The 57,671-nt window shown below is 45.3% G+C and carries 54 protein-coding genes and 5 tRNA genes (1 of these 59 only partly in view); 17 read left to right on the top strand and 42 right to left on the bottom strand.

Annotated elements, in window-relative coordinates:
* On the top strand, positions 1–839 hold the 3' portion of the coding sequence (locus tag A596_RS08050) for a lipase family protein (protein ID WP_039913607.1). The gene continues 199 nt to the left of window position 1, outside the view; 839 of the gene's 1,038 nt are visible here — the last part of the coding sequence; its start codon lies off the left edge, out of view; it ends in the stop codon at positions 837–839.
* A 602-nt stretch (positions 840–1,441) separates the two neighbouring features.
* Positions 1,442–1,657: a hypothetical protein gene (locus A596_RS08045; protein WP_039913605.1), complete on the top strand. Its 216-nt coding sequence runs from the start codon at positions 1,442–1,444 to the stop codon at positions 1,655–1,657.
* Between the two features lies 1 nt (position 1,658).
* On the opposite strand, the gene A596_RS08040 is transcribed toward A596_RS08045, so the two are convergent.
* From A596_RS08040 to A596_RS08020, 5 genes are all read right to left on the bottom strand, one after another.
* Positions 1,659–2,423 carry a glycosyltransferase gene (locus A596_RS08040; protein ID WP_039913604.1) on the bottom strand — a complete coding sequence of 255 codons (765 nt, stop codon included), beginning with the start codon at positions 2,421–2,423 and terminating at the stop codon, positions 1,659–1,661.
* 188 nt (positions 2,424–2,611) lie between these two features.
* On the bottom strand, positions 2,612–3,382 hold the full coding sequence (locus A596_RS08035) for a DNA/RNA non-specific endonuclease (RefSeq protein ID WP_039913603.1): 771 nt from the start codon (positions 3,380–3,382) through the stop codon (positions 2,612–2,614).
* 267 nt (positions 3,383–3,649) lie between these two features.
* A complete protein-coding gene (locus tag A596_RS08030; protein ID WP_039913602.1) occupies positions 3,650–4,216 on the bottom strand; it encodes a dihydrofolate reductase family protein in 567 nt (188 codons plus the stop codon).
* A gap of 90 nt (positions 4,217–4,306) precedes the next feature.
* Entirely contained in the window at positions 4,307–6,508 is a 2,202-nt protein-coding gene (gene ovoA, locus A596_RS08025) for a 5-histidylcysteine sulfoxide synthase (protein WP_084128144.1), read from the bottom strand.
* A gap of 173 nt (positions 6,509–6,681) precedes the next feature.
* Positions 6,682–7,545, bottom strand: a complete 864-nt coding sequence (locus tag A596_RS08020; protein ID WP_039913601.1) for an ATP-binding protein — start codon at positions 7,543–7,545, stop codon at positions 6,682–6,684.
* Positions 7,546–7,642: 97 nt separating this feature from the next.
* Between A596_RS08020 and A596_RS08015 the strand changes: the two genes are divergently transcribed.
* Positions 7,643–8,323 carry a response regulator gene (locus A596_RS08015; protein WP_235425647.1) on the top strand — a complete coding sequence of 227 codons (681 nt, stop codon included), beginning with the start codon at positions 7,643–7,645 and terminating at the stop codon, positions 8,321–8,323.
* Between the two features lie 134 nt (positions 8,324–8,457).
* Here A596_RS08015 and A596_RS08010 read toward each other — a convergent pair whose 3' ends face one another.
* The 12 genes from A596_RS08010 to A596_RS07955 form a co-directional block, all read right to left on the bottom strand.
* On the bottom strand, positions 8,458–12,105 hold the full coding sequence (locus A596_RS08010) for an ATP-binding protein (protein ID WP_039913599.1): 3,648 nt from the start codon (positions 12,103–12,105) through the stop codon (positions 8,458–8,460).
* 8 nt (positions 12,106–12,113) lie between these two features.
* On the bottom strand, positions 12,114–12,881 hold the full coding sequence (locus A596_RS08005) for a DUF4194 domain-containing protein (protein WP_039913597.1): 768 nt from the start codon (positions 12,879–12,881) through the stop codon (positions 12,114–12,116).
* On the bottom strand, positions 12,878–14,380 hold the full coding sequence (locus A596_RS08000) for a Wadjet anti-phage system protein JetA family protein (protein ID WP_039913595.1): 1,503 nt from the start codon (positions 14,378–14,380) through the stop codon (positions 12,878–12,880). The genes A596_RS08005 and A596_RS08000 overlap by 4 nt, the downstream gene beginning before the upstream one ends.
* 28 nt (positions 14,381–14,408) lie before the next feature.
* Positions 14,409–14,783, bottom strand: a complete 375-nt coding sequence (locus A596_RS07995) for a DUF3012 domain-containing protein (RefSeq protein ID WP_039913593.1) — start codon at positions 14,781–14,783, stop codon at positions 14,409–14,411.
* A 36-nt stretch (positions 14,784–14,819) separates the two neighbouring features.
* Positions 14,820–15,803, bottom strand: a complete 984-nt coding sequence (gene hemB / locus A596_RS07990) for a porphobilinogen synthase (protein WP_039913591.1) — start codon at positions 15,801–15,803, stop codon at positions 14,820–14,822.
* A gap of 39 nt (positions 15,804–15,842) precedes the next feature.
* Positions 15,843–16,268, bottom strand: a complete 426-nt coding sequence (locus A596_RS07985; RefSeq protein ID WP_039913590.1) for a hypothetical protein — start codon at positions 16,266–16,268, stop codon at positions 15,843–15,845.
* A gap of 15 nt (positions 16,269–16,283) precedes the next feature.
* Positions 16,284–16,892, bottom strand: coding sequence for a transglycosylase SLT domain-containing protein (locus tag A596_RS07980; protein ID WP_039913589.1), 609 nt, complete (start codon positions 16,890–16,892; stop codon positions 16,284–16,286).
* 1 nt (position 16,893) lies between these two features.
* Positions 16,894–18,933: an NAD-dependent DNA ligase LigA gene (gene ligA / locus A596_RS07975; RefSeq protein ID WP_039913587.1), complete on the bottom strand. Its 2,040-nt coding sequence runs from the start codon at positions 18,931–18,933 to the stop codon at positions 16,894–16,896.
* 116 nt (positions 18,934–19,049) lie between these two features.
* On the bottom strand, positions 19,050–20,234 hold the full coding sequence (gene zipA, locus A596_RS07970; RefSeq protein ID WP_039913586.1) for a cell division protein ZipA: 1,185 nt from the start codon (positions 20,232–20,234) through the stop codon (positions 19,050–19,052).
* Positions 20,235–20,262: 28 nt separating this feature from the next.
* Complete coding sequence (gene smc, locus A596_RS07965; protein WP_039913585.1) at positions 20,263–23,772, bottom strand: chromosome segregation protein SMC; 3,510 nt, start codon at positions 23,770–23,772, stop codon at positions 20,263–20,265.
* 302 nt (positions 23,773–24,074) lie between these two features.
* Entirely contained in the window at positions 24,075–25,355 is a 1,281-nt protein-coding gene (gene ccmI / locus A596_RS07960; protein WP_039913584.1) for a c-type cytochrome biogenesis protein CcmI, read from the bottom strand.
* Positions 25,352–25,867: a cytochrome c-type biogenesis protein gene (locus tag A596_RS07955; RefSeq protein ID WP_039913583.1), complete on the bottom strand. Its 516-nt coding sequence runs from the start codon at positions 25,865–25,867 to the stop codon at positions 25,352–25,354. The genes ccmI and A596_RS07955 overlap by 4 nt, the downstream gene beginning before the upstream one ends.
* A 228-nt stretch (positions 25,868–26,095) precedes the next feature.
* On the opposite strand from A596_RS07955, the gene A596_RS07950 reads away from it, so the two are divergent.
* Positions 26,096–26,171, top strand: a tRNA-Val gene (locus A596_RS07950).
* 39 nt (positions 26,172–26,210) lie between these two features.
* Positions 26,211–26,287: transfer RNA gene (locus A596_RS07945), tRNA-Asp, on the top strand.
* Between the two features lie 141 nt (positions 26,288–26,428).
* Here the strand turns inward: A596_RS07945 and A596_RS23345 are convergent.
* The 8 genes from A596_RS23345 to ccmA all read right to left on the bottom strand — a co-directional run bounded on the left by A596_RS23345 (position 26,429) and on the right by ccmA (position 32,129).
* Positions 26,429–26,575 carry a hypothetical protein gene (locus A596_RS23345; RefSeq protein ID WP_200882884.1) on the bottom strand — a complete coding sequence of 49 codons (147 nt, stop codon included), beginning with the start codon at positions 26,573–26,575 and terminating at the stop codon, positions 26,429–26,431.
* Positions 26,576–26,685: 110 nt separating this feature from the next.
* Positions 26,686–27,231 carry a DsbE family thiol:disulfide interchange protein gene (locus A596_RS07940; RefSeq protein WP_039913582.1) on the bottom strand — a complete coding sequence of 182 codons (546 nt, stop codon included), beginning with the start codon at positions 27,229–27,231 and terminating at the stop codon, positions 26,686–26,688.
* The gene (locus A596_RS07935; RefSeq protein WP_039914459.1) at positions 27,224–29,206 is read right to left on the bottom strand and encodes a heme lyase CcmF/NrfE family subunit; all 1,983 of its coding nucleotides are present in this window, start codon (positions 29,204–29,206) and stop codon (positions 27,224–27,226) included. The genes A596_RS07940 and A596_RS07935 overlap by 8 nt, the downstream gene beginning before the upstream one ends.
* Positions 29,207–29,216: 10 nt before the next feature.
* Positions 29,217–29,681 carry a cytochrome c maturation protein CcmE gene (gene ccmE, locus A596_RS07930; RefSeq protein ID WP_039913581.1) on the bottom strand — a complete coding sequence of 155 codons (465 nt, stop codon included), beginning with the start codon at positions 29,679–29,681 and terminating at the stop codon, positions 29,217–29,219.
* Positions 29,682–29,712: 31 nt separating this feature from the next.
* Complete coding sequence (gene ccmD, locus A596_RS07925) at positions 29,713–29,916, bottom strand: heme exporter protein CcmD (protein ID WP_039913580.1); 204 nt, start codon at positions 29,914–29,916, stop codon at positions 29,713–29,715.
* 10 nt (positions 29,917–29,926) lie between these two features.
* Positions 29,927–30,670, bottom strand: a complete 744-nt coding sequence (locus A596_RS07920) for a heme ABC transporter permease (RefSeq protein WP_039913579.1) — start codon at positions 30,668–30,670, stop codon at positions 29,927–29,929.
* 39 nt (positions 30,671–30,709) lie between these two features.
* On the bottom strand, positions 30,710–31,402 hold the full coding sequence (gene ccmB, locus A596_RS07915; protein ID WP_039913578.1) for a heme exporter protein CcmB: 693 nt from the start codon (positions 31,400–31,402) through the stop codon (positions 30,710–30,712).
* Positions 31,395–32,129 carry a cytochrome c biogenesis heme-transporting ATPase CcmA gene (gene ccmA / locus A596_RS07910; protein ID WP_084128140.1) on the bottom strand — a complete coding sequence of 245 codons (735 nt, stop codon included), beginning with the start codon at positions 32,127–32,129 and terminating at the stop codon, positions 31,395–31,397. Before ccmA ends, ccmB begins: the two co-directional genes overlap by 8 nt.
* 250 nt (positions 32,130–32,379) lie before the next feature.
* On the opposite strand from ccmA, the gene A596_RS07905 reads away from it, so the two are divergent.
* From A596_RS07905 to A596_RS07895, 3 genes are all read left to right on the top strand, one after another.
* Entirely contained in the window at positions 32,380–34,218 is a 1,839-nt protein-coding gene (locus A596_RS07905) for a flagellar hook-length control protein FliK (RefSeq protein ID WP_039913577.1), read from the top strand.
* Positions 34,219–34,225: 7 nt separating this feature from the next.
* Entirely contained in the window at positions 34,226–34,531 is a 306-nt protein-coding gene (locus A596_RS07900; RefSeq protein ID WP_039913575.1) for an EscU/YscU/HrcU family type III secretion system export apparatus switch protein, read from the top strand.
* A 130-nt stretch (positions 34,532–34,661) separates the two neighbouring features.
* Positions 34,662–35,474, top strand: coding sequence for a sulfurtransferase (locus tag A596_RS07895; RefSeq protein ID WP_039913573.1), 813 nt, complete (start codon positions 34,662–34,664; stop codon positions 35,472–35,474).
* Between the two features lie 57 nt (positions 35,475–35,531).
* Here A596_RS07895 and A596_RS07890 read toward each other — a convergent pair whose 3' ends face one another.
* From A596_RS07890 to prmB, 11 genes are all read right to left on the bottom strand, one after another.
* Positions 35,532–36,290: a hypothetical protein gene (locus A596_RS07890; RefSeq protein ID WP_235425646.1), complete on the bottom strand. Its 759-nt coding sequence runs from the start codon at positions 36,288–36,290 to the stop codon at positions 35,532–35,534.
* Between the two features lie 202 nt (positions 36,291–36,492).
* A complete protein-coding gene (phrB, locus tag A596_RS07885) occupies positions 36,493–37,914 on the bottom strand; it encodes a deoxyribodipyrimidine photo-lyase (protein ID WP_039913571.1) in 1,422 nt (473 codons plus the stop codon).
* Positions 37,911–38,366, bottom strand: a complete 456-nt coding sequence (locus A596_RS07880) for a nuclear transport factor 2 family protein (protein ID WP_039913568.1) — start codon at positions 38,364–38,366, stop codon at positions 37,911–37,913. The genes phrB and A596_RS07880 overlap by 4 nt, the downstream gene beginning before the upstream one ends.
* A gap of 9 nt (positions 38,367–38,375) precedes the next feature.
* A complete protein-coding gene (locus A596_RS22025; protein ID WP_052417335.1) occupies positions 38,376–39,290 on the bottom strand; it encodes a MerR family transcriptional regulator in 915 nt (304 codons plus the stop codon).
* Between the two features lies 1 nt (position 39,291).
* Complete coding sequence (locus tag A596_RS07870) at positions 39,292–40,248, bottom strand: YbgA family protein (RefSeq protein ID WP_039913567.1); 957 nt, start codon at positions 40,246–40,248, stop codon at positions 39,292–39,294.
* 233 nt (positions 40,249–40,481) lie between these two features.
* Positions 40,482–41,456: an HTH-type transcriptional regulator CysB gene (gene cysB, locus A596_RS07865; RefSeq protein ID WP_039913565.1), complete on the bottom strand. Its 975-nt coding sequence runs from the start codon at positions 41,454–41,456 to the stop codon at positions 40,482–40,484.
* A gap of 287 nt (positions 41,457–41,743) precedes the next feature.
* Entirely contained in the window at positions 41,744–42,649 is a 906-nt protein-coding gene (locus A596_RS07860) for a 5'-nucleotidase (protein ID WP_039913564.1), read from the bottom strand.
* A gap of 40 nt (positions 42,650–42,689) precedes the next feature.
* Entirely contained in the window at positions 42,690–43,460 is a 771-nt protein-coding gene (locus A596_RS07855; RefSeq protein WP_039913561.1) for an amidohydrolase, read from the bottom strand.
* 1 nt (position 43,461) lies between these two features.
* On the bottom strand, positions 43,462–44,637 hold the full coding sequence (locus A596_RS07850) for an MFS transporter (protein ID WP_084128138.1): 1,176 nt from the start codon (positions 44,635–44,637) through the stop codon (positions 43,462–43,464).
* Positions 44,638–44,707: 70 nt separating this feature from the next.
* Positions 44,708–45,808, bottom strand: coding sequence for a chorismate synthase (gene aroC, locus A596_RS07845; RefSeq protein WP_039913560.1), 1,101 nt, complete (start codon positions 45,806–45,808; stop codon positions 44,708–44,710).
* 99 nt (positions 45,809–45,907) lie between these two features.
* On the bottom strand, positions 45,908–46,837 hold the full coding sequence (prmB, locus tag A596_RS07840; protein WP_039914451.1) for a 50S ribosomal protein L3 N(5)-glutamine methyltransferase: 930 nt from the start codon (positions 46,835–46,837) through the stop codon (positions 45,908–45,910).
* Between the two features lie 149 nt (positions 46,838–46,986).
* On the opposite strand from prmB, the gene folE reads away from it, so the two are divergent.
* Complete coding sequence (gene folE, locus A596_RS07835) at positions 46,987–47,529, top strand: GTP cyclohydrolase I FolE (RefSeq protein WP_039913559.1); 543 nt, start codon at positions 46,987–46,989, stop codon at positions 47,527–47,529.
* 82 nt (positions 47,530–47,611) lie between these two features.
* Here folE and A596_RS07830 read toward each other — a convergent pair whose 3' ends face one another.
* From A596_RS07830 to A596_RS07805, 6 genes are all read right to left on the bottom strand, one after another.
* A complete protein-coding gene (locus tag A596_RS07830) occupies positions 47,612–48,517 on the bottom strand; it encodes a DUF4892 domain-containing protein (protein WP_235425645.1) in 906 nt (301 codons plus the stop codon).
* Between the two features lie 21 nt (positions 48,518–48,538).
* Positions 48,539–49,426, bottom strand: coding sequence for an alpha/beta hydrolase (locus A596_RS07825; protein WP_039913558.1), 888 nt, complete (start codon positions 49,424–49,426; stop codon positions 48,539–48,541).
* A gap of 41 nt (positions 49,427–49,467) precedes the next feature.
* The gene (sixA, locus tag A596_RS07820; RefSeq protein WP_039913557.1) at positions 49,468–49,929 is read right to left on the bottom strand and encodes a phosphohistidine phosphatase SixA; all 462 of its coding nucleotides are present in this window, start codon (positions 49,927–49,929) and stop codon (positions 49,468–49,470) included.
* Complete coding sequence (locus A596_RS07815; RefSeq protein WP_039913556.1) at positions 49,930–50,289, bottom strand: DUF4389 domain-containing protein; 360 nt, start codon at positions 50,287–50,289, stop codon at positions 49,930–49,932.
* A complete protein-coding gene (locus A596_RS07810; RefSeq protein ID WP_039913554.1) occupies positions 50,289–51,311 on the bottom strand; it encodes an NAD(P)H-dependent glycerol-3-phosphate dehydrogenase in 1,023 nt (340 codons plus the stop codon). The genes A596_RS07815 and A596_RS07810 overlap by 1 nt, the downstream gene beginning before the upstream one ends.
* 509 nt (positions 51,312–51,820) lie before the next feature.
* Positions 51,821–52,321, bottom strand: a complete 501-nt coding sequence (locus A596_RS07805; protein ID WP_039913553.1) for a flavin reductase family protein — start codon at positions 52,319–52,321, stop codon at positions 51,821–51,823.
* A 393-nt stretch (positions 52,322–52,714) separates the two neighbouring features.
* Between A596_RS07805 and A596_RS07800 the strand changes: the two genes are divergently transcribed.
* The 8 genes from A596_RS07800 to A596_RS07765 all read left to right on the top strand — a co-directional run bounded on the left by A596_RS07800 (position 52,715) and on the right by A596_RS07765 (position 57,503).
* Positions 52,715–52,791 (top strand) — tRNA-Pro (locus A596_RS07800).
* Between the two features lie 38 nt (positions 52,792–52,829).
* Positions 52,830–52,906, top strand: a tRNA-Arg gene (locus A596_RS07795).
* A gap of 86 nt (positions 52,907–52,992) precedes the next feature.
* A tRNA-His gene (locus A596_RS07790) sits at positions 52,993–53,068 on the top strand.
* Between the two features lie 606 nt (positions 53,069–53,674).
* A complete protein-coding gene (folD, locus tag A596_RS07785; protein ID WP_039913552.1) occupies positions 53,675–54,523 on the top strand; it encodes a bifunctional methylenetetrahydrofolate dehydrogenase/methenyltetrahydrofolate cyclohydrolase FolD in 849 nt (282 codons plus the stop codon).
* Between the two features lie 60 nt (positions 54,524–54,583).
* A complete protein-coding gene (locus tag A596_RS07780) occupies positions 54,584–54,886 on the top strand; it encodes a hypothetical protein (protein WP_039913551.1) in 303 nt (100 codons plus the stop codon).
* Between the two features lie 105 nt (positions 54,887–54,991).
* Positions 54,992–55,747, top strand: a complete 756-nt coding sequence (gene truC, locus A596_RS07775) for a tRNA pseudouridine(65) synthase TruC (RefSeq protein WP_039913549.1) — start codon at positions 54,992–54,994, stop codon at positions 55,745–55,747.
* On the top strand, positions 55,747–56,442 hold the full coding sequence (gene rsuA / locus A596_RS07770; protein ID WP_039913548.1) for a 16S rRNA pseudouridine(516) synthase RsuA: 696 nt from the start codon (positions 55,747–55,749) through the stop codon (positions 56,440–56,442). The genes truC and rsuA overlap by 1 nt, the downstream gene beginning before the upstream one ends.
* On the top strand, positions 56,439–57,503 hold the full coding sequence (locus A596_RS07765) for a class I SAM-dependent methyltransferase (RefSeq protein WP_039913547.1): 1,065 nt from the start codon (positions 56,439–56,441) through the stop codon (positions 57,501–57,503). The genes rsuA and A596_RS07765 overlap by 4 nt, the downstream gene beginning before the upstream one ends.
* The last annotated feature ends 168 nt before the right edge of the window (positions 57,504–57,671 follow it).

The following is a 57,671-nucleotide window of genomic DNA, read 5'->3' as shown; positions in this document are numbered from 1 at the left end:
ATGTTATTTGGGGCAGCGGAGAAGAAGAACGTTATGCATTGCTGTATCAATCAGCGTCGCAAAATAATACCTATTTAATTGCATTTCGTGGTACTTCATCAGTAGATGATATGCTGCTGGACCTTGAATCCGGTTCATCGCTTGCATTCATTCCGTTTTACAATTCCAGCAACTTTCCTAAAAACGTTTACGTGGGCGATGGCTTCAATAAAATTTACCTCACCCAAAAAAATACCATGCCAGCGTCTTTGCAAAAGCAGATTTTTACTGCGCTGGGCAAACTGCCTGATCCTCCTACAGAAATTTTTATTACCGGCCATAGCCTCGGTGGTGCGCTCGCCAGTTTATTTACACTTGATATGGCCGTTAGCCTGCCGGATGTGGGCATTACCAGTATCACATTTGCCAGCCCACGCGTAGGAAGCAGTAATTGGCAAACTGTTTACGATCAAACCTATCACTTACAAGATAAAACAATTCGCGTGCGCAACTCTTACGATTTGGTTCCCAAAGCTCCCCCGGCTAATTGGCCTTTCAGTTTTAAAGATATAGGGCAAGAATTTTTAGTGTCTTTTAACGTTGAAAATAATCATATCGAAGTATCCGATATTATCTTGTCCTGGCATGCGCTGACAAATTACACATATGTCGTCACTCGCGCTGTTACTGTAACACCACAACTATGGACAGGAGAATTTCCTGATCAAACCCACAATGGTTGGAATATGCTTAGCTACAATCCCGATGCAGCCAGCTCTGCACTTGAACAAGCCAATTCGCGCGACGACGTAAAACAGCTACTCGAAAAACAAAATACAACACCCACGGTTGCAGTGTAGTTTTTTCATTACAAAAACCTAAAACAGTTTGCCGCTGTATAACAATCAGTAACTGTAAATACATTTTATTTAACTATCTATCAGACAATACATGTTTGGTTTTCCGCAACCCCCCGCACTTAGCAATATCAATGTAATATTTTCCCATCGACTAACGCTCTCCAACAGAGGGCGTTGATGCTCAACCTGGCATTAACTTACATTTATAACTTATCAGATCTACATAGTTGACCTTGGCACAAGGATTGCCTGACTAACATCCAGTAACTCGTTTGTTGGATTCAGGAAAACCTGTAGCCAATTAAACAGTCAAGACGAAATTCAGTAAAACCCAATAGAATCAATGGTCCACCCGGGCATGCTCAGGTACTAATGATTTTAGCTATGGACATTTTTTGAAATCATGTCCGAATGTTTGCAGGTTTTGGGTAATACGGCGGGTGATTTTGATGAAAGTATGTCTGTAGCCTGGGAATTTTTTACAAAGCGTATCCGGGTTGTAAGGGCACTGAGACCCACTGTGAAATTAAGTAACATCGGTATCAGTGTTAAACAAAGCTTAACCGTGAATAAAAATTTAACCGTGGAAAAAGGAGTCTTGTATGTCTGGCCTGGTGGTTCAAAAAGAGTATTCTGCACGTTACGGTTTAAAGCTGGCAGTCAATGATATGGATGTTGCCCAGCAAATTGCTGAAGACACTTATCGCAAACTTGTTGGTCGTGATATTTTGTGGAGTGAAATACACGATATACAGCAATTAATTCTGGAGTTGCGAGTATGGATTGGAATTGTTAAATCTGGAAAAACATGCCATTGATTTAACGATTATTTCTGTCGTCAGTTTTATTTTGATCATTAAAATCGTGGAAATATTCATCTGCGAAATCAGTATCAATTCTTTTTAAACTTCGCCAGATTCTCGGGGCATCCAACGTTGCCATCCTGAAGAAAGACCAATCACCAAAATGGTCAAACTTTCTCGCAGAAGTTAATAATGGCGCTTTATTAAGGCAAATATAGCGCTTTTTCTGTGACTTGCCGTAAGCCTTTATGCGTCGTGCAAGGTCTACATCTTCTACGATTAATAAGTTCTCATCAAAACCGGACACAGACCGAAAGGTATCAGCTGCAGCCCAAAACGCCCCTGCTGACAATCCAGTTAATTTAACGGCGAAATCCAAACACAATTCACTCATCCTTATTCCTAACGAACGTCGGTCGTAACGAATTGGCATGCCGCCACCAATAATATCCTGCTTGCTTAATGCCTCTACCACCAATGCCAGGGATTGTGGATGCAAGCGGCTATCCGCATCACAAGTCACCAGGATGTCTCCTGTTGCCTCAGCAATTCCCCTGTTCCTGACAGCGGCAATACAGCGACTTCCATCAACTACAGTGAATGCATCATAACGTTTAGCAATCTGTTCCGTTGCATCGTTGCAGCGATTCAGCACTACAATTATTTCAACAGTTTGATGCACATTATTTGAGGCTGCCACTATTGCTGCAAGGCAACCGTTGATGTATCGCTCTTCATTGTGGGCAGGAATAATGATAGAAATTTTTTTTGCATCATTCATAGTAACAACACACCTGTTACCTAAACACTTGAATAATTACCATAACGGCACCAGGGAATTTACAACCGCACCTGGTGTTTTGCAACTATTGAACATTACAACACATAAAAATCAAAGAGAGGTAACAATGAGGAATCGCGTAGAGGTAGCGCCGCCGGATCAGGTTATTGCGACGACGCAGTTCTTTATTAGCATCCCAACTCAGATTTTAATCCTCCCAGGCCGCGCTCCACAGGTGCCTGAATACTGGAAGATAAAGAGGGCATAATATTTAAACCAGTGCGCAATTCCACTTCATCTATAGTGACTTCCTTACCACAAAAATTGTCATTGCGTCCGGAGTTCTGATTCATAATAAATGCAGAAGCTTTTACCGTACTTCCATTTACCAATATAACCACTTTGAAATAGGCAGAAGGAATAATATGGAACTCGTCTGCATTGGGCAAAGTACCAAAATAGTGTTCATTCAACGGGCCCGTGACTACATACAAATCTTTCGCCTTACCCCGCACATACGTCCGCTCTGCATTTTCCAATCGTTCCCAGGGGCCCTGATTTAAATTTGCGGCTTGCGGGGTGATGTTGGATAAATAATTCAATGCTTGCCAATCAGTTGTATTGCTAAAAGAAGCTAATGGAACCTGATGGCCCCGGTCTGTGCCCAATACAGCAGCGGCGTTATCGTAATCGGCAGGCTCAAGGGTATTGGCAGAATTAATAGCCGGATCTGCGCGCCAGGTACGGGTGCGCGACGGACCATCTATCGTTGAAGGAGTTACATGGTATGCAACCCAATTGGCGAATTTTGATGAACTGTTATTATTTAATGTATAAATAGAGCGCTCAACAATTTGGCCTGAAACGCCAGTGGGACAACCGTAAATGCAATTAGCGGCATGAAGATCAAACGCTACCAAAGCAAGTGTAGAAACCAAAATAGACGACAATTTTTTCATTACATCTCTCCTTAAAAGAAAAATGCGCCAGCAATAATTTGCATGGCGCCGGAGAAACGATCATCGTCGTGGGTGATTAAAAATTTATGATGCTTTTAATACAGATTATTTAAGTTTTAGTGACTAACAAAAACCAGTTTTTTCGTCTGCAACGTTAAAAGGAAGATAGCCATTACTTTATTTTAATAAAAAATTTCCCGCGCAAGGAAATCACAGGAAAAACCCTGCGCATAAACATTTGGTAATACACAATGAGTAGTGGCAAACTCAGGTTACTGCTGCAGGCCTCAAAACTTCGTAGCGCAATTCCACCATGCCCTCGCCCATTTGCAGTACGGATTTCAATTTCAACGCCGGGCTTAATGTTCGCCGGGGAAAAACTGGCTGGCCTTTTCCCAGAGTCACGGAACCAACCTGAATAATCATTTCCTCCAGCAAACCTGCATCATAAAATTGTGCAGCAAAATCGCCGCCACCTACGATCCAGATATTTTTGCCATTCGCTGCCGTAACCATTCGTTCATGATAATCACGCACATCACCTTGCACGTAATGAATATTCGCACCCGAGATAGTTGGTAATGTCCTATGGCTAAAAACCCAGGCCGGTTGGGCATAAGGCCATGGAGATCCCATTTGGGCTTTTATCGTATCCGCATTACGCAACATCCATTCATAGGTACTCGACCCCATGGCGATTGCGCCTACCTGTTCAATAAATTCCGGATAACTGGATTGATGGATATCCGCAAGGGAAAACAACCAATCCAACGAATGATCTTCTGTGGCAATAAAACCATCGAGACTTGAGGCAGTGTAGTACTGGGTTTTCATTATTGCTCCTTAACCTGATTCATATCAGGCTAAGGATAGCAATATTTTTTGACAGGAATTGTCAGGTGTTTCAGGCACTCAACGCACAGGTTATTTTATTCGCTCCCAAAATGTAACCTCGGAAAGCGTATGTTGAAACTTGCGTTTTGTTTCGCGAATGACAAAGGGGACTTCTTGCGGGCCTTGTATCAAACGGAAATGTTTATCCAGATGTTCATGTAAACCATCTAATGTTGTAAAACTCTCACCGTCTTTTTTAAAGCCACCGACCCAATCCTCACGAGGGGTGTGTTCAGCTAACCATGTGTATGGCGAGGTAAGCATAAGTACACCACCTATGTTCAACCGTTCGTGAATTGCATTGAGGAATTTTGCAGGATTGTAGAGGCGATCAATGAGGTTGGCGGCGAGTATGAAATCATAACCCGTAAAAACAGATTTCAAATTGCAAGCATCGCCCTGGGAAAACTCCACTTTGTTTGTGGTTCCTGCCAAGCCCAAATCAGCAAGTGAACGGGATTTATAGGAGACGAGTTCACCTTCATCAGCAAGGGTGTAACGCAGGGTGTCGCCGCTCGCGAGTTGCACACCGAGGTTAATAAAACGCGCGGAGAAATCCACACCAGTAACTTTATCGAAATGACGGGCCAATTCAAATGTTGCACGACCCGTTGCACAACCTAAATCCAATGCTTTGCGTTTTGGTTTATCGACTAAAACATTTACCGCCAAATCCACTAATGACCTGGAAAAGTTAGGTACACCGAAATATTCGTCGCCGTAATGGAATTCTGCATATTCCGACACCAATTTGTCGGTTTCATAATGGGAACTGGGCACAGGTTTTATTTCTCCGGAAACAACATAACGGAAGCCCGCATGTTGGAAAAAGTGGCGGCGAAAGGCATAGCGCGATGAATATAAACTTTCATTGCCACAGGAAATCCATGAACCACCTTTGATTAAATTATGGCGCTCGTCAAATGTGGGTGTGGTAAAGTCATCATAAATGGTGTGAACTTCAAAACCATCGAAAGGATAAATCGGCGTTTCAGTCCATTGCCATACATTCCCTATGACATCAAAAAATTCGCCATGGGCAAATTGGTTTACCGGGCACGATGATGCACCATAATCCAAATGAACATTGGCATTCGCAACCTGCTCATTAACATTTTTTAAACCGGCGGTGTCGTAAAGACGATACCATTCGTCTTCTGTTGGCAATCGTACTGGCGTTCCAGTTTCCGATTTTTTCCAATTACAAAATGCTTTGGCTTCGTGATAATTGACCTCCACTGGCCAATCCCAAGGCATGGCAATTTCTTCGGTCATTAAACGCAAATACCAACCGTTGGTTTTCTTTACCCAAAATGTAGGGTGTTGCACCTTGGTAAATGCAAGCCACCCCTTCCCTTCCTCTTCCCAATTATGGGAATTTAAATAGCCGCCCGCTTCGACAAATTGCAAAAATTCCTGGTTACTCACTAAAAATTTTGCTGCATCAAATGCGGGTACATCAGCTTCATGCGTACCGTATTCATTATCCCAACCATAAAATGGATCAGTTTTATTTTTCGCAAGACGCACATGCCCTGCATTCACTTTTACCAATTCATTTTGCGGCGCGATACCGGTAAATTGATTGGGTTTCCAGTTGGCTGATTGTTTTACAAAATCCAGTTTATGCTGGCGAATTAATACCGACGATGTTTCAAGGTGAATGCGTTCATGCTCAATCCCCATGATGATCGCCCACCAGGGATTATCCCAATCTACCGGCAATTGCAACGGTGCCGTGTCAATTAAATTCACCACCAGCGCACGCACTTGATCGCGATAGGTTTTTACTTCTGCCGGTGTAGGCCATTCGTAGTGGGCATCGTTGAGATCATCCCAACTCATTTCGTCCACACCCACTGCAAACATGGATTCAAAGCGCTGGTTAATACGCTCGCCGATCATGCGAGTCAATAACAACTTATTAACAAAAAATGTTGCCGTGTGACCGTAATAAAAAATCAGCGGATGACGCAGGCTAATTGGTTTGGTGTAAAACGCCTGATCATTAGCCAGGCATTCAAACAAAGATTCGTAGGTGATAAAGGTATCCAGAAAATAATGTCGTAACATGCGGCGCATGCTGGCCTCATCACCTTCACGCAAATCAGGGGTCCTACTGAAAAGAGGATTCCGGGTGAAAAGTGATGCATCGGAAATCAATTGGGGTTCAGGGGAAATCGCAGTGGATTCGCCAAGTGTTTTACGCAAGGAGGATTCTCCTGAATGCATCGTTAAACTCCTGATGTGTCCTATTGGCAAGGTAACAAGGGCGGAACAACATGCTCTGGATGAGCCAACAGAGTTCCGCCTTATGGATGTAGATGCAGCATAAAGGTGATGGTTTCAAGTTAGCGATAACTTTTGTCATAACCTTTCAATAAGTCGTTAGCAATTTATTACTATTAATCAGGCTGCTGGCGGCCAACATAATCCTTGGCAAATTGCCATGCAACCCGGCCACTGCGCGCACCGCGCGTCCGGTGCCATAACAACGCAGCGTCCTGAACCTGGTCACTCCAGGTTCCACCGAGGTTAACCACCCAATAATTGGCTGCGGCCAGATAATCGTCCTGGCTAAAAGGGTAAAAGCTTAGCCACAGGCCGAAACGTTCGGATAAAGATACTTTCTCTTCAATACTATCGTTAGGGCGAATTTCCCCGTCTTCGTAACTAACTACATCCAGATTGTCGCGCATTTTTTGCGGTAACAAGTGGCGACGGTTACTGGTTGCATAGAACAACATATTTGCCGTTGGCGCAGCGATAGAGCCATCCAACACTGATTTCAGCGCTTTATAGCTGATTTCCCCTTCTTCAAAAGATAAATCGTCGCAGAAAATGATGAATTTCTCGGGGCGCTCACCGACAAGGTCAACAATATCGGCCAGATGTAGCAGGTCAGTTTTATCGACTTCGATAATCTTCAAGCCATCTTTAGCGAATGCGGTCCAAACGGCCTTAACCAGGGTGGACTTTCCCGTACCACGCGCGCCCGTGAGCAATACATTATTCGCTTGGTGCCCCGCTACAAACTGGCGCGTGTTACGCACTATCGAGCTCTTTTGGGTTTCGATGTTTTTCAGCGCATCCAGTTCCACATAATGCGGGTGCTTGACGGCCTGTAAATAGCCATTACCGTTAGGCTTTACTCGCCAGCGAAAAGCGCTGGCCGACCAATCAGGTTCTGCTGCAGCTACAGGCAATATGGCTTCTACACGATTTACAAGTTGTTCAAGGCGAGTAATAAACTGATCAAAATCTGGCACGCTAAAATTCCCTAGGTTATTAAAAATCGCAGCTAGGCCCAATAAAAGGTTATTAGCCAACAAAAAAGACTAGGCTATATTGTAAGAAGTTTCGTTTATGTACAAGTTAAGGGCGCCTATGTTTACCAAACAAGAGCTACAGGTTATCGCGCAAACGCTGGTGCAAAAGCGCGATTGGATAACAAAAAACATCAATAATGCCGAAGGCAGCGCCAAAACTAACCTTGAGCAAAACCTGCATACTATTGAATCAGTTCTGCATAAAATCAGTGCGCAACTACGGTCCGCGACAAACGAAAAAACTACCGTCAATCATTATATTTCCGAGAAAGCTATTTCCCCCATTCGCCAGGCAGCACTCGCACATCGCAATGATCTGGCACCCGGACAAATACGTGTACTGTTGGTGGATGATGACCAGCTCATTTGCGAATTGATCACGGCCTATCTCCATGAAACGGGCATTCACCTGGTCGATGTTGCAAGCGATGGCATGCAGGGTATCAGCATGATGTACGAAGCGAATCCCGTTTATGATTTAGTGCTTTGCGATTGGAATATGCCGGGCAAATCCGGCCTTGAGGTTCACAACGCCATGCGCGCAGCCGAGCGTTACATTGCAACAGTATTTATATTGGTTACCGCAGTCTCGGAAGCGAAACAAATCCGTTCTGCAATTGAAGAAGGTATCGATGATTATGTGATCAAACCTGTTGAGCGAGATAAGCTTTTTAAGAAGATTGCACGTTTTTTTCCACACGTGAAAGCACCGGAATAAATTCCCCGCACATATATTGGCCAGCCTTTAGCACATCGACATTAAACCACAGGGTATGACTAAAACTAGCAGTGTAGTTAGGGGATTATCAGCGTTATATAAACTGAACGTCCTTGTATCAGTGAAAATAAAAATCAACCTTCCACTTCCACCATAAAATCCAGCGCTGCCTGTTGGCGAATCGCCTTGCGATGGTTGGCCATAAGTTTGGTGATTTTTTCCTGATCACAAACTTGTCGATCCAACATTACCCGCGTTTTTAATTCACCCATAGGTTCAGCAGTTGGGCATTTGCTGAATACAAACTGGTTGGAAATTAAATCCATAAACGGACCGGATTTACTGCTCGGCATAATGAACAGCAACTGCAACCCCAAACTTTCCGTTAAATAATTAATAACTTCACGTGAGCGATGCTCATCCATTTTGGAGAAAGCCTCATCCACCAATACCATACGCAAATGGCTGTTGCCTTCATTAAAGCGAAATGCAGAAGTAATTGCCGCGCTGCGAATAATATACGCCGGCGTTTCCAGCTGACCACCGGAACCAGTACCGTACTGGCTGAGGGCGATGGGCGCTTTACCTTCCGGTTCTTTGTAAATTTCGTAGCGACGATAATTACGGTAATCTGCAATACGTGTTAATTCACGCAGGGCTTTTTGCTCATCTTCATCCAACAACATTGCCATCAGGCGCTCGCGCACCTTTTGGTGTTTGTCATCCAATTTCATGGTGAACAAGGTTTCGTTTTCATCGCCACCGGCAGTCGGACTATCCATTACCGCTTTAAAAAATTGCCAGTATTCTTTAAATTCCGGCACCCAATCCCAATCGAAACGAAAACGCTCACGGTCCGCACCAAAGCGATGGTGTTCCAATTCCCTATTCAAGTCCTCCAGGATTTTCTTACCGTCGTTAATCGCCTGGAAAATTGAATGGCACAAATTACTGACGAAGGCGTTATTGAAACTTTCACGCAAGGATTCAATTTCTTTATGGCGCTGCGCAAGGATATGGTTTTTATCGCGATTATAAAGCGCATCAAACTGCCGGCGGATTTCGCAAATCGCGCGGAAATTATTGCTACCCAAATCATCGTTATAATCCACATCAAACAGGATGGAATCACTGCTGGAGCAAAACTGGTTATGCATCATTGCCGCTTGCTGCAAGCGATGAAGGATTGTTTTTAATTCCGCATTCACACCGGCCAATTGATTATCAAAATATTGGCTGGAATGCTGGGTAATAGTTTCATCTGCTATTTGCAGCCGGGCATCTGCGTCAAACTCTGGCCACAATGCGGTAATTGCCTGTACATTGGATTCACAGTTATCCGCAATTGCCAGGTTTTTATCCTGCTCGGCATCCAGCTTATGGCATTGATTATCGGCGAGCTTTAATTCGGCGCGACAATCGATTTGCGTGTTATTCAGGCGAGTATAAGTTTCATTCTGCGTTTGCAGGCGCAGGTTCAATTCCTGCAATTCTGCTTCCAGCGCTTTGGTATCGCTCAAGTCAAGTTGCTGCAATTTTGCATCAATCGCAGCGATGCGAGTTTGCGCAGTGGTCATCGCTTGCAAACAATCGGCGTAGGCAAGTGCTTTTAATTTATCAATCGAAATTAATAATTCCTGCGCTTCTTCCGAGTGGCGGCCCGCTGCTTGCCATTCTGCAACAAGATCATGGAATTCGTGGCGTTTTGCTTCCAGTGCGCGCTCACGTGCGCCCTGGCCAAATACCAGCTCGGATTCCGCCATGTCGCAACGGAACATTGCATAATTACCAGACCCCATCGCATCCTTGGTGATACCGCGACGGGTATTTTTTAATTCTTTCGCGTTATCCACGCGCTGCACATTGCCATAGCTTGCTTTAATGTAGGCTTCAGCAGTGGCGTGGGCAAAACTCATAATTTGCGTAATGGAGTTATGGGTATTGTCCTGTAACTTATCCAAATCCTTGCGCGCTTTTTCACCCTGGATGATACGTGCACTTTTTGCCTGGCCGCTCATGCCGCGCACAATAGCAATCGCATCAGCTTCGTATTCCGGCTCGACAATAATACCGAAGCGCGCAGCGCCAATATAACCTTCAATCGCTGATTGCCATTCGCGATCTTTCACATCCACATAATCACAAAGCACACGGGCATCTGCCTTGGGGCATTGCGCATGAATTGCATCCAGCGCGGCGCGCACAAAACCGGGATAACTAACTTGTTTGGTTTCCAGGGTTTGTATTTCACGGCGCTTGCTATCAATTGCTTTTTGCAAACGTTCGGCCTGGGCTTTGCGTTTATCGCGCTCTTGGGCGAGCTGGTCACGCAAATGGGTATGCCCTGCATCCGCTTCAAATAAGCTGGCGAAAAATGCATTGTGATTTTTTTGCAGTTCAAGGACAGCTGTAAGCTGGTCATCCTGCGAATGTTGAATCCAGTCCCGGTTCAATAGCTGATGAATATCCTGCACCGGATTTTCTGCACAAATCGATTTGATTAAATTCGTCAGGTTACCTTCTTTAAATGCGGGCAAATCTACACTGATAGAGGTTTGGCGCAGAGCCAGTGCTAATTGCTGCGCGGCTTCAATGTTGATTTGCAATTGCTGGTGCTGCTTGCGCAGTTCCGGTACTTGTGCCTGGATTAATTTTTCCTGGGCAATCTTTTCCTGTTCCAATTGATCCTTGTCGCGCAACGCAGGCACACCCAAACGCCGTGCCGTTGCAGCAAGGATTAACTGGTTAATTTCATCCCGTTGGGCATCACAAGCTGCCAGAGCCTGCTGGTTGCTGGCGGAAGTTTCACGCAACAATTGTTGCTTGTGTTTTGCATCCAGGTAATGACTTTGTGAATCTGCATAGCGGCGTTTGGCAACGGAATACAACAACACCTGCTGCTCGAGCCAATTACTAATAAAATTGTCTGCAAACTGCCGGCCCTGAGCCATCCGTTCAATACCCTGACGCAATTGCCGCGCATCAGCTTCCATAGTGTGGATACGTTTCAACATGGTAGAAACGCTGCGAATGGCTTCACCGAGATCGCGATACTCCAGAATTTCGTTCGCAACAAACTCATCAATACCTTTAATCGGCTTGTAAGCCATAAAACGGGAAAATGCGCGCGCGGCATTCATCGCTTCACGTTCAGACACTGCATCAACCCTGCCCCGCAAAATCCCGTAAAAGCGACAAAGGTAGGATTTTTTCTTATCGTATTTTTCTACTTGTTGCTGTCCATACTGACGGCGCAAGCTCGCATAGAGTTTATCGAGTGGTACAACATATTTATGCGTTTTTTCTTCTTTCAATAAATCGCTTAATGTTAGCGCCACGTCATTCAAAATAAAAAACTGGGTGTCGTCCAGACGCGCTACTTTTTGCAGCGATGCACCCTGCCCGGTAGTTTCCAGAAACGCGCGCATACCAATCAACGCGGTGAATGGTTCACTGTTTTCGCCTTGTGTTGGATAAAACACTGCTGCCAGGTAACCATCGCAACCCTGTGGACGCGAATAGGCACCATCATCACAACCTAATACATAAGACGCGAGTGTTCGCACCAGTTTTCCACCACGACCACGCTGGCTGGACTCATCTTGCCCCGGGTTGAAATGGAACAGGTTGTCATGCGCAGCAGTCATGATGGTTTGAATCGCATCCGCCGCGGTGGTTTTCCCTGAGCCATTGCCACCGGAAAACAAATTGATGGGACCGAACTCGAATTCCGAGTTGGGAACATTACCCCAGTTGATGTAAATGAATTTTTTTAAGTACATAGCGTTACTCAGGAATCAGTATCAGTCGCAAACAGCGAGCGATTGATATGCGGGGCAGATTTTTTCGCAGCGCGATTCTCGGTGGCAGATTCATCATCAGCGTCGTCCGCGTCATCATCAACCAGTAATAAATTGTCCGCCAAATGATTGCGGATTTGTGCAAGCCATTCATTATTTACCAGATTAATAATTAACGGGCGAATCTTGATCCAGCTCTCGCCAGAATCGATATCCGCTTCTGCCATAAAATGCACGAGGCGCAATTGGCGTAAACGTTTGAAAGCGGCGCGGCGCTCCCCCAGGTTTTCTGGCAGGCTACGACGCAATAAACTTTTCATAGCGAGCGCAATCGCCTCCAACGATAAGGTGGCACAACCTTGTTCATCAATTCCACCTTCACGCAAGGCTTTATCGTATTCCGCACGCAATACCAGGATCAGCGCAACTTCATGTTGGTTTAAACGATTGCGCAAACCGGCATTAAAGGGTTCGTCACTTTCATCGTCCATCCCGGGCAAACGCGCCCCAGGCGGCAACACCCTTACAAAACGAAAGTGGCTATCGTGTTGAAAGCGAATACCTATCAAGCTAAAAAAATCGTCAACCAGCGGCACTATACGTACAAAACGATCATACAACTCTGCTTCAACCTGGCTATCATCCCGGCAAAGAACGCCGTAATCCAACAGGCGTTGAATAAGCTCACGCCAGTTATCCAGCGAAATATTATGTTTATCCAACTGCTCTTGCAGCGCGGCGGTTAGTGGTTCACTCATGATTTTTCACCATCATCAACCAGGCTGATAACAAATTCATCGCGCTGTTTGAAATATTTGTCTTTCTGAATTAACGGTTGTCCATGCAACCATTCATCTCGTTGATGCACCACAAAACGGTAACGGGACGAAAGGTTTGCAGCCGCGCCCACTTCAACGGCGTGGGAGAGCCCCAATAATTCTTCCATATTCCTCGCCTGCAACTCGCTGCTGCTGACGCTGCCATTTTCCGCGAGTGCAGCATGAACAAAATCGCGAATACTGCTTGATTGCAAAATAAACGCTTTATCCAGCGCTTGCTGGATAAATATATTTTTCTGCGCTTCCGCATCCAACGCCTTGTCTTCATCCAATTGCGAACGAATTAATTGAATACTGCGCGGCGCACGCAGCTGGATTTGGGATGGATCAACAAAACCCATTTGCAAACTGGCAAGCGCTTCACCCTGCTCAATAAATAACTGGTCTTGCTGCTCCGGCGCCAAATCGGCCAGGGAGCGATAAATATCCATTAAATCATCTTGCCCACGGCTGTTAATGTAGCTGAGCTGGCGAATAATAATGTCCGCGCGTTGGGTAAAGGTATTCAACGCGCGGCGCAATGCTGGGAGCATAATTTCGCAGGCATTCTTCAAACGTGAATCGATTGTTTCCAATAGCGTTTCCAGCAGTGAAATACCGGGAATAACTTTTTGAGGAAGGGCTTTGCGCAAACGGATTTCCATGACTGCACGCCAATCTTTGGCAGCAGTTTCAGGATCGCCCTGGCCATATTTGCGTTTGCGGCGAATTTTAGTAATTAATTCGGAAATCTGGTCGCGATATTTTTCCACGCTATCTGCGGATAAACGTACTTCCAGATCCGGTTTGAATACCGTTTCCATAAAGTCAAAAAATTCGTCGCTTGCTTGCTGCACCAATTGCCGTGATTCCACTTCGCGCACCAATTGGCGCTTGCGTTCTTCCAGTTCCGAAATGACATCGGTGAAATCACTGATGATGCGTTCGGAATATTCGTAAGCATCTAGCAAATCATTAATTTCACCCTGCTCATAAAACGCTTGCAAACTATTGCGTGTATTACGCGTGTTGCGGTTGCGGGTGCGGAACTGGTTTGCGTGGTTGTCAGCAAATGGTTGGGTAAACAGGCGGCCCATGCGACTAAAACCATAGCTGCTTTGCAGGCTGGTCTCATCGACTTGCTTTTCCAGCCAACCGTTTTCAATTAAACGATTGATAATAAAACTCGCAAGGTCACGCTGGGTTTTAAAGCGGCCTTCACCGTCATCCGGTTCAGCATTATCTGCATCCAGAATTGGTGCACGGGCAATCGCTTCTTTAAAAATATCAACCAATTGTTCGCGATTCATGGCATGGCCATAATCGCGTAAATCAGTATAAAGGCGTTGGTATAAAAGGCGCAGGCACTCCGCAACCAGTTCACGGTATTTACCGGTGAGCGGGTTAAAAAAGTGCTGGCGGGAATCGCTAAAAAACATCAGATAATTTCACAGCAACAACAGCGCATTAGATGCAATGTTTTGCAAAAGTTTGTTGATCTTCCAAAGTCCACTCATCAGCAGGTTTTACCATTCTGGTTTCACACCAATCGGCACTACCGATTATCACTTCACGCTCATTTATAGCAGCAACACGTGCAACAGACGCTGCTGGAATTACGTCTGCAATAGCAGCGCCAGAACCGTCACCCAGTGTGGTTTGCAATTGCTGCTCCGCGTGCAGGGCAATACCGGATATTCGTTGAACTTGTTCATTGTCCAGTGTAGTTTGTTGCGCCTGGCGATTAACATAACTAACAGTGGTTGCACCTATGCAAACTATTAATAAACTCGCAGCAAACAAACTGACAACCAATTTATTATTGCGAAAAAACGTCAACATAAATAACTCGTAAACCCCCACAGGGATTAAATGTAATTAAGCGGCAAGCCAGTCAGCCATTTTTTCGGCGTAATAGGTAATGATTAAATCTGCACCGGCGCGTTTAAATGCGGTCATTGTTTCCAGCACAATCGCTTTCTCATCAATTACACCAGCAGCCGCTGCCGCTTTTACCATCGCATATTCACCACTGACATGGTAAACCGCTAACGGGCGCGCCGAATTCGCGCGAATATGTGCGAGCACATCCAAATAGGCAATGCCGGGTTTTACCATCAGGATATCGGCACCTTCCGCTTCATCCTGTAAAGATTCTGCCAGGGCTTCACGACCATTGGCCGGGTCCATTTGGTAAGTATTGCGGGTTCCTTTAAAACTGCTATCTACCGCATCGCGAAATGGGCCATAGAAAGCAGAAGCAAATTTAGTGGAATAGGACATGATTGGAATGTGTGTGAACCCGGCAGCATCCAATGCCTCGCGAATTGCGCTGATCATGCCGTCCATCATGCCCGATGGTGCAATCATATCCACACCGGCTTGTGCCGCAAGCACAACTTGTTTTTGCAAATTGGCGAGCGTTTTGTCGTTATCGACATCGTGATCATGCACTACACCGCAATGGCCATGGGTGGTGTATTCGCAAAAGCAATTATCGCTAATCACCAACATATCCGGTTGTGCTTGCTTGGCAGTGCGAATCATGCGCGCCAGTAAACCATCTTCACTCCAGGTATCTGAGCCCACATGGTCTTTATGTGTTGACACACCAAATAAAATAACCGCGCGAACACCTTTACTCCATGCACGCTGTACAATTTCAGCAAGTTGCGCTTCGGGATAACGATTGACATCTGGCATGGATTTTATTGGCACCGGTGCATCAATACCTTCTTCGATAAAAATCGGCAGAATAAAATCGCTCATGCGCACATGAGTTTCACGCACTAATTCCCGCAGCGCAGTCGTTTTGCGCAAACGGCGAAAACGAAAATCCGGTATTGTTAATGGAATTTGCATAATCTCATGCCTGTAAAAAAATAATCGGGCTTGTAAAAATTAAATACTGAGTGAACCTTCATGGCTCCACTCACAACGAACACGCATATCCCCTGAACCAGGCTTGTGATAACCGCTTTCGGCTTCCCAGGTAAACGTATGTGTGCCAGATAATTCAGTTTCCAAATGTACAGTGGCAGAAACCCAATACATTTTGCTCAATAGTGATTCAAATTGTGCAATCCATTGATCCCATTCGTATTCAACGGCTTTATAAGATGCGCCAAAATGCATAACTTCGGTTTGATAATTATAGAAAGCAGATTCCGCAGTCGGGATCGAAAACATTTCCTGACTCAAAAACGGCCATTCTTCGGCCCGCGGCAATGACAACATTGCATCGCGATTTACCCGAATCCGTTCTGATTCCGCCGCAGTCGGCGCTATATCCTTGATACAACCATAAACAATTGATTCTTGATCCATAGCTGTTTCTCTACTTTAAAAAGGCCACCACCAACTGCCCTTAAAACGCTCTTCGCAATTTTGCAGTTGACTTGCATATTGCTGCGAACGGGTTTGAACTTTCTGTGCGGTATTCATTAACCAACCTTTTTGCCGGTAAGTACCGCGATTATAACCACCATGACCTTCGTGATAGGCAAGGTATAAATTGTACCCGTCGCTCAAACCAATGCGACTGCGTTTTTGGCTTTGTTTGTTGTACCAACCAATAAAATCGATGGCATCACCAAAATTATCGCGCCGGGCAAAACTGTTTCCTCCTTGATCCTGGTATTCACCCCACACAGCATTTTTCGCTTGCGGGTATCCAAATGCATCGCTCTTGCGCGGGCCAGGGAAGATCCACAGAATTTTTGTTCGCGGCGTGCGTGCGTTATGCCTGAACATGGATTCCTGGTAGATGATTGACATCATCACTGGTACCGGAGACCCCCAACGCTTTTCGGCTTTTTTGGCATCTTTGTACCAGGATGATTTTTCATCAAAAATATCGCACAGATTATTAGGGTTTGATGGGGGCAATGTTGAACACCCCACCATTCCCAACAGACTTGCTACCAACAATATTTTGATAAATGAAATCATCTTAAATAGACCGTCCATGCTCGCGCAATAATTCAAGTAATGCCGGTTCGTCCATCACGTTCAAACCAAGTTCTTCCGCTTTTGCCAATTTTGAACCTGCCCCGGGGCCGGCAACTACATAATCAGTTTTTGCTGAAACACTACCCGCAACTTTTGCACCTAATGCCAGGAGATGCGCTTTGGCATCATCGCGAGATAAAGCTTCCAGAGTGCCGGTTAATACATAAGTAAGGCCATTTAATGGAAGCTCTTCGGGGCTGGCAACTTCAATATTATCCCAATGGATACCGGCTTCACGTAATTTTTGAACAGCAATACGATTAGATTCCTGACCAAAAAACTCTGCCACAAAATGCGCGACTACCGGGCCCACATCCGGGACTTTTTGCAGGGCCTCCTCATCAGCCGCTGCCAATGCTTCAAAACTACCAAAATAATTAGCAAAATTCCGCGCAGTTGCCTCACCCACTTCGCGAATTCCAAGCGCGAAAATAAATTTGGCTAATGTGGTCTTTTTGGTATTTTCCAGTGCGAGCAAAATATTGTCGGCCGATTTTTCACCCATACGATCCAGACCAGCCAATTGTTCACGCGTTAGGCTGTAAATATCAGCCAGTGTGTTTACCAGGCCCAAATCGACTAATTGCTCTACCAGCTTATCGCCCAAGCCTTCCACGTTCATGGCTTTGCGTGCAGCAAAATGTTTGATTGCTTCCTTGCGTTGTGCGGCGCAGACCAACCCACCGGAACAACGTGCAACCGCTTCATCAGCAACCGTTTCTACCGGTGAACCACAAACCGGGCAATGTTCAGGGAAAACAATATCGCGCGCATTTTCGGGGCGCCTGGACTCGATCACCTGCACAATTTGCGGAATTACATCACCTGCCCGGCGAACAATTACGGCATCGCCAATTTTTAAACCGAGGCGCTGGATTTCATCGCGATTATGAAGCGTTGCATTCGCGACGGTAACACCACCAACAAACACAGGTTGTAAGCGCGCCACTGGCGTTACTGCACCGGTTCGTCCTACTTGAAATTCAACATCCAATAATGTTGTAGATTCTTCTTGTGCAGGAAACTTATAGGCGATCGCCCAACGCGGTGCGCGGGAAATAAAACCCAATTCATTTTGCAATTGACGAGAATTAACTTTGAATACAATGCCGTCAATATCGTAAGCAAGTGCATCACGCTTTTCACCGATGCGGCGATAAAACTCGATTGCCTGCTGGATATTTTTTGCTACATCAGTTTCGCGGTTGGTTAAAAACCCCCAGCGCTTTAATGCAGCCAATACTCCACTGTGAGTTTCAGGCAGATCCCCACCCTCAACCAAACCAACACTGTAGGCACACATTTCCAGGCGACGACTTGCAGTAATACGCGAATCCAATTGACGCAAAGCACCCGCTGCCGCATTGCGTGGATTTACAAATAATTTTTCATCTGCCGCACGCGCTTTTTCATTAAGCGCATTAAAGGCAGTTTTAGGCATATAAATTTCACCACGCACTTCTAACACAGCAGGAAAACCCTCTCCGTGCAAACGCAATGGAATTGAATTAATGGTGCGTACGTTTTGGGTGATATTTTCGCCATTGGTCCCATCACCGCGAGTAGCACCACGGACAAGGACACCATCGCGATACAAAAGACTAACCGCAATTCCATCAAGTTTTACTTCACAGGCATATTCAATATCGCCTGACGTTTTTAAGCGATCCAGAATGCGTTGATTAAACGCTAGTAACTCTTCATCACTAAATGCGTTATCCAGCGATAACATTGGCATTTCGTGAGCAACTGTTTGAAAGGCCGTTAAGGGTGCGGAACCTACACGCTGGGTGGGCGAATCCGGTGTAATTGCGTCAGGATATTGAGCTTCCAATTCCTGCAAGCGACGCATCAACCTGTCGTATTCAGCATCAGTAATTTCCGGATCATCCAGCGCATAATAACGATAGCTGTGGAAATTGATTTGCTTGCGCAGTTCATTAATCTCATGAAGGAAATTATCGATAGGAGAGGTAGACATGAATAAAAATACCTGATGACTCGGCTTGGGGCGATGCGCGATTCATGCCTTAGCTTGCAGTATGTGATTCGTCAAAAAACGTTACGCACCTCCCTGTGCTTCATTGAAATAATAAATTACTGGCGCGGCGGACGGCGAAATAAACGCATACGTTCGAAATCCCGGATACGCTGACGGCAATGTTCTAATGTCTGGCGAGTCATGGCGCTACGTTGCTCATCTTTTAATTCGCCATTTAAACCTTCAGCGATAGCCTGGGCTGTATCAACCATTAACTCGAACGATTGCATGGAATCTGCATCGATTGGCAGCGTCATAAATAAACTTACACCAGGCGTTTCAAACTCATCCATTGCATCCAGATCAAACGTGCCGGGTTTTACCATGTTCGCCATACTGAACAATAAAGCACCTTCGCCTTTTGCATCGCTGTATCGATGGAAAATATCCATGCTGCCGTAACGCATTCCACACTGCAAAATCACATCAAGCAATTCGGCACCATTGAGCATCTCACCTTTATGGGCCATTACATTAATAATTAAAACTTCTTCCGGTTCAGCAGGTTGCTTGCCCGCAAGATTTCGTTGCGATTCCTGAGCAGTGCCCTCATTATCAAAATCATCTTGATCTTCGTAATCATCTTCCGCGTATTGATCTTCATCATAATCGCGATCATCATCACTGTCGGTATAAACATCAGATTCTTCTTGCAACTCATCATCGCGATAATCGTCAGCATCTTCATTAGCCTCATAACGATCATCCGTATCGTAACCATCATGATCAGGCTCATCGTACTGCTCGTCGAGATCATCATCACGCGTTGCGGAAAAACCTGGCTCAATACGTTGATGCTGATCCTGCGCACCAATAAAAGGCTCCGCCCTCGCTTCCTCAACGGACTCCATCAATAACGGCACAGATTCCCCCAGATTTAAACTGGTTTGCTGTGGCTCGCCACGGATCGCCCTGCGTTCAACAACAGGAGCTTCATTCCCATGACGCGAGCGCTTTTCAATAAAGGATTTTGCTTGTGCTTTTTTCTCAATACTGGGAACAGGAATACTGGGATCGCGTTGCCCAATTACACGCGCACCGCCATTGGGTAGCTCGCTGGTATAACTGGGCGTCTCCTCAGGAATATCATCATCACGATCATCAGAATGATTCTTCAAACTCTTCTTGAGTGAGCGCGATACTTTAATGCTGCCATAGCGCTCATTGCGCTTACGTCTGATTCCGTCAATAAGAATAATCAGAATCAAAATGGTACCTATGATGATGGCCAAATCTTTCATAAGTTAATCCGTAATAAATTATTCAACATTAAACCGCAGCTAATTCTGCGGCTTCGTCTACATCCACTGTTACCAAGCGGGAGACACCAGGTTCATGCATGGTAACACCCAGCAATTGATGCGCCATTTCCATCGCATTTTTGTTGTGGGTGATATAAATAAATTGCACATGCTCTGACATTTCTTCCACCATGCGCGCATAGCGACCAACGTTGGCGTCATCAAGCGGTGCATCCACCTCATCAAGCATACAGAAAGGTGCAGGATTCAAACGGAAAATCGAAAATACCAAGGCAATTGCGGTCAGCGCCTTTTCACCACCGGAAAGCAAATGAATTGTGCTGTTACGCTTGCCCGGTGGGCGCGCCATAATGGTAATGCCGGTATCCAGCAACTCATCACCCGTTAATTCCAGATATGCATGGCCGCCACCAAAGACTTTGGGGAACAGCTCCTGCAAACTTTTATTAACCTGGTCAAATGTTTCTTTAAAGCGGGTACGAGTTTCACGATCAATACGTTTAATCGCATTTTCCAGCGTTTCCAATGCTTCCATCAGATCTGCATTTTGTGCATCCAGATAGTTTTTGCGCTCGGACTCGGTTTTATATTCATCAATCGCCGCAAGGTTAATTGGCCCAAGACGGGAAATACGCCCGGCAATGGATTCCAATTCTTCTTCCAGCGGCTTTACTTCTGTGCCTTCCGGCATTTCTGCCAGAATAGCATCCAGATTTAATTCATCTTCCTGCAACTGCTCAACAATCGTTGCGCGCTGCACTTCAAACATTTGTGCTGCAAGGCGCTCCTGCTCAAGATGAGCACGCACCGCTTGCACTTCCTGTTCGGCACGCCCACGCGCCTGCTCGGAACTTCGCAACTCCTGCTCAACCGTTTCCAACGCGCGACGCGCTTCGGTTAATGAAGCTTCTACCGACAGGCGTTTTGCCAGGCTTGCCTCTAATTCGAGCTTATATTCCTCAACCGGATCGCGATTATCGGCAATACTCGCCAACAAATTTTCACGGCGTTCTTGTAAGCGCGATGTTTGCTCCTGCAAACGGCCAATTCCCAAACGGATTGAATCCAATTGCGTTTTTACCGATTGGAAACGCATGGCTAATTCATGGGCTTTGTCTTTGTCATGGCGCGCACGTTGGCGAGCGGTATCCAGCCCGGTACGAATATCATCGCGTTGTTGCAGCAAGGTTTCGCGCAGTTCTGTATCTTGCTCCATCATTTCGATGGCTTCGCCCAAAATCATTCGCGCTTCTGACAAATGCTCCGCTTCCTGCTCCATTTGCTCGCGTGCTTCGCGAATTTCATTTTCTGCGCGCTCACGACGCATATTAATTTGTTCAACACGAACTTGTTTTGCACTCAGCTGTGAACGCAATTCACCGTATTTACGATTTTGCTCATCAACTTCACGACGCAGGGTTTCCCGGTCTTGCTCGAGGCGCTTAACGGTTGCACGCCCCTCTTCCAATTGTAAATTCAGCAATTCAACTTGATCTTCTGCATCTGCCAACTGCGCATTTAATTCTTCCAGTTCCTGGCGGCGAGCAATAACACCGGAGCTTGCATCGGTATCGCGAGTAACGCGCACCCAATGCGGGCTCAACCAGATGCCATCGCGCGTAATGACTGATTCACCAGCAGATAATTGCGCACGAACGGCCAATGCCGCAGCAAGATCTTCAGCAATATAAATACCAGCAAGCACGCCACCGACATCCCATGCCGCACTTACTTTATCACTCAATAATTTAGCTTTATTGAAGGAAGTTGCTACGCTTTTTGCCACTGTGTCGAATAAAACCAATTCTCCCTGGGTTAAATCACCGAGCAGGGTTACAACCGAATCCAGATTATCGGTACAAACAGCTTGCAAGCTGGACCCTAACACTGTTTCCAATGCCTTATCCCAACCATCGTTAACACTGACCGATTCAGCCAGACGAGTGTTGCTACTCAAACCTTGCTGGCTTAACCACTGCGTAACCGCTTTATTTTTTTCGCCTAACGCGGCCTGCTGCAATGCCTCCAATGAAGCATGGCGACCACGCATGGTTTGTAATTTACTTTTAACCTGATCCAGTTCGTTAACCAAACGATTATTGTCGTTGCGAGTGTTATCGAGCTGTTCGGATTGCTCATCCAGTTGCGAGCGTTTTTCTTCGGCAACCAAATCCATTTCTGCCAATTGTTCATTCAATTGGTTAATGGATTCATCTTCAGAACCCTCTTGCAGATTATTTTTTTCTTCGCGTAATTTTTCAATGCGCTGCAACAGGCGCTGCTGGACTTGTTCCAGATGTTGAATACGGGATTGTTGAACTTCGGCACGCTGGCGCGGCTCGGAAGCGCGCTGGTTAAAACTGTCCCAGTCATTTTGCCAACGCTGCATGGACTCTTCAGCATCGATCAATGACTCACTGGAGGTTTCTTCAGCTGCTTTAATCAAATTCAGTTCCGGCTCCAGTTCCAGCAATTCTGCTTCCCAAGTCTCCGCTTTTTGGGTATCAACCGCTAAATTCTCTTCAGCTTCTTTGCTATCACGTGTAGTTTGATCCAGGTCAGCCTGCAGCTGGCGTGCGCGCTCATTCGCATGCTGGATGCTTTGCTCAAGACGCGCAATTTCTGCACCTATTGCATAGTAACGGCCTTGAACTTCGTTAAACTTATCTCCCAACTCTGTGTATTGGGTACGATATTTTTCGATTTGGGTATCTTTGTTGACCTGGTCGGTCACAAAAGATTCCATGCGCAACTCCAGGTCGCGAATACCAGACTGTTTGGCTTTTGCTTGCAGATCCAATTGCTGGTATTTCAGCGCTTGCAGTTGCGCTTTTAATAAACGCTCTTCCTTTTTATATTCCGCATATTTTTCCGCTGCCTGGGCCTGACGCTGCAGGCGCGATAATTGCCGTTCCAATTCATCGCGAATATCCGTTAAACGCTCCAGGTTTTCCTGGGTACGACGCATGCGGTTTTCAGTGTCTTTACGGCGCTCTTTGTATTTGGAAATACCAGCTGCTTCTTCGATATAAACACGCAACTCTTCCGGCTTGGCTTCGATCAATTTGGAGATCATGCCCTGCTCGATAATCGCGTAACTACGTGGCCCCAAACCAGTGCCGAGGAAAATGTCTGTAATATCACGACGGCGGCATTTGGTACCGTTCAGGTAATAGCTATTGTCGCCATCGCGAGAAACTTTGCGCTTGATACTAATTTCAGTGAAGCCGGCATATTCGCCAGTGAGGGTGGCATCCGAGTTATCAAATACCAATTCGATAGAAGCCTGACCAACCGGTTTCCGGCCGCTGGAGCCGTTAAAGATAACGTCAGTCATGTTTTCGCCACGCAGGTTTTTGGCGGAAGATTCACCCATTACCCAGCGCACAGCGTCGATGATGTTGGATTTACCGCAACCATTGGGGCCTACAACAGCGCACAAATTGCTGGGAAAGTTGACCGTTGTCGGATCAACAAAAGATTTAAAGCCAGCCAGCTTGATGCACTTTAACCGCATAGTTCCACATCACCATTATTTGTATCTAGCCAGGTTTTTAGTGCCGGAAGCGCCCCCACTTCAGATCACCCCTGTTCAATATTTATCCGCCGGCAAAATGATTGCCTAGCCAATTGATTTTGTTAATGTTTTTCAGAGTAGCAAAAAAAATCCCGCCCTGTGAAAAAACATTTAAGGGCGGGATTCTACACATTTACGCTACGCTTTACACCCGCCGTGAAACACAAAGCCAAACAGGTCAAAAAAGCGCATAAATTTTGTTCAAATCTGGCAAAAGCATATAGCAGGAGCGGTCCTGCTCCTTACTTCACCTGACGATCAATAGTGACATTCACCACCGGGCCGGATGTTGTTAAATCCACAGGCCCCAAACTTCCCTCCCAATCACCCGGTTTTGCAGCCGCCGTACCATCGTTAGATATCCGTGCTACTACCTCTACCTTATCCACAGTACCCAGGCTCATTGCCGGGGTCATCGCCATAGATTCATTGAGCAGCACAACACGCGGTAAATCAGCCACTTTTACCCGATCAATTGCCAATGGCATTTTTGCTCCCTGGTAAGCACGGGCATAAACAAACACTACCTGGTCTGGCTGGGCCTTAACTCCATCAGCAAGGTTTACATGGACACCAATTTGGCGACCATTGCGGGACCGCTCCAGGTCCTCAACGCTGCCGCCCTCGGAAAAGAATAGGGTCGCGGCACGTTCAATCCCGGAAGACAGGGATTGACCTGTGGGAGTATCTGCTCCAACCAGCTTAACAACACGCTCCCAATGCTTTATTGCATTGACATAATCTTTTTTGGAGAAGGCATCGATACCCGCCAACCCCAGCGCCATGGTGTTATCTGGTTCGGCTTTCAATACTTTTGCTACCAGATCATTAATTGCCGGATTGGTCTGGCGACCATCGCGCAGAAACATCGCCTGGGCAACCTCTGCCATCACCATTGGTGATTCTTTATCACGCTGCAAAACTTGTTGATACGCGTTGACCGCCTTATCGAACTCATTCAACTCCATATAATTTCGCGCAAGAAAAAACCAATACTGGATATGATCCGGTACATCAGCGAGGCGCGCCTCAATCAAACGATTAACCTCACGAGTGCGCACCGGGTCGGGGTTGCGCCCTGCCTTTATGTCTTCTGCATCAAGTTGTTGTTTCAATTCCTGGGCCTGGCGCACTTCAACATCCGCACTGCTTCCCAAATGACTATATAAAGCCCAGGCTCCCACCAGCACCAGCAAAGCAACACAAGCGAGGGTTTTAAATCCAAACCTGCTGGCCCCCGCTGGCAAAGCCGCACGAACACTTGCCTCATCCTCCAATAGGGTGCGCTCTTGCTCGAGCTTTAATTGATCATATTGAGCCTGATCAATGCGCCCATCAGACAATTGCACATCCAGCTCGGCAACATGCTCGCGAAACAAACGAATATTCTCTTCAAGGCGGGCATTTACTTCAGAGGCAAGCGCGACTGCCACTACTTCTTTACGCTGCCTTAATAACGGCCAGAAGATAAAGCCCAACGCAATAACACTCAGGAGCGATGCCCCCACCCACAAGGACATCATTTGTTTTTCTCCTGCTTGTTTTTATCAGAGGAATGTACGGATTTATCGTTTAATAAAGCATCAAGGCGGGCACGCTCTTGTTGCGATAGACCAGCATCAGCTTCCTCTGCAATACGACGACGTTTGCGCACTATTAATAACAACAGTAGCGCCCCAAATACCAACAATAATACTGGTGTAGCCCACAACAACAACGTAGCGGGACTCAAGCGAGGGCGATATAAAATAAATTCCCCGTAACGCTCCACCATGAAGCTAACGATTTCCTGATCAGACTTTCCAGCCTCAATCATTAAATAAAGTTCATTGCGTAAATCCATCGCAATAGGTGAGTCCGAGCCGGACAAATTTTGGTTTTGGCATTTTGGGCAACGCATTTCATCAATGAAGCTTTGATAGCGTTGCCGATTAGTTTCATTTTTAAATTCGTGAACATCAATTGCCGCAAAACTGATTTGAACAGTAAATAGAAGGCTAAACGCGGCAAATGCTTTTATTAGAATCTTGTGCATGGCTTATTCCAGGTACCCGAAAAATTCATCGCGAGTATAACAACTCGGAAGGCTTGCGGGAAACTTTAGCGGCGCGTCCAAAAAACAATCACAAGTGTTTGTTTTCCAATCATTTTTTACTTTTTTTTCAAAAAAATGACGAAACTATTAAAAAAAGGTTGACCCATAGTTTTACATGATTAGAATACGCGCCACCAACAAGGTGAACGCTGAAAAGCGTGAAATCTTGGGCGGTTAGCTCAGTTGGTAGAGCAATGCCCTTACAAGGCATGGGTCACAAGTTCGAGTCTTGTACCGCCCACCACACTTACTCAAAAGGTAGCTGTGGTTTTTGTGACGCTGCGGACCGGTAGTTCAGTCGGTTAGAATGCCGGCCTGTCACGCCGGAGGTCGCGGGTTCGAGCCCCGTCCGGTCCGCCACTATTTAGAAATAAAAAAAGCCCCGCACATGGGGCTTTTTTTATGCCTGTTGTTTTTCACAATTCCAATTAAAATCGATCTCTCTTCAGTGATATTGATTAACCTCTAATAAATAAATTTACCTGTCATCTAGTAATTAGCTTATAGCGCTTTATTGCCTGCATCTTCGGGATGGGATGCTATATCCGCTTTGATGTGTTTATACGCATAGATACCCACATAAGTAATCATGATGCAACTTAAAATAACGATTACCAAACCCAGCACTACAATTGAATCCAGATACATAATTCACCTCCGCGTTTACATTCAATAATTTCAGTTTACGCGCAGATAAAAAAAGGGATTTGATGCATATCAAATCCCCTTCTCGAATCAATAACTCACTTAAACCAATGCTATTTCAAACTTTCGTAGATAGGCTTGATAGTTTCATTCCAGTTCTTTTCATTTACATCGCCAATATGTTTGTAACGAATAACACCAGCTTTGTCGACTAGATACGTTTCAGGTGCTCCAAAGACTCCAAGATTCAAACCCAATCGGCCATCAGCATCCACAATGCTAAATACATAAGGGTTATGTAATTCGGCCAACCAGCGCTGCGCATCTTCATCATTATCTTTGTAATTGATACCGTAGATAGTGACGCCTTGCGACCTTAACTTGTTAAGAAACTCATGCTCCTGCCGACAGGTAACACACCAGGTTGCCCACACATTTACCAAACTAACCTTACCTTTAAATAATTCAGGATTTGCTGTCACCAGCCCATCAGGATTCTCAGGAGCAGGTAATATTGGCAACTCAAATACCGGTACAGGCTTATTTAATAAGGCAGAAGGCATATCGTTAGGGTTCAGCGATAAACCTCGCCAAAACAGTACAGCAAGGATCGCAAAAATGACCAATGGGATAAATAAAAACAACCGCTGTTTATTCATTGGCCAGACTACCTGTAACAGCAACTGCAGGTTGTTCGGCTTTTGTGACTTTTCGATAACGTTTATCCGCCGCCGCAAGTACAGCACCAAAAGCCATCATCAAAGCACCCAGCCAAATCCAACGCACAAACGGTTTTAAATGAACGCGCATCGCCCATGCTGTTTCATTCAATGGCTCCCCCATTGCCACATACAAATCACGGAAGAAACCAACATCCAGCGCAACTTCTGTCATGGTATTACCCGATGCAAGATAACGACGTTTTTGCGGTTTCATTTCACGCAAAAATTTTCCATCCTGCATCACCTTAATAACTGCTTGCTCAGCCTGGTAGTTAGGGCCATCAATGTGCTCAAGCTTTTCCAGCACAAATTCATAGTCAACGACCTCTACATGCTGCCCTACTTCCATACGGATATCACGCTGCTCAGTGTAAATACTGGTAAGGCCAATACCTGCCACAGTTACCGCAATACCGGCATGCGCAACAACCATCGCGTAATAACTCAGGCTTAACTTTTTCAAACCAGCCAGAATATTTTCGGCGTTACGCAGGCGATGCAGCACATCCGCAATCAGCCCGATAAAAATCCAGCTGGCGATAAACACTGCCAATGCAGCCAGGATTTCGTATTTATCACGATAGAAAAATGGAAACGCCAAACCAATAACCAAACTAATTGCCCAGGGTTTCCACAAAATTTGCAGCATTTGTTTGCCTGAAGTGCGCTTCCAATTGGCAATTGGTCCGAATGCCATCAACAAACACAATAACCCCATCAATGGCAAAAAGAACAGATTAAAGTAAGGCGGTCCCACCGAAATTTTGCCCAGACCCAATGCGTCCGCAATCAGCGGATACAACGTGCCCAGCAATACCATGATCATGATAACCGTGAGCAAAATATTGTTGCCTAGCAACAGAGTTTCACGGGACAACCAATCAAAACCGGTTGAACCTTTTACCACTGGAGCACGCAAGGCATACAGTGTTAATGATGCTCCGACGACCACAAGCAAAAAGCCTAATACGAAAACACCGCGTTCCGGATCATTCGCGAATGCGTGCACAGAAGTTAAAACACCGGAGCGAACAAGGAATGTTCCGAGCAAACTTAACGAGAAGGTAAAAATCGCTAGCAAGATTGTCCAGCTTTTGAAAAGGCTGCGTTTTTCGGTAACCGCTAATGAGTGAATCAATGCAGTACCAATTAACCACGGCAAGAATGACGCATTCTCTACCGGGTCCCAGAACCACCAACCGCCCCAACCCAATTCGTAGTACGCCCACCAACTTCCGAGTGCGATACCAACAGACAAAAACCCCCACGCCATAGTGGCCCAAGGGCGAGACCAACGCGCCCAGGCACTATCGAGGCGCCCCGTTAAAAGTGCAGCAATCGCGAATGCAAAACTCACACTGAAACCAACATAACCCATGTATAAAACCGGTGGGTGGATAATTAATCCGATATCTTGCAGCAACGGATTCAAATCACTACCGTCTTGTGGAGGAATTGGCAGAATGCGATCAAAGGGATTCGAGGTTAATAAAATAAACAATAAAAAACCGACAGCAACAAAGCCAAGGATCGAAAGCACACGCGCTTGCATATCCAGCGGCAGTGATTTGCTAAAAATAGCCACAGCAAATGTCCAGCCCGCAAGCATTAAGATCCAGAGCAATAGCGAACCTTCATGTCCGCCCCATACTGCACTGATTTTGTAGTAAACCGGCAATAATGAATTGGAATTGGACGCAACATATTTCACGGAAAAATCATCATGGACAAACGAATAAACCAGGCAGAAAAAAGAGAACGCAACAAAGATAAAAAATCCGACCGCTAACGAGCGAGCGGATTGCATTAACACAGTACTGCCGAGATAGGTTCCACTTAACGGCAATACAAATAATGCAACACTTAAACAGAGCGACAGAATTAATGCGAACTGCCCAAGCTCCGGAGCCAATTGAACAAAATCAAGCGCCATACTTCAGGCCCTCGCACGTTTTTTGATGCTCACCCTTGTCTTTCATAGCTTCGGCCACCTCGGGTGGTGTGTAATTCTCATCATGTTTAGCAAGCACTTCACTGGCATTAATTTCACCAGACTCAGTGACAATACCATTGATTACCGCCGCTTCACCCTCGGCAAATAAATCCGGCAGGATGCCATTGAAGTTCACTTTGACATCAGCGATACCATCAGTAATTAAAAAGTGAATTTCCAATGAAGTATCCGAGCGCTGGACGCTGCCCGGCTTCACGCATCCACCGGCGCGGATACGGGTATTATGCGGGACATCACCTGAGGCAATTTTGCTGGGCGGATAAAAAAGGTTGATATTTTCGCGCAATGCATAGGCCATCAACCCAACAGCAATACTGGAAAACACCACAATAAAAATCACGATCATTAAACGTTGTTTGCGAACCGGATGCATGGTTTTAAATCTCTATAAATAAATCGAATAATTACTCAACACCCTGTCCGTCGGGATTGCTCTGAGCCAACTTTTGCAGTTTTTGTTGCTGTTTGAAAAACGCCTTTTTTTGCACTACGGGGCTCACAAGCAGATAAATCAAGGCAACAAAAGTGATGCCATAGGCAGCCCATACATAAGGGCCATGATTATTCATGGCGATAAAATCGGCAAAGCTTTCAAATTGGAACTTCATCATCAGCACCTTATTTGTTATTAGCAACCAGATCATTTACCCATTGGGTACGGCTTTCACGGCGCAAAATTTCTACGCGGGTGTAGAGCAACAACACCAATGCATAAAAACAGTAAAACCCGATAACCATAATCAAAAGAGGGTAAAGCATTGAAGGATCAATCGTGGATTTCCCGGTAAACTTAATGGTTGCAGGCTGGTGAAGGGTATTCCACCAATCTACTGATTTATAAATGATGGGGATATTTACCATTCCTACCAACGCCAATACTGCACTGGCCTTATCGGCGGTGTCGCGCTGTTGATAGGCTTGCTGCAAAGCAATCATACCGAGGTAAAGGAAAAACAGAATCAACATAGAAGTGATTCGCGCATCCCATTCCCACCAGGTTCCCCAGGTTGGCTTTCCCCAAATAGAACCGGTCACAAGTGAAATAAATGTTAACAACGCACCAATAGGTGCTGCAGATTTCATCACCATAAATGGTAATTTCATTTTCCAGATAAGCCCCACTGCTCCGGAAATCGCCATGATGTAATAACCGGCAAGGGCAAGGAAAGCAGCAGGAACATGGATATAAATAATGCGATAGCTGTTGCCTTGTTTGTAATCAGCCGGTGCAAACGCCAGCCCCCACACCGCACCAGTAACAATCAAAGCGATACTGATTACTGCCAGCCAGGGAAGCCAGGGATTGGTTTTTTCGTAAAACCAACGGGGAGAACCCAAACGATGAAACCATTGCCATGCCATAGTTGCCTGCCTTAAATAAATATCGTCGTCGTTATTGTTTTAACCATTACTGCTGATTTTCAGCGCACCTAATGCTGCAATTGGTGCAAGTACAATCGCAAGTGCCAGAAAAGCGCCCAATACTGCCAGTTGCATGCCAATCGCCCCGCCTTGAATAGCGGTTTGTACTGCACTTGCGCCAAAAATTAAAACCGGGATATACAACGGCATCACAATCAATGAGAGTAATAAGCCCCCTTTGCGCAAGGATACCGTAAGTGCAGCACCAACGGCGCCAATCAAACTCATGGATGCCGTTCCCAATGCAAGTGAAAATAATAAAGGCAAAAAACCTTCTCCCGGTAAGTGAAGCATCAACCCCAGCAATGGAGCCATAAGCGTCACCGGGAATCCCGATACCAACCAATGCACCAGAATTTTGGCCATTACTGTGAAATAAAGCGATTGTGGGCTGATGAGCATTTGCTCCAGCGAGCCATCATCGAAATCGCTACGAAATAAACCATCAAGTGATAACAATGTTGCCAACAACGCCATCACCCACACAATACCAGGCGCCAGTAACACTAACACTGACTTTTCCGGGCTTACTCCGAGGGGGATCAAGGTTACAGCGATTAAAAAGAATACCAAAGGGTTAGCCAATTCCGCCTTGTGCCGCGCGGCAACCAATAAATCACGACGAAAACTGGCAAAGAAGCCACCCAATAGCGATGAAGGTTGATTAGCCATGAGCGGCACCCGTCCCTTCAGCTACATTTGCAGCACTGGTTTGTGCGCCTTTCTGACCATGAGATTCGGCTTTTGTTTGGCTATTCCTGGTGGAGCCCGGCCGAAAATCTTGCAAGTTCACTACACGCAGCTGGGGCAAGGTCAAATCCTGGTGGGAGGTAAGGATCACTATTCCACCTTGCGCGGACTGGCGCGCTATCAGCGCCTCCAATTGGCTGACACCTAATTTATCGATCGCAGTAAAGGGTTCATCAAGGATCCAGATTCGTGCCTCCGCCAGGTGCAAGCGCGCCAATGCCACCCGACGCAACTGGCCGGCGGATAACTGGTAACAGGGAGTATCTTCATAACCGTAAAGGCCAACCGCCGCCAGTGCTTCTTCAATACTAATACGGCCACCGGTTTGGGCCAGATACCAGGCAAGGTTTTCAGATGGTGTTAGTGATTTTTTTATACCGGGAAGATGGCCAAGATAAAGCCGGTCACGTGCAAAATCCCAATTAGCATCCGGTAACGGCTGGCCGGCGTAAAAAATTTGTCCGTGATAATCACTGCTAATTCCGGCTAATGCACGCAGTAACGTAGTCTTACCGGCACCATTAGGGCCGCCGATTTGTACAACATCCCCTGCGGCAAGCTGCAAGTCCAATCCGGAAAATAACATCCGCTCATCCCGTTCACAGCCAAGATCTCGCAATTCAAGCAATGGGGTTGGAGATGAACTCATAGTTATTATGGGCCTATCAATACGTAAGACATGAGCAACACAGAAGACTCAGGGTAATTGCAGCACTGCCACTCTATATACAGAAATCAGATTGGTAGCCGCTATACTTTGTAAACCTGGTTATGACTAGCACGGTTGGGGGCGATTATAGCGGCCTAAATGCAAGCAACGCATCCCAATTTACGATTTTCATCACACTCCAGCGATTTAAACGGGCATTAGATTTAAACGGGCATTAGAGAGCAAGGCTATGGATCTCGGTTCCATTAATGAAAAACTGTTGCACAACCTACAGCGAACACAGATTGAGCAAATTGCCCGGATCAGTAAATCGTTGGGCCTGAAAATAGGTAGCCAGTTTTTAGCCCAGGCAGAAAAGGTTACTCAAGCTACACCCACCGAGCGTGCGGAAATTATTAAATCGATTGATGCAACGCTCGCGCAATTGAATAAAAATTCAGCTGCGCCAGCAACCAAAGCACTAATCAATCAGCTCACCCAACAAAAACAGCTTTTACAAGACCCGACATTAAAACTGGTCAGTTTAAATGCAAACCCAACCTTATTAACCGGAACAACAGTAACGGCTAACACCAACGCACAAAATATCGCATTGCAAAATTTGCTGACCTATACCAACCAACCCGTCCAAACCGGACAAACACTCTTATTGCAATTGACCGATAATGCACGCCTGCAAATTCTGCAACCCTTGAGCAAAACCCAGGTAGAAACGCTGGTCCAACTATTAAAAACACAGGGGATTAATTTAACGCTTCCCGAAGATCCTTCAGATCAACCCTCCAATTCACCAAAACTTCAGCCAATCAGCCGGGACCTCGCCGTTCAAATTGCAAAAATTGATATTAATAAATTACTTGCCGAACATACCATTAACAATCAACCCAAAGCAGCGTTAACGACAACTGAGAATGTTCGAACTGCCATTAGTGAGAGCCTGCGCAATTTATTACCTAAAAAAGATTCCGGCCAGGATTTATTAACCAACTTGCCGAAAGTCGCTCAATTTATTCAACAATTACCATTGGCACAACGTAAAGAATGGTTGCCAAATCAAATTCAGGACGCGCTAAAAACATTAGCCAATCATGTTCGCGTTAGCGATCAACTCAGCAATCCCAAAATGCTGGCAATGGCACTTAACAATAACGGCCAGAGTTTTGAAAATAAACTCGCACAAATATTACAACCACCCTCAACTCCAACCAATACGCCAACAACCATATCACCCATGGCAAAAAATGCTGCGAATATTATTAATAATAACGGAAATCCAATGAATCAATTATTGGGTAATGGCAAATCGATATCGACAAAGTTGCAGAATATAAATGTGCAGCAACCAACTCACCAGCCAAAAAATATCGATAAACTCGCTGCACAAGATTTAAAAGGTGCATTACTAGGGTTATTGCATCAGCTGGATACGGAAATTACTGCTTCATCACCGGGAGCATTACTGCAAAATGATTCCAGTAAAAGCGCATTGGTAAATGCCCTACCCCAGTTTTTGGGATTGTTAATGAACAAGCAACAAGGGGAGCTGAATCAGAAACAATTGCGTACGCAATTGGTCATGTTGATGCATCAGTATACATTGGGAAGCCTTGCAAAAATCCAACTACAACAAATACACACCGTTAACCAACAACTCAACCAGGCTGATGTAGCCCAACCGAACCAATCGTGGCAATTTGAAATTCCGGTACGGCATGGACAAGAAATTCACCCTTTGCAAATTCATATGGAACAGCAATGGATTGAAGAGCAACAGGAAGACAACTCCCAAAAAAGTGTTCGCGTTCGACAATGGAGTGTAATGTTGAATTTTGATTTACCTGTCGTTGGAAAATTTTATGCACAACTGGGTTTATTAGGTAACAACCTCAATGCAAAATTCTGGGCTGAAAATGAAAACATACTGGCTGAAGCGAAGCAGAAAATCGATTCACTTACGCAACTACTCGAACAGGAAGGTATTCGCGTAACTCATATGCAATGCATTCCCGGCTTACCTCCAAAACCCAAAATGCTGCTCGCTTATTCACTGGTAGATGTAAAAACCTGAGATCATCATGACCACTAATTACTCTTCAGCACAATTACAAAAAGCCGTAGCGCTTTATTACGATGGCAAGAATGCACCCCATATCAGCGCCAAAGGCACTGGCGCAGTTGCGGAGCAAATCATGGAAATTGCTCGTGAACATGGCGTGCCCCTGTGTGACAACCCGAGTCTGGTAGATTTACTGGTAACCCTGGAACTGGGGGACGAAATCCCTGAAAACCTTTATATTGCGGTAGCCTATATCATCGCTTTCGCTTATCAACTGGAAGGCAAAAACCCGGAAAGCGACAAACCACACGCAGGTTTTCGTTAATCCCCCACAGAAAATTACAAAAAACAATCGATACGGTTAGTTTTCACCCTTCCCATGGATATATTTAAGTGAGATTATGACGCCACTATTTTGACAAGCCCGTTTAAATAACAGCGTCCTATTAATAACAATGTCTCATTTCATCTCTACCGCAGAACTTCAAGCCCAATTGGGCAAAGTGGTTATTTTCGATTGCCGTTTTAATTTGGGCAATAAAACCCTCGGCCATGAGCAATACCGTATTGGCCACATTCCCGGTGCTTACTATCTTGATCTGGAAATAGATTTATCGTCCCCCGTTGCAAAACACGGCGGACGGCATCCATTGCCCAATGTAGAAGTTTTTTCAAAAAAAATGCAGGAATGTGGTGTTCATCCACACACCACTGTGGTGGTTTATGATGATTCACGCATGGCTTATGCGGCGAGAACCTGGTGGCTGCTGCGTTATTTTGGCCACCAGCAAGTGCTAATCCTGGATGGTGGCTTCGCTGCATGGGTGAATCATGGCGGAGCGCAAGATAGACGAGAACCCGCTGTTAAAAATGGAACCTTCAAAGCAACTATTCAGCCCGATTGCACCGTTAGTCGTGAAGCTATCCTGCAAAATGGCGGCAGTTTATTACTGATTGATTCGCGCGAAGCAAAACGTTACCGCGGAGAAGAGGAACCAATCGATCCAATCGCTGGCCATATTCCCGGGGCTATTAATTATTTGTGGCAAGATGCCACTACTGATCAAGGGTTTATAAAACCTGTAGCAGAACAGAAGGCACGCTGGAAAGATTTGCCACAACAAGAAAATCTGGTTGTGTATTGTGGTTCAGGTGTAACCGCTTGTGTAAATCTTTTATCGCTGGAAATGAGCGGCATTAACGCCAAACTTTATCCTGGCAGCTGGAGTGATTGGTGTTCATATCCATTAACAGACTCAAAACCTTAGTAGCCATAATAATTACATCCAATAAAAAAACGGGCAACTGAGTGCCCGTTTTTATTTTTAATTTGTGTATTCATATTCAATACGCACATCTAACGGTGCCCCTTTATCATCATCCAGATTTGAACGACCAAGGAAACGCATCAAGTATTTTCCGTTAGGATCATAGGCGAGATTAACAGGCGCAGAAAACAGCGACGCAATTTTTTTGGCGGGAGTAATTTGAAAATAAATCCATTCACGACCATAGTCGGCATCATACACCGGCGACTCGCGTGCCTTAATCTTGCGAATTTCCAGTTTGACAATACTCAAACGGTTAACTACAGCAAAGTCGTACTTCAAACGTTTACCTGCAATCAACTTATCCCAATTTAACTGGATATAAGAATCGAAACCGGCATCGATAACGATTTTTGCGTTATCCATAATCGTTTTCTGGTTTTGTTCGCCATGAATGCCATGGGTTAATACCAAGCGAGCGCCTTCAAATTGGGCAGAGGTATATTCTTTATCGCGCAAGTCTTCAAAATTAAACATCGGTTGAAACGGCTCACCACTGTAAACCAATGTTTTTGAAGCAAACGTTTTGCCTTCGGGCGACACATAATCTACACGCACAGATTTGTTTTCATCCAGGCCGGTGTAAAGCTCGCGATACATAACCTGATTATTATCGAGACTGTATGCAGTACCAGCGGCTACATAATTATCCTGCGCATTAGTAACTGCCGATCCCAAACCCACCAAAACAAATGCTAATAATTTGCAGCGAACTGCCACCAGGCTTTTAATGGAATTGAATCTTGTGTTGGACATAACGCTTAATCCTCCTACAGGCAAAACAAATGCACAGGTAACATTCACAACTATCAACCATCAGTCACCCATTATAGAAACAACTATACATACGGAGCCAGACTATTCTGCCAATAAAAAATGAACACCCGCTATACATGTATTTAAAGACCTGTAACTCCCTGAATATATCCCGAAAAGAAATCGGGATAAGACGAGTAATTTAATGTGCAGCGAAACCGGGCAATTGCGCAAATAATGCAATGGTGGATTTTCTGCTTTCAGACAAATCCACCAATGGCGCCGGATAATTACCCAATGCTGGCGGATTATGAATTTGCCGGTTAGACAGATGGGCAAGCTCTGGAACCCATTGTCGAATAAATTCACCATTTGGATCAAAACGCTCAGATTGGCTGACAGGATTAAAAATGCGGAAATACGGTGCTGCATCTGTACCAGTGGATGCACTCCACTGCCAGCCGCCATTATTGGCCGCAAAATCCCCATCTACCAATTGCGACATAAAATATTCTTCTCCCAATCGCCAATCGATTTGGCAATTTTTAGTGAGAAACATGGCCACAACCATGCGCAGCCGATTATGCATCCATCCGGTTTCATTTAATTGACGCATGGCAGCATCAACGAGGGGAATACCCGTTCTACCTTCACACCAGGCGTTAAAAAAAGTTGGGTTGTAACTCCAGGGAAATGCTTCTGTATGGGCTTGCATTGCTTTGCGCTTGCAAACTTGTGGAAAATCGACAACGACATGCTGATAAAACTCTCGCCAGATAAGCTCACCTATCCAGCAGTTTGCCCCGGCATTTCCCCCTTCCCATTCACCGCGGGTAAAAGCCAACACCGCCGCGATTGCCTGGCGCGGTGAAATTGATCCAACAGCAAGATATGGCGATAGTGTCGAGGTTCCATCAATCGCAGGAAAATCCCGTTGATCCTGGTAGCGAGTTATGGACTTTTCGATAAATAAATCAAGGCGACGATATGCTTCCTTTTCTCCTGCGGGCCACAGTTCTGATAAATCCCGTAAATCATGTGCCGTAAATAATTGATCGATTTCTTTTATTGAGGCGCGTTTACTATTTATTACCGGCTGTACGGGCGGCGCGCCATAAGGTTTCATATTTACCGGGATCACGGTTTGCAACCATTTCTTTTTAAATGCAGTGAATACTTTATAAGGATCGCCCTGCCCATTGCGAATCATACCCGGCGGCACTATGCAGCGATCATGACAACGTTTTACCAAAATTCCCTGCTCACGCAGCAGTTGGTTTACTGACTGATCACGATTGAGTTCATTAACCGGGTATTCAGCATTAAAAAACAAATGGCTCACATTTAACTGCTGCGCCAGCCGTAGTAGTGCTGGTGCAATTTCTGCTGGTTTGGTTACATGAATTACCTGAAGGGAAATGTTCAATGCAGCCAGATCATTCACAAGGGTATGCAAATGGCGGCGCACAAAATCCAAGCGCACCGGTGCGATGGAGTGCAGGCGAACATAGGCTTCACAATGAACGTAAACAGCAACAACACCCTGTCCGATTTCAGCAGCTTTAAACAATGCGGGGTTATCATGTACCCGCAAATCATGGCGAAACCACACCAACGCTGTCATTTAGCACCCATTCGTTTCTTTATCCGGCGAATTGCAAATCCCATTAACGGTAAATGTTCATATACCATGGAACCTGCATCATAATAATCGCGGTGGTAATACACTTTATCTTTATACAAAAAGTGCGAATTTCCGGTTAACTCCAGGGCTTTTCCACCAATAAGTTTTTTATGGCGATAATGCATGGTCCAAAATAACATAGCCTCGCCGCGTTCGGGCATTTCCATTGAGTGATGAAATTCAAAACGGCATTCCAATAAATTCACCATAGATTCACTGAAATACTTTTGCAGTTCAGATAAACCATTTACTGCATTTAATGGATTGCGAAATTGGATATCTTCGCTGTAAACATCAGCCAGGTTACCTAGTATTTTTTTATCGAAACGCAAATAAACATTTCGAATTTTTTGCGGAACACTAAGGGGAAGTATTGGAGCATTGTGGGTCATAGTAACGAGTTATCCCTTTACTAATTGATTAATTGTTGCCTGGATTTGTTGCATCGTTGCGCAGGGATGTACTGCTGCGCCCTTATCCAAACCCAACGCTGGATACAGCGACGCCAGATTCCCCGCCAACACAATGGGCATAGCATTTTTTTCTCGCCATGACGTCAAGTGTAGCTGCAACTCAGTGGCATTGAGGGCTCCATACCCCACCAAAACGATTATTTTTGCATGCAATGCTTCCGCGCAAAGCTGAGCCTCTTTCAAATCCAGATGCCCCAAATATTCCGCTTGAAATTGATGCACCAGGCAATTGTAATTTATCAGTAAAGATTCAAGATCGCTTGAATAGAGCGGATTGCAGGGTAAGGACACCAATAATACTTTTTCACCGTGCGCCACCTGACGCTGCCTGTATATGGCAGCCTGTAAATGTTCCTGTAATACATTGAAAAAGAATGCATGTTGCGCGGCCTGCCCAAGGGCATTTCCCTGCAAACCTTTGATTAATGGCACCAGCAAATAATCGGCAACCATATCAACAGGATAAAGCGCAAAAACATCGGACAGTACATGTTCAAGGCGCGGGCGATGAAAGGCATTAATGTGTTGATAAATTTGTGCGGCCAAATCCTCCCACACTGAATCAATTTCCTCGATACAGTCATGCAGTTTTTTTTGTGCGAGCAAAGCCTTTACCTTACTAATCGCAACTCCCCGGCTTAACCAGAGTTGAATTTCCTGGACCCGTTGGACATCGTCGTGAGTATACAAGCGGTGGCCTTTGGACGTGCGCAGGGGGACTAACAATCCGTAACGTCTTTCCCATGCACGCAGGGTTACAGTATTTACACCAGTTACACGGGAAATTTCGCGAATGGGAACCAAATTCGGCTCCGCAATCTCTGTTAACAATGCTGTCGCCATCTCAATCTTCAATAATGTGGTTACGTAAACCCAAATATTCCGGGTGCGGAGACCAGAAGGTTTGGGATTTTAAATAGGGATTGTCCAGCTTGATCAAGTGATGCTTAAGCAGGGTCAACGGAACAACAAGGGGTACATGACCTGCCTTATAAGAGTCAATTAACTGGGACAGCTCTTGTTTATCCTGAGTATCCAAAATCGCTTTCAAATAACCACGAAGATGCATCATTGCATTGGTATTGCCTTTGCGGGTGGCGTGATGCGTTAGGGCTTCCATAAACAGCTGAAAAAATTCTTCGCTGCTTTTGTGGATATCGCGCGCGGCGAGGTTGGAAAGATAGCGCCCGATTGCAAAGTAACTGGGCACATGATGGGCCATAACCTGATATTTATAGCGAGAATAAAACTCAATCAATTTTTTTGCTGTGGGTTCAGGGGCGATGTGCGTTTTGAAATCGTAATAGGCAAAAACCCGGGCCAGGAAATTTTCTCGCAGACCTGCATCATTAAGTCGCCCGGCCTCTTCCACGGGCAATAATGGCATTAGCTCCATAATTCGCTTGGCGTAAGCGCCCCGCCCTTCGCGATCAATAGAATTTCCATTGGGGAGATAACGCTTTACACCAAACACACCGCAACTGGGAGAGTTTTGAATGAATACGTAGCCGCAAATATCAGGCATTTGTTGTACGACTTTTTCAGCATGGGCAGCCAAGGCCCCGGTTACATCCAAATCCGGGTTTTCTATTCCTCGTACACGGGTTTCCCCATCCTTAATAACCAGACGTATTGGCTTGCGTGGAATACCCAAGCCGATGGCAACTTCCGGACAAACCGGGTGAAACTCCACCACCTCCGCCAGCACATCCATCAAATAACGATTGCGCTTATGGCTACCGTCATAGCGAACTTTTTCGCCCATCAAGCATTGGCTAATACCAAGAGGAATTTTGGCCATACAAAACCTATACACGTTTTAAATATTGTATAAGTATTAACGCATAAAATTGTACAAAACAAGAAAAATGTATAAGTTTTAAAATCAAGGATATGAAGAAGAACGAAAAAGGCCAGAATGAGAGGTACAAAAATCAATCAGATATTGCATTAATAACAATAGTTAACTTATTGAATAACAATAAAAATTACTTATAAAAAAGCCGGGGATTAGCCCGGCTTTTCAAAAATCACTTATCGCGTCGGTATTTCAATATCTTCGAAAAGCTCATCCAATTCAGCCCTTGAATGACGATTAAAGGCCTCGTTAATAATGTCTTTGGTCAAGTGTGGTGCAAACTTCTCAATGAAGTCATACATAAATCCACGCAGGAAAGTACCGCGACGGAAACCAATTTTGGTAACGCTGGACTCAAACAAATGGCTTGCATCCAAGGCAACCAAATCCGAATCGCTAGTATCGCTATAAGCCATACTAGCGATAATACCTACACCTAAACCAAGACGAACATAAGTTTTAATGACGTCGGCATCAGCAGCAGTAAATACAACCTTTGGTGCCAAACCACGGTTAATAAAAGCTTCATCCAGTTTGGAGCGACCGGTAAACCCAAACACATAAGTTACGATTGGATACTTGGCTACCTCTTCCAATGTCAGGTTGGACATCTGGGCCAATGGGTGATTTTTAGGAACCACAATACTGCGATTCCAACGGTAGCAAGGCATCATAATCAGATCACTAAACAGCTCCATCGCTTCAGTGGCGATTGCAAAATCCACCGTGCCATCAGCCGCCATTTCAGAAATCTGCATTGGAGTTCCCTGATGCATATGCAAGGAAACCTCGGGATACTGCTTGATAAACGAACCAATTACCGGTGGCAACGCATAACGCGCCTGGGTATGGGTAGTCGCTAACGTTAAGGTGCCTTTACGTTCATTACTGAATTCCTGGGCAACTTGTTTAATACTTTCAACTTTGCGCAGGATTTCACCGGCAGTTTTCAAAATCGCCTCACCCGCCGGGGTAATGCGGGTTAGATGTTTACCACTACGGGAAAAGATTTCTACACCTAACTCATCTTCCAGCAAACGAATTTGCTTACTGATGCCCGGTTGGGAGGTGTAAAGGCTTTGTGCAGTCGCTGACACGTTTAGGTCATGATGAGCGACTTCCCAGATATAACGCAGTTGTTGCAGCTTCATAAGCCCTCCGAATGGCTCACTCACTGGGGTATTTGCCAGGGGCAAGCACCGGTAACAAAAACCCTGGAAACCCAGAGTTATAAAATCATTCAAGTTTATTCATAAAGAGAATAGAACAAAACAGGACCTTATGCCTAGCAATTATTAATTGTGCTACAGGCGGGTCTTGTTACAACTTTAGACTATATCCCGAAAATTCAAAGTTTTTACCGGGGATTATGACAAAAATAGTAAAAAATACCCCGTTTAGCCCCTACCTTGGGTATATACATAACAAAATGCGCCGATCAGGATGGTTGGTGATTGGCGATCCCATGGGGCACATGACCGGTTGGAACATGCTCACGAGCCGATTCGCAGTGCATTTTTTGATCATCAAAGAAGACGTCTGCGCCGTAAGCTTTCAGGAACGTTCCTTTGGATAATCCGCCCAAAAACAGCGACTCATCAATACGGATGTTCCATGCTCGCAATGTCCGGATAACGCGTTCATGGGCAGGTGCCGAGCGCGCAGTTACCAATGCTGTGCGAATGGGGCAGTTTTCTCCAAATTCTGCTTGTAAACCATGTAAAGCAGACAGGAATTGCTTAAATGGCCCACCCGTTAGCGGTTCTTTGGCTGATGCTTTTTCGCTTTCAGTAAATGCGGATAAGCCTTGCAACTTATAAACACGCTCTGCCTCATCGGAAAAAATCACAGCATCGCCATCAAAAGCAAAACGCAACTCATCTTCGTTTTCTATCTGACTGTTGGATGCAATTAAAGTTGCTGCTGCCATTCCATGGTCCAACGCCTGTTTCACATCATCCGGTTCTGTCGATAAAAATAAATGACAACCAAATGCCGAAGCGTAACGATAAGGAGATGTTCCGCCGCAAAATGCAGCACGACTGATTTTTAAACCGTAGTGTTCAATGGAATTGAATACACGCAATCCGGTATCTGCACTATTGCGCGATAGTAAAATCACTTCTACACGCGGCTCACCACCTAAGCGTTCATTTAACCGCAAGAGCTTTTGAACCATAGGAAATGCATCACCGGGAGCAAGGATTTCATCCTCATGGTCAATTTGATATTGGGCATAAGCAGCCAATCCCTCATTGATATATACCTGATGACTTGCATCCAGATTAAACAGTGCACGCGATGAAATCGCGATCACTAATTTATCGCCAAAACCTTTAGGCATTTTTCAACGCTCCACTAAACTGTTCCAAGCCTGGTTGCACCTAGAACAGTAATTCAAATTTATCCATATCCAAATGCGCAGGAAATTTTTCTCGATATTCCTGTAAACGCTCAGCATAAAGCTCAACCGAAATTAGCTCCGACTCCTGGCTGGTGGCAATCACTTCACCTGCCGGACCGTAAACTGACGAATCGCCCGCATAATGTTGCTCAGCTTCATCCATGCCGACACGATTTACACCAACAACGTAACTTAGATTTTCAATCGCACGCACCTGCAGCAAGCGGTTCCAATGCAATGCACGCGCACTTGGCCAATTGGCCACATAAATCGCAAGATCATAATCATTACGATTGCGACTCCACACCGGGAAACGCAAGTCGTAACAAATCAATGGCAGAATTCGCCAACCTTTCAATTCGACCAGCAAGCGCCTGGAGCCCATCGCATAACGGGTATGTTCGCCTGCCATGCGAAAAAGATGGCGTTTATCATACTCCGCATAGGTTCCATCAGGGCGCATCCATACCATGCGATTAAAATAAATATCACCTTCTTTAACAACAAGGCTCCCGGTAATGACCGCCTGATGCTTCACCGCTTGCGCATGCATCCATTGATAAGCCCGCCCGCCAACGGCTTCCGCATAATTGCGCGCACTTGCACAAAAGCCCGTTGTAAAAACCTCCGGCAGGACAATCAAATCAGTTGAAGAAATTGCATTCATTGCCTGGGAAAAATGGTCCAGGTTCTTTTGGGGATCATTCGGGGTGATGGTTTGCTGAACTAAAGTGACTTTAAGGTTTTCCATTTCAACCAGCCTCGTTTTCGATAACGGGATACAACCAGCGATAACAGATGGCGAAAGCCAACAAGGAAGCCAAAGCCGACAATAAAAATGTCGATGATGCACTATAGTCCCATAATAGCCCGCCAATCAATGCGCCCGTAGCACCGCCAGCACCAAAACTGAACGAGCTATATAGCGCCTGCCCCTGCCCCTGGTGTCCCCCCTTAAAATAATTTCTTACCAATTCAATCGACACCGAATGGGCAATACCAAAGCTGCACGCATGTAACAATTGCGCCATTAATAAAACGATTAAAGAGTCGGCACAATATCCGATTAACATCCAGCGCAATGCAGTCATCAATAAACAAAACAAAAATAAATGACGCAAGTTAAACCTGCGCAATAAACGGGGCATCACAATAAAAATGGCAACCTCGGCCAGAACTCCCAACGCCCACAATAGACCAGTTGCCGTGCTGCTATATCCGTAATTTTCAACCAGATACAAGGTATAAAAGGTGTAATAAGGTCCATGGCTCAACTGCAACAAGAAGCTCGCGGCTAAAAAACATAACATCACCGGCTGCGAAATTATGGATAAAAATCCTGCTGATGACCCGCTATTTTTAGTGGTGCTTTTATCTTGCAAGCTGAGGCTGGACAACCAGATGAGAATCAGAAAACTTAAAATAAACAGCGGCAGGAAACGAATCGGCAATACATCGAACACCAGCCCCAAACCAATCACAGCCGACATAAAGCCAAGCGATCCCCATAAACGGATTTGGCTGTATTTGTGATAATTTCCAGAAAGATAGCCCAGGGTGATAACTTCAAATTGTGGCAGTACTGCATGCCAGAAAAACGTATAGCAACTCACTACAAGAACCAGCCACCCGTAACGCTGGTCCAATAAAACGCCGGCAAAAATCAACGCTGCGAGAAAACTCCCGTAACGAATAATACGCAAGCGTTTGCGTGTATGATCTGCAAGCCAACCCCAAAAATTCGGCGCGAGGATGCGGGTCGCCAAAATAATTGCGCTAATAATGCCGACATCTTGCGAGGAATATCCGAGAGACTTCAGGTACACTCCCCAATAGGGAATTAATGTACCGACCACAGCGAAATAAAAAAAATAAAATCCGGAAAGGCGCCAATAAGGAATAATAGTTTGCGCAGCGGGCAGAGACATAAAGAGCAACGGAGATGAAAGGTGGATTTCACACTGGCTGCCTGTTCAATGCAGCCAGTGTGATTAATCGTTATTTAACACTGGGAGGGATTACCGGGATCGAATGCTTTACTGCACCATTTTGCCCGCGGTGACGCAGCAAATGATCCATCAACACCAACGCCAACATGGCCTCAGCAATAGGTGTTGCACGAATACCAACGCAAGGATCGTGGCGGCCTTTAGTAATCACTTCAACAGGATTGCCGTTCACATCCACACTGCGACCAGGAATGTGCAAGCTTGAAGTCGGTTTTAATGCGATATTGGCAATAATATCCTGACCGGAAGAGATTCCGCCCAAGATACCGCCCGCATTATTGGATAAAAATCCTTCCGGGGTAATTTCATCACGGTGCTTGCTGCCGCGTTGCTCTACCACAGCAAAACCTTCGCCAATCTCTACACCTTTTACCGCGTTAATGCTCATTAACGCGTGGGCAATTTCTGCATCCAGGCGATCAAAAATCGGCTCACCTAATCCCGGAGGAACATTGGTTGCAACGACTGTAATCTTTGCACCGATGGAATCACCCTCTTTATTCAGGGCTTTCATAAATTCTTCCATTTCAGGCACTTTGCTTGCGTCCGGACAGAAGAAAGGATTTTGATCAACCTGATCCCAATCCACAGTTTCAATTTTTATTGGTCCTAACTGCGATAAATAACCGCGCACTTCAATGCCGTGAAAATCTTTCAAATATTTTTTTGCAATTGAACCTGCTGCAACACGCATCGCAGTTTCACGCGCAGATGAACGGCCGCCGCCTCGATAATCACGCACACCATATTTTTGCATATAAGTGTAATCAGCATGCGCCGGGCGGAATTGGTCTTTGATATTTGAATAATCCTTGGAGCGTTGATCGGTGTTTTCAATCACCATACCAATTGGCGTACCAGTGGTTTTACCTTCAAATACGCCAGATAAAATTTTAACCAGATCCTCTTCGCGGCGCTGGGTTGTATAGCGTGAGGTGCCCGGCTTGCGGCGATCCAGATCAATCTGGATGTCTGCCTCAGTCAACTCCAGACCAGGTGGACAACCATCCACAATCGCGCCCAATGCAAGGCCGTGACTTTCACCAAAAGTGGTAACCGTAAATAATTTTCCGTAGGTATTGCCAGACATAAGAATCAAACACCGGATAAATGAAAAATAGGCGCCAGTAAAAAGTAGATGCAAAAAAGTTGGTGGATTATACGTGACTTGACCGGAGCGCGCACTGCGCTAAATAAGCCCGTGTTTGCGAGCACTACGCAAATCCGCAGCATTGAGTACAAAGACCCCATGGCCCCCGCGTTCAAACTCGACCCAGGTAAATGACAATCCAGGGTAAGCCTCCTCCAATGCTGGCCAGGAATTACCGACTTCGACCACCAGCACACCATTTTCGGTGAGATGATCCGCTGCTTCCGCCAATAAACGACGCGTGAAATCCAACCCATCCACACCGGAGGCCAACCCCAATTCTGGTTCAGCATGATACTCCTGCGGCAAACTGGCCATATCATCTGCGTCGACATAAGGGGGATTGGAAACGATCAAATCAAAACGTTGGCCAAGCAAGCTTTCAAATAAATCTGACTGTAAGGCAAACACCCGATCAGCCAAATCATGCTGGTGGATATTCTCTTCGGCCACCGCCAAAGCATCGAAGGAAATATCGCTTAATTGCACCTCTGCATCAGGAAAGGCGTAGGCACAGGCGATACCAATACACCCACTGCCCGTACAAAGATCCAGGATCTGTTGCGGCTCTGCACTCAGCCAGGGCGCAAATTGTTTTTCAATCAACTCGGCGATTGGCGAACGCGGTACCAATACCCGCTCATCCACTACAAAAGGCATACCGGCAAACCAGGCCTGACCGGTGATATAGGCCGCAGGGATACGTTCCTCAATTCGACGCTGGATATTGGCGACCACCCGTTCCTTTTCCGCTCGCGTCAGGCGCGCATCGAGCCATTCATCAGCGAGTGGCGGATTCAAATGGAGCGCATGCAAAACCAATTGTTCGGCTTCGTCCCATGGGTTATCAGTCCCATGGCCGTAAAAGAGTTTAGCGGCAACAAACTCACTGGCAGCCCAGCGGAAAAAATCGCGGATACTTACCAGCTCAGTAATGGCTTGGGCGAAATCTGGTGAAGAATTGGTCATGGTCGAATCCAACAACACTGAAAAGGCAGCCATTCTACCCAATTAATCGGGATTTATGTTTTCGTGATCGGCACTGAACGCGGTAAACTGTACTTCGTTAAACGTTAGCGACCACCGCCGCAAGTGGCACATTTAAGAGACGACAGCCCATGAGAGAACATTTTGCGAGCATTATTTCCAGCATCGGTGAAGACCTGAACCGCCCTGGCCTGCTCGACACACCGGATCGCGCCGCCAAGGCCTTTCAATTTTTAACCCGCGGTTACAACCAGACATTGGACGAAATAGTAAACGGTGCGCTTTTTCCTTCGGATTCCGAAGAAATGATTATGGTGAAAGATATTGAGCTCTATTCACTGTGCGAGCATCACCTCCTGCCCTTTATTGGCAAGGCACATGTTGCGTATATCCCGACCGGAAAGGTATTAGGCTTATCGAAAATCGCGCGCATCGTAGATATGTTTGCCCGTCGCCTGCAAATCCAGGAACAACTGACAGTACAGATCGCTGAAAGCGTTCAGGAAATTACCGGCGCTTCCGGGGTTGGCGTTATCATCGAAGCAAAACATATGTGTATGATGATGCGCGGTGTAGAAAAGCAAAACTCGTCGATGAAAACATCCGCCATGCTAGGCAGCTTCCGCACCAATCAAGCCACACGTAATGAGTTCTTATCATTATTACGCTCATAAAATACCCGAATCAGACAGCACCATAAAAAAAGCCGCTTGAAATATGAAGCGGCTTTTTTTATGGTAATTCTATATCAACGATTTATTTAATTCGCACCACTTCCACGCGCGCATTTCTGTCCCCTCGTCCCGCCGGTGCCAAACTACCCAAACCATAAGTTGTCATTCGCGATGCGGTCACGCCTTTTTCCTGCAATGCAGCTTTGAGTTGATCGGCATAAACCCTGGATTCCTTCTGCTGTTGAGCCAGGGTGACCGGCATATAGTCGTGACCAACGATAGCAATATTCCAATCAGATTTTTGTGTAAGTACATCAATCAACGCTTGCAAATGCGCGGACTTGATTTGAATACGGGGATTACCTTTTTCATCTTGCCCTACCAAATCAGGAAACACATAGTAACCACTGGTATCGAATGATTTGATAATGGACTCCGGACTTGCTGCAATTCCGAGCTCGATCAACTTATCGATATGCAAAATTTCCAATTGCATATACACACGTTTGTTACCGCGCTGTACAGCGTAAATCGCTACATAAAATGGTTTATCTTCTGCGGTTGTTACTTCATAGGCACCGTAATATTGAAATTGGTCCAAGCCATAAAGCTGCAAGATTTTAAAATGATTGTTAGCCCAGGAGTTACTGGTTCCGCAATCACGGCTTTTACAGTGAAATAATTCGCGAAAATTAAAATTTTGCAATTGGTCCAGGTAAAAATCAAAACCGTTTTTAGCACTATGCCCTTCTGGTAATTCCAGGGTAAAGCGCTCAAGGTCTCCACTTAAGCGTTGCTGGCGATCCAATCGCCAGGCGCCAGCGACTTTTTTATAGCTTCCCAACGCAAATATATATTCATCAGTCCGGGCCTTGCTTTCAAAAAGTATCCGCGCATTGTGGTAGGTTTGTAATTCCAGCTTTGCGGCCGTAGCAGAAGCAGCAATTACAGAAAAAAGTACAACAGTTAACAGACGAAACATGATCATTGGCTTACTCGTGTGATCGCATTATTTTTTTGATTCAGCGTCGATAAACGCAGTAAAGAATTCATTCAACTTTGCTGCAACAAGGTCAACTTCTTGTTCCATATGGAGGTGATGCCCGCCCTCCAGTAATTCATAACCAATATGTGGAAAGCGGGCGACTTCATTTAAATAATTCGGGTACAGTTTGGGCAACCCGTCAGTTGCTAACAACAACCTGACTGGCATATTAATATTGTTTACAAACGCCGCGAGTTGCTCACGTGCCAGACGGATAATAGAAGGTGCAAGCAAACGCGGATCCGTACTCCAGGAAAAACCATCACTTTGCGCAACGACACCGCGCTCGGTTAATGCTTTTGCCGCTTCATAACTGAGAGGAAACATACCGCGTTCCCGCGCTTTGATAGCGACTTCCATATCCGGATAAACGGATGGCGATTTTTGTTTCTGGTTACGCAACCCGTTGATCGCCCTAGCCAATTGTTTGGGGGCGTCTTCTGCCGGAGCCGCTTCCGGCAATAACCCTTCAACAAGCCCCAAACATAAAATACGCTCGGGGAATGCACCGGCAGCCAGCGTGCTAATAATCGCTCCGCGCGAATGCCCCAGAAATGCAAAGCGCTCCCAACCTAAATAGTCCGCAATTGCAAATAAATCACAAATATCATCCCATGGAGTGTAAGCCATATGCCCCGGACGACGATCACTACGCCCATGGCCAGCCAAATCGACGGCGACAATGTGCAGATTCTTCAATCTCGGTGCCAATGCATAAAAGCTGGAGGAATTGTCCAACCAGCCGTGCAGAGCTAATACCGGTAATTGATCAGGTGTTCCCCATTCCTGGGCGGCGAAGTTCATTCCATGAACATTAAGTTGCAATTCACGAGGAAATTGTGAAGACAGCATGGCAATGACACTCGTGAATAATTAATTACCCGAAAATAGAATCAAGCGTGATCCAGCCACAACAACTCACCCATATCAACTGCAACTACGGAAGTCCGTATAGCAGCGAGCGAGCTTGTACCCATTGGGTAATATCCAGAAGATTTGCCGCATAGCTTATTAACCAGCTCACCCACAAATGGTTGATGACTTACCAGGAGTATAGACAGGTTTTGTTGATCAATAGACTGTAACCAATTGATCGCAGCAGCGGGGCTTGCCTCGGGAATTATTAATTCTGACGTGCGTATTTCTAATGCTGGAAAATAACTTGTTGCAATAACCGCAGTTTGCTGCGCTCGAACCAATGGGCTTGCCCACACTTGCGTAATTGACTGCAACTCAGCCAGACGGCCAGCAATTATTCGCTTGGTGTCCTCGCGCCCCTTAGCGGTAAGCTCGCGAACTTCATCTGTCGTTTTTTGAGGCTCGGCCTGGCCGTGGCGCAAAATAAATAGGTCCATTTATTCCGTCGCTTTTTCCGGGGCATTATTATCGGATAACACTGCTGGCGCAGCAGCCTCAGGTGCGTCAACAGGTTCGGGATTACTTACAGGCCAATCAGCAAATGGAAATGGTTTTTCTTCACTGCTGTAGCACAAAAATTTAAGCACATCATAAATGTAGGTTGATAACGAATGGCCGAATCGACGTAAGTGTTGATTATCTTCACCGGTAATTAATGAAAATAAAAATTGCACTGCAACAATCACCCACATCACTAAACTAGCTAACTGTAATACCGCTGCAAACAACAGCATAAACACTAACCGCAACCAGTGTTTACCAGACGTTAAGTTAGATTTAAGTTGTTCGTTATCCATCATTTTTTCCCCAAAAATTCAACATCGTTAGCTTGTTCGCCAACCATCAAGCCATGCGCCACGGCACTGATTGCCTTACCTTGAAAAAGTACCGCATAAAGGCCCGTAACCAAAGGCATGTACACTTGTAATTCGTCAGCCTTTTGTTTTACCTGACGCAATGTATTCACACCTTCCGCAACCTGACCTAAAGACGCAACAATTTCATCCAGGTTTTTTCCCTGTCCCAACGCAAAACCAACACGGTAATTACGGCTTAAATCAGAAGTACAGGTAAGAATTAAATCACCTACACCGGCAAGCCCTAAAAATGTCATAGGATTTGCGCCCATGGTTTGGGCAAACCGCCCCATTTCTGCCAGACTGCGCGTTAGCAGCATCGCCTGGGTATTGTGGCCCGCACCCAAGGCTGCCGCCATGCCGCAGATAATAGCGTAGATATTTTTCAAGGCACCGCCCAATTCCACGCCATATCGATCATGGTTTGCATATACACGAAATGTGGGTGACTTTAGCGTGTGTTGGACAATGTCGATAACAGATTCGTTCTCGCTGGCGATTACAGTACCTGTTTGTTGCTGCTGTACGATTTCTTTCGCGAAATTAGGACCACTCAATACACCGATAGGATTATCCGGTAATTCCTGCTCCAGAATTTGACTCATTAGAGTAAAACCACCTTCGGGCTCAATACCTTTGGCAGTGCTTACAATAATAGTGTTTTCAGCCAACATTGATTTTATTTGGCGAGTCACATTGCGAAATGAATGACTGGGGATCGAAACAAATATCAGATCAGCGCCAGCAACAGCTAATGACAAATCAGCGGTAACAACCAATTGTTCATTGAGGGTGTATCCGGGAAGATAACGTTCATTCTGTCGCATTAATTGACATTTTTGTGCCTGCTCTACAGAACGCATCCACAGGCTGGTCTGATGGTTATTGCAGGCAATGATGTTGGCAATTGCCGTACCAAAACTGCCACCGCCAAGCACCGCCACCTTTAATCGTTTACTCATAATTTAATCCAGACTTCAAACAAGGAATCATGTGCAAAAAACCGTCACTTGTTACGTAAAAAAAAGATACGAAACACTCAAACTGTAACTTTTTTGCACAAAAACTTTCATCAAAATTTTGTCCACATTTTCTGTGGATAACTTAGTGGATAGTTTTTGGGAAACTGTTCCCAGGGCCCATAAAATCTGCCCCACGCACAGATTGATCAAAATTTGACCATAAAAAATAATTCCTTTTAAATCATTATGTTACATAAAAAAACCCGATAAAAAGTTCAATTTTTCGCGTTTTTGATCAACCCTTAAACGACCTTGGCGCTGAAGCACTGGAGGTGTGCATAAAGAGTTAGTGATCATTAACCTTAAAGCACCCATAGACACGAAATATTCATATTGCAAGCTAATTTCACACAAAAATTTTGCTTCATTTTGATTCGAAAATAGTAGCGCAAATCATCATCAGGGAACCTTAATCGATGTATCTCTAAAACAGATTAGGTACCAATTATCTATTGGCGCACAAACGCACCGTAACTACCATCAGCATATAGCAGTGGATTCACCTCTGCTCCATTAATAATCACCTTATGGATGGCACCAATTATTATCTTATGGGTTCCATAGGTAGTTACCTGGTCAGTTTGACAAATGAATACAGCTTCAGAATCGCCCAATATCGGCAAACCAGTATCATCCTCTTCCCACTGCCCCACTTCAAAACGATCCCGGGAAGGTTCACGCCCCGCACAAAGATTGGAAACATGTTTATGACTGACGGAAAGCACGTTGATGGCAAATTGACTTCCTTTGGTTGCTAGATGCCCCTGTTGCGACACTTGCTGATTAATGCAAACCAGCAAAGAGGCCGGAGAATCAGAGACTGATGTCACAGAAGAAACCGTCATTGCAAAACGTTGATTATTAGGCAAGCAGGTTGATAACACACAGACACCGGATGCTAACCGGCGCATACCCAACTTCATCGACACGGCTAATTTATTGTTTTGCATAAAAACTCCAACAAAGTAAGTGCTTATTCTGACTAGCTAAATAAGGTCACACAAGCCTGGGTAGTGACACTACGCAGCATAAAACGACCAAGCTCTCAGGGTCGCATAGTTCACTGGAATGGGAGCAATAGGCAAAACACAATAATAAAAATCAATAAAGGCTATCGGCCTGGTTATTTTTTGATATTGACGTAATTGAAATCCTCAGTAGTAACGCTTCTTGAAATTACAATCCAGAGTTCTTGAGCCTCACATTGAATGCTCCTTGCGCAAGCTGATTAGATTTTAGCTGAATGCGCTAAATATTTTATTTTGCTGCATTTTTTTCGTTGACGAGCTTAAATCACGTCGCTATTATGCGCACCACTTGAAACGCACTGAGTTTCAAGTCGTCGGAGTGTAGCGCAGCCCGGTAGCGCGTCTGTTTTGGGAGCAGAATGTCGGGGGTTCGAATCCCTCCACTCCGACCATTTTTTTCATCGAACCTGCGAAGGTTTAATTCCAGCATGTGCCCGTAGCTCAGCTGGATAGAGCACCCGCCTTCTAAGCGGGTGGTCGCAGGTTCGAATCCTGCCGGGCGCGCCATACTGGGTAGTTATTACAACCCGCTTTTCACTCAAAAGAGTTTAAAAGTGAGAGCAATCTCGGTGTGGATATTTTTTCTCGCTATGGTGGCTGTAGCTCAGTTGGTAGAGCCCTGGATTGTGATTCCAGTGGTCGTGGGTTCGAGCCCCATCAGCCACCCCATATTTTCTCCCCCCTCAAAAAAAATTGTTTTAAATTCACTACATCTATTCTTGTAAGCTCCAAAATTCCACCCGCATTATCAATACCAATCAACATTACATTGCGATTGTGGAATCACAAGAGGATTACAAAAATGATTATTTTTAAAGCAGAAAATACGAGAGAAAGCTAACATTAATTATTGTGAAGAAAATCCAAAATTTCCCTCACAATAATTAAAAGCAATATACGCAAAAGACTAGCGCCATAAACCGATCTATTTAATCAAAGAAGTTTTCACATTTAACATATACCGCCACATCCTCACACGCCGTTTTATGGCCGTAGTACCATAAAAACACTATGCCGATTGCGATGACAATTCCAACCACCGTAATCATCCTTACAGATTTTCTTACCATATCCTGATATCTCCCGTTAAAAACCACATAGGAACTGAAACCTTATGCGGTGCATTGGTAATAAAATTGCTGCTCCCTATTAAGAGTGACTCACTTACCATTTGGTTCATTGATTAAATTTCCTTGGCGGTACATAGTTGCTGTGGGAAAATGCCATCTATTTCATATCAACTTTTCTTTCACATTGCACAGGTAATTAGCGCCCATGTCTGCACTCGTATTGGATGGCAAAGCCCTTGCCGAAAAAACCGAACAGGAACTCTCTGCACGTGTTACTGCGTTAAAAGCACGCAGTAATGGCCAACAAACCCCCATTCTTGCAACCATTCTCGTTGGCGATGATCCAGCCTCAGCAACCTACGTAAAAATGAAAGGCAATGCTTGTACTCGCATTGGTATGGAGTCTTTGAAGGTAGAGCTTCCTTCAACAACAACAACCGAGCAATTGCTGGCCAAAATTCAGGAGCTGAATAACAATCCGAATGTTCACGGAATATTGTTGCAACATCCAGTCCCCCATCAAATTGACGAACGCTTATGTTTCGATGCAATCAATGCTGAAAAAGATGTAGACGGCGTAACCTGCCTGGGCTTTGGCCGTATGAGCATGGGTGAGGAGGCTTACGGCTGTGCAACACCAAAAGGAATTATGCGTTTATTGGAAGCTTATGGAATTGAGTTGGCCGGCAAGCACGCTGTTGTCGTAGGCCGCAGCCCTATTCTGGGCAAGCCAATGGCCTTAATGCTTCTAAACGCTAATGCGACAGTCACTATCTGCCATTCACGCACACAAAATTTACCGGCATTGATTAAACAGGCAGATATATTGGTAGGTGCTGTTGGCAAACCGGAATTCATTAAAGCTGAATGGATCAAAGACGGTGCCGTCGTTGTTGATGCCGGCTATCATCCTGGTGGTGTTGGTGATATTGAGTTAAAACCATTAGTTGATCGTGTTGCAGCTTACACTCCGGTTCCCGGTGGTGTTGGACCAATGACAATCAACACCCTGATTTATCAAACCGTGGACTCAGGCGAAAAGAAAATCGGTTGATGGTTATTCCTAATTCGTTCAACCTTATTGATAACGTTGTATTTTTTAAGGAGTAAAAAGATGCGCCATGTAATTATGTTAGTAGGTATATACACAATGAGCAGTAGTGTTTTTGCTGCTGAACCAGTGAAATATAATTGTACATTGAATAATGCCGAGCGAATTATTGAAGTAAATTACAGTAGTGACAAAACAGTACCTTGTACAGTTAACTACACCAAGGATGGAGCAACACAAAGCCTTTGGACCTACGAGACCACAGAAGGGCAATGCGAAGCAAAAGCCGCTGAGTTCACCGAGAAACAAAAATCCTGGGGCTGGAATTGCACAGAAAATACAGAGGCCGCACCTACAGCCCAGTAACAGCCAAGCTTTGTCGCCCTCAAAAAAGCAGGCTCATGCCTGCTTTTTATTTTCGTGGGATTGAATTTTAATTGCGCACCAATGTTATTTATTTGTGGTATTTAAATGCCTGAATACTTACCCATTATTTACCGCGATGACTATCTAGTCGCTATCAATAAACCCAGTGGGTTACTGGTACATCGCAGTGAAATTGATCGCCACGAAACGCGCTTTGCGATGCAGCTGGTACGCGATCAAATTGGACAACAAGTATTTCCTGTTCATCGGCTTGATAAACCCACCGCTGGTGTCCTGGTATTTGCATTATCGGCTGGCATAGCAAAAAAAATGGGTGAAATTTTCTTTCAGCATGATCTTGAAAAAATATATCTCGCGCTAGTGCGAGGCCATGCACCTGATGCAATAATCGTAGATCACCCACTCATAGAAGAACTGGACAAATATACCGATAAAAAAACACGCAGTAATAAACCAGCACAAAATGCACTGACAGAGTTTAAAACACTGGCAACAATTGAGCTGCCATTTAGTGTGGATAAATATCCTTGCACTCGCTATTCGTTGGTAGAATGCAAACCTAAAACGGGCCGCAAACATCAAATTCGCCGCCACCTGAAGCATATCAGCCATCCAATTATTGGTGACGCTAAACATGGGAAAGGAGTCCATAATCGTTTTTTTCAAAACCAGTTTAATTGTAGTGGGTTAATGCTAGCTGCCACCGAATTACACCTTCGCCATCCAATTACACAAACGCCGTTAAAACTTATTGCGCCGCTAGAAGAAAAATTTTTACATATACTGGGTGAATTTGATTGGCGCAATGCAGTACCTTCTTCATGGCTGGAGCCTTTTTAATGCGCCTTGACAAATTTCTAAGCCAATACACAGATTATTCACGTTCGCAAATCCAGCAACTTGTTAAAGCTGCACGTGTAACTGTAAATAATGAAGTTGTCCGTAAAGCGGATATCAAATTACGCGGCGATGAACAGGTAAAATTAGATGGTCAACTTATCGTGGCATTTGCCTATCGTTACATTATGCTGCACAAACCATTAGGGTACGTATGCGCTAATAACGATAGTGAGCATCCCGTTGTGGTAGATTTATTGGATGTTCCGCGCAAGCAAGACTTACAAATCGCAGGCCGCCTGGATATCGATACTACGGGCCTGATTTTGCTAACAGATGATGGCCAATGGAATCACCGTATCACTGCACCGAAACAGGAATGCTCCAAAACCTATCAGGTCATCACTGCTGAACCAATTCAGCAAGATGTTATTTCTTTATTTGCCCAAGGCGTGCAGTTGCATGGTGAGAAACATTTAACTCGACCCGCGCACCTGGAAATACTCAGCTCTCATTCTGCGCGCTTGCAAATTCATGAAGGAAAATACCATCAGGTAAAACGTATGTTTGCTGCGACAGGTAACCGTGTTATACAACTACATCGGGAAAGCATCGGGAATATTAAATTGGATTCGCAACTCGCACCCGGAGAATACCGCCCTTTGAATGAAATTGAGATACAGGAAAGCACACAATGAGCGATCAGGCACTGGACTGGATAGTGAACGCCCTTCACTTAAATATTAAAAAAAATGATCGGCAATTTGTTTGGTGTACCGATGAAAATGCGTTAAATGGTTTGCCAAGTTTACCGCACTCGAATTTACAAGTAATTACCAATCGTTGGGATATCGCTGAACAGGCGAAAAGTCGTCAGTTACAAATACAATTTTCCGATTTTGATTTTAATCATCAAGGCGACTGCACGTTAGATGGTTTTTTTTATCGAGTGTCAAAAGAAAAGCCGTTAGTGCATCATTTATTAAATCACGCATGGCGCTGTTTAAAAATCGGCGGCGAGCTTTGGTTATCCGGTTTTAAAAATGACGGAACCAAAACCTATATCGAAAAAATTGCCGCGCTCTTGGGTTGCGAAAAATCCATCAAAAAAAATGGTCAGGTCTATAGTGCGCAATTAACTAAACATGCCCATTTCGATTCACAACAACAACTGGATACAAACGATTACGATTTAATCCGCCCTATCTCGACCCATTCCGGTTTGAACCTGGTGAGCAAACCCGGCTTGTTTGGCTGGAATAAAATTGATGCGGGCAGCGCATTCTTGATTGCTCAATTGGACAAGGTTTTTGCCAATCGCCCTGCCCCACAAACTTGCCTGGACTTGGGGTGCGGTTACGGCTATCTCTCAATTGCCACTGCTAACCATAAGATTGCCGCAGGAATCACACGCTGGGTTCTGACCGATAACAATGCCGCAGCCCTGCAAATAGCCAGGGAAAACCTGCGAATCAACCAAATTGATGGGCAAGTTGTCGGTGCAGATGCAGGCTCCGGCCTTCAAACCAAGGCAGACCTTTTGTTGTGTAACCCCCCTTTTCATCAAGGCTTCAGTGTTGATGGAGACCTGACGGATAAATTCCTGGCAAATGCCCGTCGCCTGCTGGCCCCAAATGGGATTGCTATCTTTGTGGTGAACCAATTTATCCCATTGGAGCGCAAAGCCGCTTCACTCTTTAGGCAAATAAAGCCCCTGGCCGATAATGGCAGCTTCAAAGTAATAGGCCTTTCCCTATGAAATGAGCCTTGCCCCAGCAGGTTTTGCCCAGCAAAAATACAGCCTGGGGAATTAATAGACAGCTTTGAATTCATTGGTATTTTTTCAGGGAAAAGGTGTTAAAAAAGGGTTGACCAACTAAAACTGCCTCTATATGATGCGCACCACTTCCGCAGAGGAAGTCACCGA

It is taken from the genome of Cellvibrio mixtus subsp. mixtus J3-8 (assembly GCF_000766945.1).
GTDB classification, from domain to species: Bacteria; Pseudomonadota; Gammaproteobacteria; order Pseudomonadales; family Cellvibrionaceae; genus Cellvibrio; species Cellvibrio mixtus_A.
Note: the sequence above shows the minus strand (reverse complement) of the source record. Positions and strands in the feature narration are given on the sequence as shown.

What these genes read in the sequence shown, in the direction of transcription:
- A596_RS07765 (WP_039913547.1), top strand. Translation starts at nt 56,439, where the DNA reads ATGAGCGATCAGGCACTGGACTGGATAGTGAACGCCCTTCACTTAAAT.
- smc (WP_039913585.1), bottom strand. Translation starts at nt 23,772, where the DNA reads ATGCGGTTAAAGTGCATCAAGCTGGCTGGCTTTAAATCTTTTGTTGAT.
- A596_RS07850 (WP_084128138.1), bottom strand. Translation starts at nt 44,637, where the DNA reads ATGTCTCTGCCCGCTGCGCAAACTATTATTCCTTATTGGCGCCTTTCC.
- A596_RS07860 (WP_039913564.1), bottom strand. Translation starts at nt 42,649, where the DNA reads ATGCCTAAAGGTTTTGGCGATAAATTAGTGATCGCGATTTCATCGCGT.
- A596_RS07780 (WP_039913551.1), top strand. Translation starts at nt 54,584, where the DNA reads ATGCGCCATGTAATTATGTTAGTAGGTATATACACAATGAGCAGTAGT.
- ccmD (WP_039913580.1), bottom strand. Translation starts at nt 29,916, where the DNA reads ATGAAGTTCCAATTTGAAAGCTTTGCCGATTTTATCGCCATGAATAAT.
- folD (WP_039913552.1), top strand. Translation starts at nt 53,675, where the DNA reads ATGTCTGCACTCGTATTGGATGGCAAAGCCCTTGCCGAAAAAACCGAA.
- rsuA (WP_039913548.1), top strand. Translation starts at nt 55,747, where the DNA reads ATGCGCCTTGACAAATTTCTAAGCCAATACACAGATTATTCACGTTCG.
- phrB (WP_039913571.1), bottom strand. Translation starts at nt 37,914, where the DNA reads ATGACAGCGTTGGTGTGGTTTCGCCATGATTTGCGGGTACATGATAAC.
- A596_RS08005 (WP_039913597.1), bottom strand. Translation starts at nt 12,881, where the DNA reads ATGAGTGAACCACTAACCGCCGCGCTGCAAGAGCAGTTGGATAAACAT.
- A596_RS08030 (WP_039913602.1), bottom strand. Translation starts at nt 4,216, where the DNA reads ATGAAAACCCAGTACTACACTGCCTCAAGTCTCGATGGTTTTATTGCC.
- zipA (WP_039913586.1), bottom strand. Translation starts at nt 20,234, where the DNA reads ATGAAAGATTTGGCCATCATCATAGGTACCATTTTGATTCTGATTATT.
- A596_RS07825 (WP_039913558.1), bottom strand. Translation starts at nt 49,426, where the DNA reads ATGCTGTCTTCACAATTTCCTCGTGAATTGCAACTTAATGTTCATGGA.
- truC (WP_039913549.1), top strand. Translation starts at nt 54,992, where the DNA reads ATGCCTGAATACTTACCCATTATTTACCGCGATGACTATCTAGTCGCT.
- prmB (WP_039914451.1), bottom strand. Translation starts at nt 46,837, where the DNA reads ATGACCAATTCTTCACCAGATTTCGCCCAAGCCATTACTGAGCTGGTA.
- aroC (WP_039913560.1), bottom strand. Translation starts at nt 45,808, where the DNA reads ATGTCTGGCAATACCTACGGAAAATTATTTACGGTTACCACTTTTGGT.
- folE (WP_039913559.1), top strand. Translation starts at nt 46,987, where the DNA reads ATGAGAGAACATTTTGCGAGCATTATTTCCAGCATCGGTGAAGACCTG.
- A596_RS08000 (WP_039913595.1), bottom strand. Translation starts at nt 14,380, where the DNA reads ATGTTTTTTAGCGATTCCCGCCAGCACTTTTTTAACCCGCTCACCGGT.
- A596_RS08040 (WP_039913604.1), bottom strand. Translation starts at nt 2,423, where the DNA reads ATGAATGATGCAAAAAAAATTTCTATCATTATTCCTGCCCACAATGAA.
- A596_RS23345 (WP_200882884.1), bottom strand. Translation starts at nt 26,575, where the DNA reads ATGTATCTGGATTCAATTGTAGTGCTGGGTTTGGTAATCGTTATTTTA.
- ccmI (WP_039913584.1), bottom strand. Translation starts at nt 25,355, where the DNA reads ATGATGTCCTTGTGGGTGGGGGCATCGCTCCTGAGTGTTATTGCGTTG.
- A596_RS07900 (WP_039913575.1), top strand. Translation starts at nt 34,226, where the DNA reads ATGACCACTAATTACTCTTCAGCACAATTACAAAAAGCCGTAGCGCTT.
- A596_RS07870 (WP_039913567.1), bottom strand. Translation starts at nt 40,248, where the DNA reads ATGGCCAAAATTCCTCTTGGTATTAGCCAATGCTTGATGGGCGAAAAA.
- A596_RS07815 (WP_039913556.1), bottom strand. Translation starts at nt 50,289, where the DNA reads ATGGATAACGAACAACTTAAATCTAACTTAACGTCTGGTAAACACTGG.
- ccmA (WP_084128140.1), bottom strand. Translation starts at nt 32,129, where the DNA reads ATGAGTTCATCTCCAACCCCATTGCTTGAATTGCGAGATCTTGGCTGT.
- A596_RS07830 (WP_235425645.1), bottom strand. Translation starts at nt 48,517, where the DNA reads ATGATCATGTTTCGTCTGTTAACTGTTGTACTTTTTTCTGTAATTGCT.
- A596_RS07985 (WP_039913590.1), bottom strand. Translation starts at nt 16,268, where the DNA reads ATGGATCAAGAATCAATTGTTTATGGTTGTATCAAGGATATAGCGCCG.
- hemB (WP_039913591.1), bottom strand. Translation starts at nt 15,803, where the DNA reads ATGCAAATTCCATTAACAATACCGGATTTTCGTTTTCGCCGTTTGCGC.
- A596_RS07940 (WP_039913582.1), bottom strand. Translation starts at nt 27,231, where the DNA reads ATGAATAAACAGCGGTTGTTTTTATTTATCCCATTGGTCATTTTTGCG.
- A596_RS07905 (WP_039913577.1), top strand. Translation starts at nt 32,380, where the DNA reads ATGGATCTCGGTTCCATTAATGAAAAACTGTTGCACAACCTACAGCGA.
- sixA (WP_039913557.1), bottom strand. Translation starts at nt 49,929, where the DNA reads ATGGACCTATTTATTTTGCGCCACGGCCAGGCCGAGCCTCAAAAAACG.
- A596_RS07980 (WP_039913589.1), bottom strand. Translation starts at nt 16,892, where the DNA reads ATGATTTCATTTATCAAAATATTGTTGGTAGCAAGTCTGTTGGGAATG.
- A596_RS08035 (WP_039913603.1), bottom strand. Translation starts at nt 3,382, where the DNA reads ATGAAAAAATTGTCGTCTATTTTGGTTTCTACACTTGCTTTGGTAGCG.
- A596_RS07880 (WP_039913568.1), bottom strand. Translation starts at nt 38,366, where the DNA reads ATGACCCACAATGCTCCAATACTTCCCCTTAGTGTTCCGCAAAAAATT.
- ligA (WP_039913587.1), bottom strand. Translation starts at nt 18,933, where the DNA reads ATGTCTACCTCTCCTATCGATAATTTCCTTCATGAGATTAATGAACTG.
- A596_RS22025 (WP_052417335.1), bottom strand. Translation starts at nt 39,290, where the DNA reads ATGGCGACAGCATTGTTAACAGAGATTGCGGAGCCGAATTTGGTTCCC.
- ovoA (WP_084128144.1), bottom strand. Translation starts at nt 6,508, where the DNA reads ATGCATTCAGGAGAATCCTCCTTGCGTAAAACACTTGGCGAATCCACT.
- cysB (WP_039913565.1), bottom strand. Translation starts at nt 41,456, where the DNA reads ATGAAGCTGCAACAACTGCGTTATATCTGGGAAGTCGCTCATCATGAC.
- A596_RS07955 (WP_039913583.1), bottom strand. Translation starts at nt 25,867, where the DNA reads ATGCACAAGATTCTAATAAAAGCATTTGCCGCGTTTAGCCTTCTATTT.
- A596_RS08010 (WP_039913599.1), bottom strand. Translation starts at nt 12,105, where the DNA reads ATGTACTTAAAAAAATTCATTTACATCAACTGGGGTAATGTTCCCAAC.
- A596_RS07920 (WP_039913579.1), bottom strand. Translation starts at nt 30,670, where the DNA reads ATGGCATGGCAATGGTTTCATCGTTTGGGTTCTCCCCGTTGGTTTTAC.
- A596_RS07805 (WP_039913553.1), bottom strand. Translation starts at nt 52,321, where the DNA reads ATGCAAAACAATAAATTAGCCGTGTCGATGAAGTTGGGTATGCGCCGG.
- A596_RS07995 (WP_039913593.1), bottom strand. Translation starts at nt 14,783, where the DNA reads ATGTTGACGTTTTTTCGCAATAATAAATTGGTTGTCAGTTTGTTTGCT.
- A596_RS08015 (WP_235425647.1), top strand. Translation starts at nt 7,643, where the DNA reads ATGTACAAGTTAAGGGCGCCTATGTTTACCAAACAAGAGCTACAGGTT.
- A596_RS08045 (WP_039913605.1), top strand. Translation starts at nt 1,442, where the DNA reads ATGTCTGGCCTGGTGGTTCAAAAAGAGTATTCTGCACGTTACGGTTTA.
- A596_RS07890 (WP_235425646.1), bottom strand. Translation starts at nt 36,290, where the DNA reads ATGTCCAACACAAGATTCAATTCCATTAAAAGCCTGGTGGCAGTTCGC.
- ccmB (WP_039913578.1), bottom strand. Translation starts at nt 31,402, where the DNA reads ATGGCTAATCAACCTTCATCGCTATTGGGTGGCTTCTTTGCCAGTTTT.
- ccmE (WP_039913581.1), bottom strand. Translation starts at nt 29,681, where the DNA reads ATGCATCCGGTTCGCAAACAACGTTTAATGATCGTGATTTTTATTGTG.
- A596_RS07855 (WP_039913561.1), bottom strand. Translation starts at nt 43,460, where the DNA reads ATGGAAAACCTTAAAGTCACTTTAGTTCAGCAAACCATCACCCCGAAT.
- A596_RS07895 (WP_039913573.1), top strand. Translation starts at nt 34,662, where the DNA reads ATGTCTCATTTCATCTCTACCGCAGAACTTCAAGCCCAATTGGGCAAA.
- A596_RS07810 (WP_039913554.1), bottom strand. Translation starts at nt 51,311, where the DNA reads ATGAGTAAACGATTAAAGGTGGCGGTGCTTGGCGGTGGCAGTTTTGGT.